Raw genomic sequence first — 53588 nt, 5'->3', positions numbered from 1 at the left:
GCTCGGCGCTGAACTTGCCGTCCACCTGGAACTCAGGCGTCTGCAGGATCACTTGATCCAGAGCAGCCTCGGAAAATGCGAACTTGGAGTCCTGCGCACCTTGCAGCAGCAGCTTGCGGTCGATCAGGCCCTTGAGGGCAGATTCGCGCAGCATTTTCTCGTCGAGCAGCGAGGCATCGAAATCCTTGCCCAGCTGTTGCATCAGCTGACGGCGTTGCATATCAACCGCCTGGCTGAGCTCGCTCTGACTGATTTCTTCACCATTGACCTTGGCCGCGTCCTGGCTGTTGCTAGTCGCCTGGAATATGGCTTCGACACCGGTGAAAGCCATCAGTACAACGATGATCCCGATAATGGTTTTGGCAATCCAGCCTTGTGAATTGTCCCTGATATTTTGCAGCATGCGTCCCCCAGAAACGGTTGAACTTCAAAATTAGGCAACCGTGGAGCGTGGGTAGAATCCGGATAGAAGAAAGGCGCATCCGAGGATGCGCCTTCTCGTAACTGGCGGAGCGGACCGAGGGGATCGAACGTGCGACCCTCGGCGTCTCGGACCGGCGACTCGCCGACTGGACTACCGCTCCGCTGCCAGGTCAGGTATGACCCCGACCCGGATAGGCAAAAACCTGAATCGAACTTAGTTGACAGCTTCTTTCAGTGCTTTACCGGCTTTGAAACCTGGTTTCTTGGCGGCTGCGATTTCCAGCGTCTTACCGGTCTGTGGGTTACGACCAATGCGAGCAGGACGATCAGTCACAGAGAAAGTACCGAAGCCAACCAGAACAACAGAGTCGCCAGCCTTGAGAGCGCCAGTGACGGATTCGATTACAGCGTCCAGCGCACGGCCAGCAGCAGCTTTCGGGATATCAGCGGATGCAGCGATAGCATCAATCAGTTCCGACTTGTTCACTCTAAGTCCCCTTATATCTATTTGAGTATGATTCTAAGTTTTTTGGTGAAAGCAAAAACGAGTGCTGAATGGCCTACAGACACTATAAGAGCCGCTTTATAACAAGGGCTCTAAAAAGCTGTCAAGGAAGCCCCCCAGGCAAATGCGTATTAATGCGTGCTAATTCTTTCCTTAGAGTCAGACTCGCGTTTTTCATCCTTTGCGACTATCTCGGGAGCCACATCAGGCAAGGGCTCCGGCGCGTATTGCAGCGCAATTTGCAGGACCTCGTCAATCCATTTAACCGGTTTGATCTGCAGATCCTGCTTAATATTGTCAGGAATTTCCTTCAGATCGCGTACGTTCTCTTCAGGAATGATCACGGTCTTGATTCCACCGCGGTGTGCCGCGAGCAGTTTTTCCTTCAGACCACCAATCGCCAGCACCTGGCCACGCAAGGTAATTTCACCGGTCATGGCGACATCCGCGCGCACCGGGATCCCAGTCAGGGCCGATACCAGGGCCGTGCACATGCCTACACCAGCGCTAGGGCCGTCCTTCGGGGTCGCCCCTTCCGGCATGTGGATGTGCGTGTCGCGCTTCTCGTGGAAATCCAGGGGAATCCCCAGGCTTTTGGCCCGGCTGCGCACCACCGTCAAAGCAGCGGTGATCGACTCGACCATCACATCACCCAGGGAACCGGTCTTGATCAACTGGCCCTTGCCTGGCACGACTGCGGCTTCGATAGTCAGCAGTTCGCCGCCCACCTGGGTCCACGCCAGCCCGGTTACCTGACCGATCTGGTCCTGGGATTCAGCCAGGCCGTAGCGGAATTTACGCACGCCCAGGAAGTGCTCCAGCATGTCGGCAGTGACCTTCACCGAGAAGCGTTTTTCCATTGCGTGCTCTTTGACCGCCTTGCGGCAAACCTTGGCTATCTGTCGCTCCAGCCCCCTTACACCGGCTTCGCGGGTGTAGTAGCGGATGATGTCGCGGATGGCTTCGGCGTCGAATTCCAGCTCACCTTTCTTCAAGCCGTTGGCAGTGATCTGCTTGGGCGAGAGGTACTTGACGGCGATGTTGATCTTCTCGTCTTCGGTGTAGCCCGGCAGACGAATCACTTCCATCCGGTCGAGCAGCGCAGGCGGGATATTCATGGAGTTGGAGGTGCACAGGAACATCACATCGGACAGGTCGTAGTCGACTTCCAGATAGTGATCGTTGAAGTTGTGGTTCTGCTCGGGGTCGAGCACTTCCAACAACGCCGACGCCGGATCGCCGCGCATGTCGCTGCCCATCTTGTCGATTTCATCGAGCAGGAACAGCGGGTTACGCACACCCACCTTTGTCATCTTTTGAATCAATCTTCCTGGCATCGAACCGATGTAAGTACGGCGATGACCACGGATTTCAGCTTCATCACGCACGCCACCGAGGGCCATGCGCACGAATTTACGGTTGGTGGCGTGGGCAATCGACTCCGCCAGGGACGTTTTACCGACCCCTGGAGGACCGACCAGGCACAACACCGGGCCGCGAATTTTCTTCACGCGTTTTTGCACGGCGAGGTATTCGAGGATCCGCTCTTTGACTTCTTCCAGGCCATAGTGGTCGGCGTCGAGGATGTCTTCGGCGCGGGCCAGATCCAGGCGAACCTTGCTCTGGGCCTTCCACGGCACCTGCACCAGCCAGTCGATGTAGGAACGCACCACGGTCGCTTCCGCCGACATCGGCGACATCTGCTTGAGCTTGTTCAATTCGCCTTGGGCCTTGGCCAGGGCATCCTTCGGCAAGCCAGCGGCATCGATGCGCTTTTTCAGCTCTTCGATTTCGTTGTGGCCTTCGTCGCTGTCGCCGAGCTCCTTCTGAATGGCCTTCATCTGCTCATTCAGGTAGTACTCGCGCTGGCTGCGCTCCATTTGTTTCTTGACCCGACCGCGAATGCGTTTTTCGACCTGCAGCAGGTCGATTTCGGCATCCAGCAGCGCGAGCACGTGCTCGACCCGGGCCGACAGATCAATGATTTCGAGGATTTCCTGCTTCTGCTCGATCTTCAGGGCCATGTGCGCGGCCATGGTGTCGACCAGGCGGCCTGGCTCGTCGATGCTGTTGAGCGACGACAGGACTTCAGCAGGGACCTTCTTGCCCAACTGCACATATTGTTCGAACTGGGCCAGCAGGCTGCGAACGAAAACTTCCGACTCGCGCTCCGGTGCGTCGACTTCGTCGATCAGGGAGACTTCTGCACGGCAATGGCCGTCCACTTCGCTGAAGCGCTCCACGGCGCCCCGCTGCTCACCTTCGACCAGAACCTTGACCGTGCCGTCAGGCAGCTTGAGCAGCTGCAGGACAGTCGCAATGGTACCTACACGGTAAAGGGCATCTTCACCGGGGTCGTCGTCAGCAGGGTTTCTCTGGGCCAGCAGAAGGATCTGCTTGTCACCCGTCATCGCGGCCTCGAGGGCTTCGATAGATTTCTCGCGCCCCACGAACAGCGGGATAACCATGTGCGGATAAACCACAACATCACGCAATGGCAGGAGAGGCAATTCGATGGTTGTCTTCATGATTTCGCCTCTACGGCGGCCATAAGGCCGTAAACAGATGGAAGTAAGCTTGAAACCAAGATGGGGGCTGCCTTGAAAAAAAACAAGCGCAATGACTGTGTTAAAACCTGCAAAAAGCAAAGGGGCCCGAAGGCCCCTTCTTTATTCCAGCTGCGTGACGCTTAAGCGTCTGGCGCGGCCTTGGCAGCCGGCTCACTGTTTTCGTAGATATACAGTGGCTTGGACTTGCCTTCTATCACGCTTTCATCGATCACCACCTTGCTCACCTCGGATTGCGAGGGGATTTCGTACATGGTGTCGAGCAGTACACCTTCGAGAATCGAGCGCAGTCCACGGGCACCGGTCTTGCGTTCCAGGGCACGTTTGGCAACCGATTTCAGCGCGTCAGCCCGGAATTCCAGGTCAACACCTTCCATCTCGAACAGCTTGGCATACTGTTTGGTCAGAGCATTTTTCGGCTCGGTGAGAATCTGCATCAGCGCAGCCTCATCAAGCTCGTCCAGCGTGGCAAGTACCGGCAGACGACCGACAAATTCCGGGATCAGACCGAACTTGACCAAATCGTCAGGCTCGACTTCACGCAGGGACTCACCGACTTTCTTGCCTTCTTCCTTGCTGCGCACTTCGGCGTTGAAACCGATGCCACCCTTGGTGGAACGGTTCTGGATGACTTTCTCCAGACCGGAGAACGCACCGCCGCAGATGAACAGGATGTTACGGGTGTCGACCTGAAGGAATTCCTGTTGCGGATGCTTGCGACCACCTTGAGGCGGAACGGAAGCGACCGTGCCTTCAATCAACTTGAGCAGCGCCTGCTGTACGCCTTCACCGGAAACGTCCCGGGTGATCGACGGGTTGTCGGACTTGCGCGAGATCTTGTCGATCTCATCGATGTAGACAATGCCCATCTGGGCCTTTTCCACGTCGTAATCGCACTTCTGCAACAACTTCTGAATGATGTTCTCGACATCTTCACCTACGTAACCCGCCTCCGTGAGGGTGGTAGCGTCGGCGATGGTGAACGGAACGTTCAGCAAGCGGGCAAGTGTTTCGGCAAGCAGGGTTTTACCCGAGCCTGTCGGGCCGATCAGCAAGATGTTGCTCTTGCCGAGTTCGACGTCGTCATTCTTTTTGTCGCGCTGGTTCAGACGTTTGTAGTGGTTGTACACCGCTACGGCCAGAACCTTCTTCGCACGCTCTTGACCAATCACATACTGATCAAGGATGCCGCTGATTTCTTTAGGCGATGGCAATTTATGCGCGCTGCTTTCGGCCTGGGCTTCCTGCACCTCCTCACGGATGATGTCGTTGCACAGGTCGACGCACTCGTCGCAAATAAAGACCGAGGGACCGGCAATCAATTTGCGCACTTCATGCTGGCTTTTGCCACAGAAGGAGCAATAAAGCAGTTTGCCGTTGTCCTCGCCGTTGCGGGTGTCAGTCATTCGATCGATCCAAATCCGATAGGCTTGCAACACAAGATGAAGGCTATTGCGGGCTTTTTCAAGTCCGCAGGTGATCAGACAAGCCGACCAGCCCTATTTTGAGCTGCTTATTTTAAGCTGGGCGCTGGGAGATCACTTCATCGATCAGCCCGTACGCACGCGCGGCTTCCGCACTCATGAAATTATCGCGGTTGGTATCGCGCTCGATTTCTTCAAGTGTGTGCCCGCTGTGCTTGGCCATCAGCGTATTGAGACGCTCGCGAATGAACAGGATTTCCTTGGCATGGATTTCGATGTCCGAAGCCTGGCCCTGGAAACCGCCCAGTGGCTGGTGAATCATCACGCGCGAGTTCGGCAGGCAGAAACGCTTGCCCGGGGCACCGGCCGTCAGCAGGAATGCGCCCATGCTGCAGGCTTGTCCAATGCAGGTGGTCGACACGTTCGGCTTGATGAATTGCATGGTGTCGTAGATCGACATGCCTGCAGTCACCGAACCGCCCGGGGAGTTGATGTAGAGATGGATGTCCTTGTCCGGATTTTCCGCTTCAAGGAATAGCAGCTGCGCACAGATCAGGTTGGCCATGTAGTCCTCTACCGGGCCAACCAGGAAAATCACGCGCTCCTTGAGAAGACGCGAGTAGATGTCATAGGCGCGCTCGCCACGAGCGGATTGCTCGACAACCATCGGGACCAGGCCGCCTGCGGCCTGGATATCAGAGTTCTGCTGAATATAAGAATTACGGAACATGCTCTGCAGTCGCTCCCAAATAGTTATGTCTTGAATACGCATAAGCCAGCGCGAAGGCTGGCTTATGGTGTGTACTTCTTAGCGCAAAAACGATCAGGCGGCTGGTGCAGCTTCTACCGGCTTGACTGCTTCTTCGTAAGAGACCGATTTGTCGGTCACGTTAGCCTTCTGCAGAACAGTATCCACAACTTGTTCTTCCAGCACAACCGAACGAACTTCGTTCAGTTGCTGGTCATTCTTGTAGTACCAGGACACGACCTGCTCAGGTTCCTGGTAGGCCGAAGCCATTTCCTGAATCATTTCGCGAACGCGGGCTTCGTCAGGCTTGAGGTCGAACTGCTTGACCACTTCAGCCACGATCAGACCCAGTACAACGCGACGCTTGGCTTGTTCTTCGAACAGCTCGGCAGGCAGTTGATCAGGCTTGATGTTGCCGCCGAATTGCTGAACAGCCTGCACACGCAGACGGTCAACTTCGTTGGACAGCAAGGCTTTTGGCACTTCGATCGGGTTGGTGGCCAGCAGACCGTCCATTACCTGATTCTTGACCTTGGACTTGATGGCCTGGCGCAGCTCGCGCTCCATGTTCTTGCGAACTTCGGCGCGGAAGCCTTCCAAACCGGTTTCCTTGATGCCGAATTGAGCGAAGAATTCTTCGTTCAGTTCTGGCAGTTTCGGCTCGGAAACGCTGTTCACGGTGACGGTGAACTCAGCGGTCTTGCCGGCCAGGTCGAGGTTCTGATAGTCCTCAGGAAAGGTCAGGTTCAGAACGCGCTCTTCGCCGGCTTTAGCGCCAACCAGGCCGTCTTCGAAACCAGGGATCATGCGGCCGGAACCCAGCACCAGCTGAGTACCTTTGGCGGAACCGCCAGCGAACACTTCGCCGTCGACCTTGCCAACGAAATCGATGTTCAGCTGGTCATCGTTCTGAGCAGCGCGATCAGTTTCTTCGAAGCGGGTGTTCTGCTTGCGCAGTACGTCCAGCATCTTGTCCAGATCAGCATCAGTTACGTCAGCGCTCAGGCGCTCGACAGCGATACCTTCGAAACCGGCAACGGTGAACTCAGGGAACACTTCGAAGATGGCTACATATTCCAGATCTTTGCCAGCTTCCAGAGATTTTGGCTCGATCGAAGGAGCCCCAGCCGGGTTCAGCTTTTGCTCAACTACGGCTTCGTAGAACGAAGACTGGATCACGTCACCAACAGCTTCCTGGCGGGCATCAGCACCAAAACGGCGCTTGATTTCGCTCATTGGCACTTTGCCTGGACGGAATCCAGCAATCTTGGCCTTTTGGGCAGTCTGCTGCAGACGCTTGTTGACCTGAATCTCGATGCGCTCAGCCGGCACGGTGATGCTCATGCGGCGCTCAAGAGCAGAAGTATTTTCAACAGAAACTTGCATGGATATTCCTCGTTGCACAGACGTTGGCCGGCCGTTTCCGACCCCAGAATCAAGGGCATGCATTCTAGTAGGTCAAACTCAAGAAGTCACCCTACTGAAAACGGGTAAAAACGTGGCAGGCAATTTATAGGGGCGGATACACCAATGCAGCCCGCCCCAATGGCAAATACGGTCAATCACGCCAGGGCTCTGCACCAACCCTCCTATATATAGAAGGGGTTGCCGAGCAGACCCCGGACAACCGACCTTACGAACAAGGCCGGCGGGGGGCGCGGCATCATCGAAAAACATAAATACGACGAAACGCCCCGCCACTACGACCCAGTAACTGCGGCCGTGAACCACTGAAACAAAAAAGGCGCCAGACTGTTAAATCTGGCGCCTTTCGAAATATGGGGTGGACGAAGGGGATCGAACCCTCGACAACGGGAGTCACAATCCCGTGCTCTACCAACTGAGCTACGCCCACCATGTAGCATGACAAGTGAACCGGAGTTTCTCGTCGAACCCCACTCAAGCCAAGCGGCATGACTGAAGCTTTATTTGGTGCGGATGAAGAGACTCGAACTCTTACACCTTGCGGCGCTGGAACCTAAATCCAGTGTGTCTACCAATTCCACCACATCCGCGGGTTGAAGCTGTTAAAGCAAAGGCGCCAGACTGTTAATCTGGCGCCTTTTGAAATATGGGGTGGACGAAGGGGATCGAACCCTCGACAACGGGAGTCACAATCCCGTGCTCTACCAACTGAGCTACGCCCACCATATCGCGCTACTTGTGCCAAAGCTGCCTAATGGCGCACCCGGCAGGACTCGAACCTGCGACCATCCGCTTAGAAGGCGGATGCTCTATCCAGCTGAGCTACGGGCGCCTTGTTAATCTGTACTCTTGGACGACTACAAACTAAGTGCTTTCCAGTCTCGCAGAATCGGAACTCCGCTCAACCTTCTTAACCAGTGCTAGGCTGTGCCCGACAAGTGCGACGAATAGTATAGACCGCCCCAAAGGGCGTCAAATCCTTTTTAAAAAAAATTCATTTAATTAAAGGGGTTAGAGGAATTTGCAGACCAAGCGCCTTTGCCCTCACCGCATGACATGCGAGAATGCGTTCTCTTTTTTTCCCCTCTCGATGGTTAATCACGCGCAATGACTGCACAACTAATCGACGGCAAATCGATCGCCGCCAGCCTGCGCCAGCAGATCGCCAAACGCGTCACCGAGCGTCGCCAGCAAGGCCTGCGCACGCCCGGTCTCGCGGTGATCCTGGTCGGCAGCGATCCTGCCTCTCAGGTTTATGTCTCGCACAAGCGTAAAGACTGTGAAGAGGTCGGCTTCCTGTCCCAAGCTTATGACCTGCCTTCAGAAACCACCCAGGAAGCACTCACCCAGCTGATCGATCGCCTCAACGACGACCCGGCAATCGACGGCGTCCTGCTTCAACTGCCCCTGCCGGAACACCTGGACGCTTCCAAGCTCCTGGAACGCATTCGCCCGGACAAGGACGTTGACGGTTTCCACCCTTACAACGTCGGCCGCCTCGCCCAGCGCATCCCGCTGCTGCGCCCGTGCACACCCAAAGGCATCATGACCTTGCTGGAAAGCACCGGCGTCGACCTGTACGGCATGGACGCGGTGGTCGTAGGCGCGTCGAACATCGTCGGTCGCCCGATGGCCATGGAACTTCTGCTGGCCGGCTGCACCGTGACGGTCACCCACCGCTTCACCAAGGACCTGGCCGGCCACGTCGGCCGCGCTGACCTGGTGGTGGTCGCCGCCGGCAAGCCGGGGCTGGTCCGGGGCGAGTGGATCAAGGAAGGCGCAATCGTTATCGACGTCGGCATCAACCGTCAGGACGACGGCAAGCTGGTCGGTGACGTGATCTACGAAACCGCCCTGCCCCGCGCCGGCTGGATCACCCCAGTGCCTGGCGGCGTAGGTCCGATGACGCGTGCGTGCCTGCTGGAAAACACCCTGTACGCAGCAGAAACCCTGCATGGCTGATGGCGTTTTGTGCCGTGCAAGCTGAGCCAACAAACCCCGCCAATGGCGGGGTTTTTTGTATTCGCCGAACCCAACCTACCATTCGCCGGAAACCCGCTGTTTTGTACGTCTTTTCAAGGACTTTCACCTGTTATTTGATCAACCATCGACAGTTCTTCAGCCATACTCCTAATATTAAAAATGGGTTTCGCTAGGTTTCCCAGTGTAGCCAACCCCAGTGTTTACTGGGGTTTGCCTACTCTGCAGCACCCACCAAACTGCTGCGAAACACACGCAGTGGTACAAAAATTGGTACGAGCTACCTTCCCTGCCTTGGTGTCCCGCCTACCGTTCGTCAGTTAGAAATCTCACCCAGCGCGCCACTGACGCAGCAGTAACATCGGGAATGGCGTGCAGGTTTTGTTTCGCGAGCATGCATTGACGATTGTCTAAAACCTTAGCCCGACATAAGCGCGTTTCAGGCCAATGAAACCGAGAAACGCCGCGCTAGTATTAGACAGCTTTTAGCCCTCTCCAGCTGTCCATCAACAGCGTTTGGCCACCAGTATGTCAAGGTGACCCCGAGACCGACACAAGCTATTGATAAATGACAATAATATAAGGTTTTTAAAGAGGTAAGAAACAGCCAAATCGCCCTATAAGAATCAATAACTTAGCGTTGTATATTCCGGGTATTCGGAAAAGGTTGTTGATAGACCCCTTTTGGGGCCTACCTACAAATCATTTTTCTCAACGGAAAATCATGTGGTTTTGGCTCAAGGTTGACGCCTTCTGATTCTGGGGTTACTGTGCGCCCGTCACCGCAAATTCGGTGATCGGGTTTGGTCGCCCGGATAGACAATGGCGCACGACGCCTACATGGCGTTTTTTTATGCCCCTCTTTATGGTGGGCCGTGCGTGGGAGGGCTTCGGCCCTGCCGGGTTCCTTTGTCCCCGGTCGACCAACCTGCGTACGGCTCGCCACCTTATTTTGCTTGGTCGCAACTGTGGTGAGCCCTAATAGACAGGGGAAATCATCGTGCAAACAGCTAAAATCATTCCGTTTCACTTCGAAGCCCATCAGGTTCGTACCATCCTGGTCGATGATCAGCCTTGGTTCGTAGCTGCTGACGTGGCGTCAGCTCTTCAATACCGGATTGCTGGCGATATGACGCGCAACCTGGACGAGGATGAAAAGGGTACGCAGATTGTGCGTACCCCTGGCGGCGACCAAGAAATGCTGGTCATCAACGAGTCGGGGCTGTATTCGGCAATCCTTCGCAGCCGCAAGGCAGAAGCCAAACGCTTCAAGAAGTGGGTCACTGCCGAAGTCCTGCCAGCCATCCGCAAGCATGGCCGGTACGAAGACAGCGAAGGCAAGATGAGCACTCTCATCGGCCAAACAATCGGCACTGACGGCTTCCACATGCTCGGTGCTGTGGTGAAGGGCAAGGTGTCGAGCCTTCCCGCTGCAATGCAACGCCGTGCCACCTCGAAGATCTGGTCACAGACTCACGCCGCTTTCGGTGTGCGTTCCGCTGCCGACATCCCGGCTGACCAGCTCGACAGCGCTCGCAACTTCATCGCGGCCTACGCCCTTGAAGGCGAGTGGCTGGGCAAGGAGCCAAAGCACCAACCGAACCTCAGCTACCCCATCGCAACCCTGGTAGCTCGACGTGCAGGCATGTTGACCGTCCGCAATGACAAGCAGGCCTGGCTTGATGTGACACTTCATGACCTGCGGGACATTCGTGGGGACGAAACGCCATGCGAAAAGCTGCTGGGCGAACTGCATAAGGCCGGCTACGACATCGAGGGCTGCTGGTGGGAACTGCGCACCTACCGCAACAAGGTTCGGGAGCTTGCCAGCTTTGCTACGGGCATGAACCGGGTCATTGAAGACCCGCACCGGTACGCCGTGGCGTCAAACGGTAAGAGCATTTAACCCTTCTATCAACACACTCATCAATTTGAGATTTGGGGTTCGGGAAGTCCTGTATCAACAGGATTTTCCGAATACCCTGAAAAAGACGTGCTGGCCGAGCCTCAGTGTCTGCTTGGCGTCCTTTGCCCAGGTCGGCGGCTTCGGCATGGTCGTCGCGTAGTAGTGAGTCGCGCCGCCAGTTGGATCAGGCGCGGTACCCGCCATGACTTGATCAGCCGCCTTCAACGCCTGAGCGTATTGCGCAGCCGGGATAGGCTTCGCGCCGCTCAGGTAAGGGTAGTTACGATCATTTTTGTTCCAGCAGCTGAACTGCCACGGCTTCAGGCAAACGCTGGCGTAGCCCTCCCCCCACCATGACTTGGTCTTGCCGTCGAACACGCGGTTGCGGACGGTCCACGCCACGGCAATTTGGCCAGGGAGACTTTCGCCGCGGGCCTCGCCCCAAAGTGTCCGAGCGAGGATGTCGCGATCATTCTCAGTTGCAGTCATAACTTTACTCCAGACGAAAAAAAGCCCGCACGGGGCGGGCGTGAGTCACATGCCTCTGTTAGCTGGCAGGTGCTTCCGGAACGATCTGCACCGGCTTCGAAGTGACGGTTACCTTCGCGGTGTAGGTGTTGATCAGTTGAGCCGTGCGAACGACTGCCTGAGGTTGCGTTGTCACAATTTCCCGCGCATGGGCGTCGGCCTCTTCGGCGGTCGCGAATTCCATCTGGTGAATTGGATCGAAGTTATTGCTGGTGTTGATGACGATAAAGGACATGGTGAATCTCCGGTTTCAAAATTTGGGCAAAAATAAACCCGCTCGATGGCGGGTGATGGGTGCTGCTGGGGTGTTACTGGGTTTCGGTAGCCATGGCCCCGGGATCTGCCGGGATGTCAGGCATGGTGGGCTCAAGCGGCCAGACAGGTGCGGCAGGCCAAGTGGCCTGGACGGTGACCTTGCCCAGGGTGAACTTGTAGCCCTTCCACGATTTGAGGCTGAGCTGCAGCACTGCTTGTTCGGCTTCATCCTCTTCGCTCGCCTCGCCGGCTTCGATGCCGTAACCGAGCGTATCCACTCGATCTTGGATGCGCGCGATCTGGGTTACTGCTTTGGTATTGCGCGACGATAGCTCTGCCTGTATCTCGGCCAGATGCGCGTTCCGTACGGCAGCATCCTTCATGGCTTTTGTGATCAGTTGGTTCCAGTCGATATTCATGGCAGTACCTCACTCACGATTGCGATCGAGGCTTCTGGTAGAGGCGGCGGAAAGACAACTAATCCATTCGGAACGTTGATTAAGTCAACCGGCAACGCTTGTGCGGGGCTGCAGTTCGAGGGATTTGGGAGCAGCAACGTTAGGGTAAGTTCACCATCGATCTTTTCGACATCACCAACGAACCATTCAGACCGAATTGCTGTATGTGGCAGGGTATCGCCGTCATTCATCGACGAAAAATCGAAAGGCTCGCCGTTAACAATCACGAGATTTCCAGATCGTAACACCACAAGCGCATCGTCCCGACGCTGTGGTAAGAGTTTAATAATCATTAGAACCATCTCCCTATCGCCGTCCACTCATGCACGAATGTGCTGGCCGGTACGTTTTCAGATGAAATTATAAAAAAACTTGTCCCCACTGAAGATGTTGGCTCGTTCGCTCTCCCCGTCGATATTACCCTGCCTGCACACCATGAACTCACATGCACTTTAGGAGGCGACACAAATGCCGTTGGAAAAATCCACGACGCTAGATTGTAATACCAAGCGCCGGATACATTGGGAAGTGCAAGCGATACATATTGGCGGTGTGTACAAATAAGAGTGCCATCCGCCATGAATGTATAAAAACCGTTCGCGTTTGAACCCGAATTAAACAAAGCACCTGTTACTACCCCGCCTGACTGGGTGGTAGCTCCTAACACGTTCGTTTTCTTATAACTCACCGCATCTGCTGCATACAACTCATCGAAGTTCGCTTGCACCTTCGTGAAGGCGGTCCTGGGCGTGTCACCTCCAACACCGGTAGGCGCAGTGCCTAATCCAATTGTCTGCTTAGCCATGGGCCTTCCTAAATTAAATCAACTATAAATCCCGCACTCGGCGGGCTGCGTTTATCTTTACGCGTTTAATTTGGCAAATACAGCCGGAAGGAAAAACGCGTATGGGTTGTTGAATCCAGCTGTCACGGCATACAGCACTCCGGCATTAAAATCCCAAAGCGTTTTTAAATATCGCCCAGAGGGAGAGCCGGTCACCATATACATGCCAAAGTTGTTAATCAGCAGGTACTCGTTTTCCGGAAAATTGAAGGGCACCGTGTAGAAGTTACTGATACTCCCGGTCGGCCCTGTTTCAGAACGAACGTAGGTCCAGTTTTGAAACGCACGTGTGAACAACACGCATGGCGTGCCCGAGTCGAACAACAATTTACTCGACCCATCCCACAACCGCAGCCCGAACTGCGCTACTGGCTGTGCGCCAAATGAAGCAGCGAAGTATCGGCCGTTGGGCTGGCTAGTGTTGACGTCGTACGCCCGGACGTAAAAACCGGTCCAGTTGCCCGCCGATCCGATCACCTGCATGGCTGTCAGTCCAGCAATACCCCCACTGTCTGGCCGACAGAAGACCAAAGGTGGCTCAACACTCGTGATCACCCTGGGGAAATACGTGGTTGACCCCAGACCAGACTCTTGCGTCGGCGAATAGCGACCGCTGCAGATAAAGTTGAGTCGGGCGTATTCGGAATCTATTACCACTTGGTTGCTGTTATTTGTGAAGCTGAGTCCGAAGCTCATCAGGCAAACCTTATAACCATCAATCGCATGGTTCCACTGGTGGACAGACTGGCTGCGTAAGTGCGCGTGTAGTTGTAGACACGGGCAACACCCGACAGCATTTCAGTTTCGAATTGATAGGAAGTCGCTTCGTTATATGGCCCCATCGGAATAACGATTGCGACCGAGTTGGAAGCATCACTGCCAGGCACAGAGAAGTCTTGATTGGCCTTATTGTTGGTCGCGAAGGTGACTACCGTAGACATCACCACGCGCATCGTGAACGAGTTTTCATCCATCTGGAGCGCCCCATCGGCGCCCCACATCCTCATACCAAAACTCATGCAGCAAGATCTCCCAGTTGCACTCGCAGAATGCCGTTGGCATCCCAGACCTTCACCGCCCGATTGGTAACCTGCACCCTGCCCTGGCCAGCAACTGTTGAGTTGAGCTCCATGCCACCCGACTTGCTCAGCTTCCAGCCGGTGCTGTTCGCCACATAGTTGTCTGACTGAATGTTGTCGGCGATCTTGCCGAACGACAGTGAGAGGTCTTGGATAAACGCAGAGCGGATAAAGACCTGGCCGCCCGTAACAGCGAAAGGCGATGACAGCGTGCCATTGATCCCGTTTACGACCGCGAAGGTGTCAGCACTCACCAGGAAGGAACTCTGCAAGCCCGCCGGACCGTTCTCTATACCCAAGCCAACGCCGGCCGCCACATACTGCCCTTGGGCGTTTACCTGCAGCTTGACCGCCCACATGGCCGACGCTTTGCCATCCGCTGTAATCTGCGCCTGGCTGACCTGCTGAACCACTGCACTGACTTGCTGAACTGCTGCATTGTTCTGCTGAGCCAGATCCACAGCTTGATTGGCGGCCACCTCAACGGTATCGACCTTCCTACCGATCACCATCCCGTCTTCAATCCGAGCCGACTGTTCGGACCAAACGCCGACGAAGCTTCCGGTTGAGCCCGCGTAGCCGTCCGTATCGCCAGCCAGCATCGGGTTCACCTGGACATAGATCCCGTCCAGCTTGTTGGCCTGGGCCGTGATCTGTTGTTCGGTGCTGGTCACGCGCGTGGTCAAACTGCTGACCGCCGAGGCGTCCGCCTTGGTGTTGGCCACTGACAAGGCGCTGGCCGCTGCTGCAGCTGCGTCGGCGGCCACCTTGTCCGTCACCGCCGCCCAGGCCGAACCCGTCCAACGCTTCGGCGTGTTGGCTCCACCGGTGATGTCGATCCACAGGTTTTGCACCTGCTGATCGGCCACCGCCGGCGCAGCGGTTTGCACGATCACCTTGCCCTTACCGCCGGCCAGGGTATTCGCCGCGTTCGCTGCAGTCTGCGCCGCCGTCACGTTGGTGTTGGTGGTCGTCAGAGTGTTGCTCAGCGACGTCAGGCTGGTGCCCTGACTGATCAGGGTGGCACCTTGCTGAGTGACCGTCGAATCAAGCGACGACAACGCAGCACTGCTGGCCCCCGGCCCGGCTCGCCCGACAACCACCCAATCGACCGCAAACACGTCTGCGGCGGATGCGCCACCGATGTCGAGGCGGATCTGCGTGATGGTTGAGTTCACCCAATCCGAACCGCCCACTGAGAGCGCCGCCATGTCCCATTCCAAAACGGTGCTTTGGCCAATGGCCAACAACGGGTTGGGCAGTGACTTGTAGAAGCTCGAACTTACGGAGTGCGATGGCGTGGCGTAAAACACCTTGCCATCCCAACCCGCACCGGCGATTCGCGTGATCCGCGCCCGAACCTTGGTATACAGCGAACCGCTGATCCCCAACCCAGATGGGCTAGAGAACGTTGGGTCAGTACCTGTTGAGCTGATCGTTACCTGGCCATCCGCCCAGGCAACAGTTGACCCTCCATTAGTCCAACCCTCCACGCCGGCATCGAACTGCCAAAGAGCATTGGGCGCAGGGTCCAAGCCCAGCCCCGCCAAATCACCTTGCATCGACGATAGGCTGTTGTTGAGCTGCGTCAGGCTGTCACTTTGCGAAGTGATCGCGCCTTCGGTGCTGGTCACCCGCGAATTCAACGCCGTGACCGCTGCTGCGTCGGCTTTGGTATTGGCCACCGACAGGGCGTTGGCTGCCGCCGTTGCCGCATCGGTTGCCACCTTGTCCGTCACCGCTGCCCAGGCCGAACCCGTCCAACGTTTGGGCGTGTTCGCCCCGCCGGTGATATCGATCCACAGGTTTTGCACCTGCTGATCGGCCACCGCCGGCGCGCCGGTTTGTACGATCACCTTGCCCTTGCCGCCGGCCAGGGTGTTCGCCGCGTTCGCCGCAGTCTGCGCCGCAGTCACGTTGGTGTTGGTGGTCGTCAGGCTGTTGTTCAGCCCAGTGATCGAGGTGCCTTGGCTGCTGATCGTCCCTTCCGCCGAGGTAACCCGGCTGGTCAGACTGGTCAGCGCCGCCGCGTCGGCCTTGGTGTTGGCCACCGACAGGGCGTTGGCTGCCGCCGTTGCCGCATCCGTTGCCACCTTGTCCGTCACCGCTGCCCAGGCCGAACCCGTCCAACGTTTCGGTGTGTTCGCGCCACCGGTGATGTCGATCCACAGGTTTTGCACCTGCTGATCAGCCACCGCTGGCGCGCCGGTTTGCACGATCACCTTGCCCTTTCCACCGGCCAGGGTGTTCGCTGCGTTCGCTGCAGTCTGCGCGGCCGTCACGTTCGTGTTGGTGGCCGTCAGACTATTGTTCAGCGACGTCAGGCTATTGCCTTGACTGGTAAGGGTGGTGCCCTGCTGCGTAACCGTCGAATCGAGCGAAGCCAATGCGGCAGAGGTCGCATCTATCTGCACCTGATCGGTCACGTCGTCGATGGTGAAATAGTCCAGCGCGACCACGCCCCCCATGTTGTTGTATCCCGCAATCAACATGGGCGAGATGTAGCGTGAACCCGCCTTGAGGGGCTTAGGACTGGCGATGGTGCCCTGCCCCGAACCACCCGCGCCGGTCGTATGCCCTTTCACATACGTGACCAGCTCGGTCCATTCACCCACTACCAAGGTCTTTGCGTTCGCCAGCAGGTAATGCGAAGAGCTTGGCGAGTTGGCCCCGTTGGTGTTCACCCGGGTCACACCATCATCAGCGAAGCAATCGAGGCCTGCATAAAACTGCGGCGGTGTACCTGCGCGCACAGACACTTGCTGCACTCGCACTGCCAGCTTGTACAAACGAGTCGGATCAAAGCGGACCTTTTTGTTGGTCACACCCCACCAGTTCGCGTTCGCCGGAATGTCGATAGTGAGCGTGGCACCACTGATGTTGCCTTCCACGTTCGACAGCGAATCAGTGGCCGCCGCAGCCGCCTGAGTTTTTGCCCAGGTATCCACCGCCAGACCATTAAATAGGCTCTGATAGACGCTCGTTGGCGAGTTATCACCGAAACGCGTCAGGCTGTTGTTGAGCTGCGTCAGGCTGTCGCTTTGCGAGGTGATCGCGCCTTCGGTGCTGGACACCCGAGAATTCAGCGCAGTCAGCGCCGCCGCATCGGCCTTGGTGTTGGCCACCGACAATGCGTTGGCGGCTGCCGCTGCTGCATCGGTTGCCACCTTGTCCGTCACCGGTGCCCAGGCGCCCCCGGTCCAGCGCTTCGGGGTGTTCGCCCCGCCGGTGATGTCGATCCACAGGTTTTGCATCTGCTGATCGGCTGCCGCCGGTGCGCCGGTTTGCACGATCACCTTGCCCTTGCCGCCGGCCAAAGTGTTCGCCGCGTTCGCCGCGTTTTGCGCAGCGGTCACGTTGCCGTTGGTGGTGGTCAGGCTGTTGTTCAACCCAGTGATCGAGGTGCCCTGGCTGCTGATCGTCCCTTCCGCCGAAGTCACGCGGGTGGTCAGGCTGGTCAGCGCCGCTGCATCGGCCTTGGTATTGGCCACCGACAGGGCGTTGGCGGCTGCCGCTGCTGCATCGGTCGCCACTTTGTCCGTCACTACTGCCCAGGCCGAACCCGTCCAGCGCTTCGGGGTGTTCGCTCCGCCGGTGATGTCGATCCACAGGTTTTGCACCTGCTGATCAGCCGCCGCCGGCGCACCGGTTTGCACGATCACCTTGCCCTTGCCGCCGGCCAGGGTGTTCGCCGCGTTCGCTGCGTTTTGCGCAGCGGTCACGTTGCCGTTGGTGGTGGTCAGGCTGTTGTTCAGCCCGGTGATTGAGGTGCCCTGACTGCTGATCGTCCCTTCTGTCGACTCCACGCGCGTGGTCAGGCTGGTCAGCGCCGCCGCGTCGGCCTTGGTATTGGCCAACGACAACGCGTTGGCCGCTGCCGTCGCGGCATCGGTCGCCACCTTGTCCGTCACTGCCGCCCAGGCCGAACCCGTCCAACGCTTCGGGGTGTTCGCCCCACCGGTGATGTCGATCCACAGGTTTTGCACCTGCTGATCAGCCACCGCCGGCGCACCCGTTTGCACGATCACCTTGCCCTTACCGCCGGCCAAGGTGTTCGCCGCATTCGCCGCGTTTTGCGCAGCGGTCACGTTCCCGTTGGTGGTGGTCAGGCTGTTGTTCAGCCCGGTGATTGAGGTGCCCTGACTGCTGATCGTCCCTTCCGCCGAAGTGACTCGGGTGGTCAGGCTGGTCAGCGCCGCTGCGTCGGCCTTGGTATTGGCCACCGACAAGGCGTTGGCTGCCGCCGTCGCGGCATCGGTCGCCACCTTGTCCGTCACCGCCACCCACGCCGAGCCGTTCCAGCGTTTCGGCGTGTTGGCAATACCAGTGATGTCGATCCACAGGTTTTGCGCCAGCTGATCGGCCACCGCCGGCGCAGCGGTCTGCACGATCACCTTGCCCTTGCCGCCGGCCAAGGTGTTCGCCGCGTTTGCCGCGTTTTGCGCAGAGGTCACGTTGCCGTTGGTGGTCGTCAGGCTGTTGTTCAGCCCGGTGATCGCCGAGCCCTGGCTGCTGATCGTCCCTTCTGTAGACTCCACGCGAGTGGTCAGGCTGGTGAGCGCCGCCGCGTCGGCCTTGGTATTGGCCACCGACAAGGCGTTGGCTGCCGCCGCTGCCGCATCGGTTGCCACCTTGTCCGTTACGGCTGCCCAGGCCGACCCCGTCCAACGCTTCGGCGTGTTGGCGCCGCCGGTGATGTCAATCCAGAGGTTTTGCGCCAATTGATCCGCCACCGCCGGCGCAGCGGCCTGCACGATCACCTTGCCCTTACCGCCGGCCAGGGTGTTCGCCGCGTTCGCTGCAGTCTGCGCCGCCGTCACGTTGGTGTTGGTGGTCGTCAGGCTGTTGTTCAGCCCGGTGATCGCCGTGCCCTGGCTGGTGTTGACCCCTTCGATGTTGGTGATTTTGCTTTCAGCAGTGCTGACCCGTGTGGCCAGTCCGTTGGAATCCGTCACGACTTGGCCAACATCCACCCAATAGGTGGCGTTGGGTGGCGACTTCGCCCCGGTCGCATCCGCCGGTACCGCGATCTTGGCCTGATACAGCCGGTCGTTCAGGCGTGTGGACGCCCCGACGCCATAGGCCTTGTCCTTTTGATACTCGCCCGATTTGGCGATGGTGCTGACCTGATTGAGCTGCAGCTGCATCGTGGCCTGAGCTTCGGTCAGCGTCTCCTGCGCCTCGGTGAAGGTGGCTTGAGCCTCGGCGAGTGCTTGCTGGCCGTCGTTAACGCGCTCCTGAAGGTAATCAGTCACCTCGCTGATTTGACCATCCAAGACTTCAAGGCGATTGTTCACAGAACCTGGTAAGGCCGGCGGACCATCGATTAGCTCGATTCGATCCAGCAGCTCTTGGCCCAACTGGCTTTCGGTGAGTTTTCCATCCAGCGCATCGAGGTAGGCCCCGACATCGTTTGAAGTCGACGCCGGCACGTAAAGAAACGCACTTTTGCCGTAGGCGTTCGAGGACCGGACGAAGTAGTAATAGTTGGTGAAAAACCCAAGGCCGGTGTGAGTGAACGAAAGGCCCTGCCCCACATACACCGCGTCCTTCGGATCGGACTGAGGGACCGTACTGAAGAAGTATTCGTACGTTCCACCGTTCAGCCCGCGCAGGGTGTTGGACGGAATCAGGGTGATCGAGTCGATGGACGACTGCACCACACAGGCCTCCGGAATCGGTGGCCCATTCACATTGACGGACAGAGTAGTTTCGCCCGATCGAGCCATCGGCCCCACTGCTGCCACACTCATCGTGTAGTTGCCGGACGCCAAACCGTTGATCGTGCACGACGTGGAGGTGGCCGGCACGTTGTGCGACTGAATCGCGATTCCGCCCTGGCGAACGATGACCACGTATTCCTTCACGATGCCGGTCGGCGGGAGCCACGACAGAACGCCCTGCGTGACCTCAGCCGAACCCACCGGCGCCCATTTGAGGTTTGTCGGCGAGCCCAGGCCCCCGGCGGGCAGGTTGATAAAGCCGATCGGGTTGTAGGGCTTCCCAACCGCATCGCTGAAAATAGGCTGCTCGTATTGGGCCACAGAGACACTGCAGCCCTCTTTGTCGCCCATCGACCAGTTGGTGACGATGAACTCGCCCAAGATGTTGAGCGACGGTAGATTCACCCGGATCACGCGCCCGGGCCGGCAGTTGTAGCCGGAGAGGTTCATGGGAATGTTGATGGTCCCGCCGGCGCGCCGCCGCCGAAGCTCGATGTTCGCGAGGCGCTGGCACTGGTAGGGGTCGGTAACGTAGGAAAAAGTCAGCGTCTCTGCCGCTTCGCCGCCATCCTCAATGACCCACTGATCGACCCGCACTTCCGGGTAGTCAGTTTCAGTCCACGATTGCGAGGGATCAACGAAGGTACCGCGCACGACGTTGATCGCCGCATCATTGGCGGGCTCGGTGCTGCCGGTGATCGTTCCCACCACCATGTCTTCGGTGAGCTCAAAATCGTGCGGGCCGTAATAGGCACCCGCTTGGAGCATCCAGCGCCCGCCCACGCGAATGAGTTTGCCGGCACACGCCGCTTCCAGTTTCTGCAATACACCGGTGCGCTGCTCATCTGCGCCGATAACGCACGCCGTCCGATAGCGTTGACTGACCGAGCCATCGGCATTAGTGACGGTCTCATCGCACACGTTGGCCGCACTGGCGAAGGTCGAGAACACAATCTCGTCATCCGGAACGCCGCAGCGAGCGCGCAGGTACCACAGGATGTGCAGCGCGGTGTTCGCGCTGTAGCCCGTGGCGCCGGTGCGCGGGTCAAAGATATCGTTGCGCCCTTTCACCACAAACCGGGCATCCGGAATGCCGGAGGGGAATTTCTCCGCGCTGTAACGCAGCGATACGCGCACGAACGAAAGACCACGGCCGATCTGGCTGTCCTTCCAGCCTGGGCAGTTGGTTTTGAGGAACGCGTTCACCTGGGTGGGATTGACGATCAACTCATAGCTGGCAAATGCGCCGAACGAACCGATCTCCTCTTCACCCAGATAAATGTTCTCCAGCGAGTCGATAGCCCCTTCGCTCAGCACGTAGACCATGTGCAGCCATTCGCCATCCGCCTGGTTGCCGGATTGTTCCTGCGCCCACACGAGCACGCCACCGGTGGCAACACGTCCGAGGATGAAACGCACCGGTGCCTTTGAGGAACGAACGGTTTGCGCCGAAGGCTCGTTATCGCGCAAAGGCGACTTGGTGTTGAGCTTTTCCTGTTGCTCAGCGGCATAGAACGCCAGGCCTGCACCGATTGCGGCGCCCCAAGGGCCACCCTGGGCGAACCCTACAACCGCACCCACCACGACCTGCGCAAGTTTTTTTACGCCCGCACTCATTATTCAACCCTCCATGCCGCCAACGGCTCACACTCAACCCGGGTAACGCCGTCATCGGTCGTGGACCAGAAGTCGCCCGCCCAGAAAACCGCCATGCTTCGCCCGTTCGGGGCGTCGTACAGCACCACATCGCCGCGCTGGACGAAGGCCAGAGACACCCGCTGAAAGCAGGCGTCCCAAGCCGCCTCAAGGCTGCCGTGCTGCTTTTTCAGCTGCCGCTTGGCGCCCGCCTCCGTTGTGTATTTGCCGCGATACTGCGCAGCTGGATCGACACCACAAACGGCGGCCGAGCAATCAGCGGCGAACAGGCAGCAGTCAAATTCGCCCCACGAAAAAGGCCGCCCTTGGGCAGCCTTGATCACGTCATGCAGACGCGTGGTCCAGTCCTGATAGCGCATGGCTTTACTCGTAGGTGAATACCGGTGCGTCCTTGGTGGAACCCCAGTAAATGGGCCACTCAGACATTTGGGCGATGGCATAGAAAAAGCGATCGCCTTCATGGCGAGCACGGTGGTTTTCATCGGTGAAACGCTCGGTACCGGTGCGGCTCCACTCGGCCATGCGATCGATCACCGGAACAGTGATGCTGTTGCCTTCCTGGCCGTTGCCGGCGAATGAGAACTTGGCAGCATCCATACGACCCGAGAACAGGATGTCAGCGGCATAGGTGCCGTTTTCGTCGAACACTACGAACATCACTCTCGCCAGGCGCCCACGGCAGCCGCGCACATTGGTCTCGGACAGGATGTAGGCATCGAGGCCGCTCAGGGTCAGCTCGACCGACATGGGCGAATTGGAGTTGTCGCTTTCCTGCGACTGGCTCACCTCGCCAAAGGTACCGACCCCCTCATAGGTAATGCCATCGATTACCAGCTGGCCGGTACCGGTGTGCGCGAACACCATGCCATCGGCAAAATCCAGCTGCACGGCATAGACCGGCATGAACTTGCCGGTGGCGATGATGTTCACCACGCTTTGGCTGAACGGGAACGAAGACGGCATCAGAAGGCCTCCCTGAATTGAAAGCTGCCATTGGCCACGACGGGCTGCACCGTCAGCTGGTTGGTGTCGTCGACACGCCGCATTTCCGAATACGGATTTTTGTACTCCACGACGGCGCCGGCGGGCAGCGACCGCCGGATCCGCTTGTTGAGAAACACCTGGACCCGTCCCTGCGCCGTCGAAACGGCGTCCTCAACCACCTCAAACATTTCACCCGCGATCGTGATGTAGTCGCCGTAGGCAAAGACTTTTTTGCTGGGCGTCACGCCGCCGATGGTCAGGTTGGTGGCCTGGGCATTACCCGTCACGATGACCGGGGCGCCGATGTTGTCGGTTCTGATCCTGGTGAATGCAGGGATATTCACGGTGCCAAACATGCCATGCAGCCTGCCCAGCAACGCTGTCAGCTCGCGCTCATCCTCGTCGAATAGATCGTCGAAGTTGAGCGTGCACAGCCAATACGCACCGGGGTAGCCCATGATTTGTTGTGCATTGGAAAGCGTCGACGTGAATGCCCGGTTGTTGTAGACCATGCCCCAGGTCATTTGCGACGGCCACAGCGAAGCAGGCCAAACGATAGCCATAAAACTCCTACAGCCGGTTATCGGCGCTTGATTAATTGAAGTGCTGGGCCGTTCTGCTTGAGGTCTTTCAGCATCAGCTGGTAGCCGCCTTCAGCGCCGCGACGAGCTGCGTCCTGGATCTGCGCCAGGGTCGACTCATCAGCATTGCCCTTCACCGTGATGTATTGGGTGATCCCGCCGACGGTGGTGGTGGACGAACTTTCCTTACCGGCAGCACCTCCCGCTGAACCGCCCACCGCTCGAACGCCCAGCGATCCGTCAGCGGCCCGGGTGAGCGGCATGATTGCCTCGGGTCCGGCCTCCGCAAAGATGCCGGCGCCCTTGGCAAAGGCAAAGGTCTGGGGGGTGTTGTAAACCCCGCCCGAATAGGACGAGAGGCTGGCCGAGCTGTACACACCGCCCTTAGCATTCGCGACCATTGCGCCTTCGCTGAATCCGGTCATCGTGCCCTGCCCCAGCGCCTGGCTGCCGCCGGACATAAAGCCGAAGGCGCTGCTGAGAAAACCGGCAGCGGCCTGCCTGACCTGGATGCGGATCAGGTCCTCTATGATCGAGTCGGCCATGTCCTTGAAGGACAGTTTCCCGGTTTTCACGAAGTTGACGATGCCATCCTCCAGGTTGCCGAACGCGTTGGAGAACAGTTGCTCGGTCTGGCCCGCGACGTCGGCAGCCTGGTCCACGTAGTTCTGCAGAGCGTTCGACGCGCCATTGGCCCAGTTGGATTGCGCTACATCCACCTGGCTGTAATAGCTCTGCTGAGCCGACAAGCGCTTGCCGAGCTCGTCCTGCAGAACTTGGGTTTCGCTGGCATAGAGCTCCGGCGAAATCTGTCCGGTGTTGCGTTGCTCGTTCAAGGCAGCCAGGTCGGCCGCATACTTCTGCCGAAGCGTCAGGTCGGCGCGCATTCGATCACGGGCTTTGTCGCCCAGGCCGATGCCGGCCAGCTCCTGGTCGAATCCATCCTGTGAGGTTTGCGTGCCGGTGCGTTGCGCCGCTTTGAAGGCGGTCAACTTCAAGTCGTCTTCGTTAGCCTTCTTGATTTTGTTCAACGCGTCCAGCTCAGCAGCCATGCCTAGCAGCCGCTTCTTCTGCGCCTCAGACAATTTGCCCAGCTTGCCTTCCTGGAGCTCAAAGGAAAGTTTGGCGACCTCGGAAGCGTCTTTTTGCTTGTCGCCTGTGGTGTTGATCAGCTCGATCTGACGCTTGTAGCCCTCCTCCGTAGTTTGGAAGGATTTGAGCTGCTGCTTCGCGGCAGATTCTGATTCGCTTGTGTGCTTCTTAGATGCTTTAGCCGCGGCATCATCGGACGCCTTCTGAGCATCCTTGGCGGCAGCGGCCGAACGAATGGCGACAATCATGCCTTCGGTGAGCAGCGTATTCTCAGCAATGAACCTGTTTGCCGCCTCGAGTGCTGTCTTGTCTTGGGCTGCGCCAAGCTGTTTCTGCAACTGCTCCAGGTACTTCTGACCGACGCCGGCGGCTGAAGCTTTGGCGGCAGCGTTCTCTCGCTCTGCACGAGTGTTGTCGTCCGTTTCCCCAGTCAGAGTTGCAAATGCGGTCTTTTGCTTATCGAGCGCCGCGGATAACTCAGTGACTGGCCCCTGACTTTCCTCGATGGCCTGAGCCATCGATTCGGTCACACCCGGAATGGTTCGCAGTTGATCGGCGACCGCTTTCCAATCGACGGCCATGCCGCCTGCCTGATCCTTGGCGGCTTTGCGCACCAGATCCAATGCGCTCTGCGCTAGCGCTGGCAAAGGCGCCAGTCCGGCCATAAGACCATCAGCGCCCGCAGCCCCCATGTTCCTGAGATCGCTCTCAAACTGGTCGGCAATAGCCCCGGACTTCTGCCCGAGGCGAGATTTCATGTCGTCGATTTCTGACTGCAATTGGCGCAGCGTGACCGATTGAGTCGCTCGGTTGAGCTTGTTGAATCGCTCAACCAATTTATCAATGGGATCGCCGAGATCCCCGAGCTTCTTTTCAAGCACACTGGTGTTGTCGCGAAGCGTCAGGAACGCAGTAGCAGCGCCAATGGCGAGAGCTGCGATACCTATAGGCCCGCCGAGCAGCCCCATGATGACGCCACCGGCACGACCTAGGCCGGCCTGGGCAACGGCGACAGCGTTTGTCGCCCGCGCTTCGGCCATTCGCGCTTCGGCAAGCTGGATCGACATTTGCGTCTGCACAGCCGTGCCGCGCGCTGCGGCCACTTCTTTCTCGGCCAGAAACACCGAGGTCTGAGCTTTCTTTTGCTCTGCTTCTGCGGCAAGGAGAATGGCTGCCGCTTGGGCTTTTCGAGCCGCCGCATCTTGAAATGCCGAATAGATGGCCACGCCAGCGGAATCAGCGGCGCTCACGCCGTACTTGGTCAGAGCAGCGATGGCCGCAACGATTGCGATATCCGCTAACGTTCCGAAATTGTCACCGAGCACACCGATACTACCTGCTAGGACGCCGGTGAAGTCGGTGGTCTCGTTCAACCTGCCCAGATAAACGGTGAAGGCGTTCGAGAGGTTTTGCACCGCATCGCGCACTGCAACGCTCATGCTGTCAGCCAGTAAACCGTTGGCCCCAGCAGACTTTTGCAACCCTTCAGTAAGCAAATCCAAACCGAGTTGGCCTTGCGCTCCGAGGCTTCGGATTTCCTCGGCTGTTTTGCCGGTGGATTTTGCGATGGTGTCCACAACCGTCGGCATCGCTGCAAGAATCGACTGCCATCCATCAGCTTCGACTTTGCCGGTTTGCAACGCCTTGGAGTACGCATCGATCGCCGAGCTGGCCTTATCAGCTGAAGCGGAGTTGGTCACCAGCAAAAAGCTGAAGCTGTCCATCACGTCCAGGGCCTGGCCGGTGTCGTACCCCATCGACTTCAGGCTGTCCGAGGTCCGGATGTACAACTCTTGCGCTTCGCTCAGCGGTCGGTAAGTGCGCTTGGCAGTTTCGAGCAGCCGCTGCTGGACCAGGTCGTATTCGCCCACGCTGCTCGTGGCCATGCCGATCCGATCAGACATCTGACCGTAGGAGTCCGCCGCCTCGACGATCTTGCTGATTGAAGCAATTCCGATCGCCCCAGCCAGCGCGCCTTTGATGAAACCGGCAGCTCCTTGCGCGCTTTCTCCGGCTCGATCGAACGCCTCATCAATACCTGCCAAGCTCTTATCAATTTTGCCCGATGCTTGGGCAACACTGGAGTCAGCGCGAGCCATTTCCTGCCGCAGTTGTGCGGTAGTTGCCTCAATCCTGACCAGCATTCCCTGAACGTCTGTGTCAGCCATTGCTTTCTCCGGGCGTAAAAAAACTCGCCGAAGCGAGTTGTTTTTGTTGAGCCTTCAGGGCAGCAGCTAATACTGCCACCCCTCTTCAGACTATTGCTTCGTGTATTTAAAAGGAGAAGGAGTGGTGAGCAGCGGTTCAGGCTTGTCCCACATACCCCGGTAACCTCGAACCTGATAGGAGAGGCCCGGCTTGAGCTCCAGCAGCAGGCCGCTCAAGTCACCGCCAGCGCACATGGCGTTGTTCTTGATACTGAGCTGCGCCGGACCCGGCGCGTGATAGAGCTTCACACTTTCCCCATGACTAGTCTTTGCTGCAAGTTGACCATCAAGGTAAACAGACATCCCCGCTCCAAAACAGCTCATTGCACCCGCATCCTGGGTGAACACGATCCTCGCGTCGTCGGGATTTTTTTGACGGCTGAACGCGTAAACATCTGATTGAGCTACTTGCTTTGCGCGATCCGCAGACACTTGAGTGGTCTCACATCCCGAAATCACGAACGCCAACACCGTCACGCATATCACTTTCAGCACTTTCAACCCTCCCTGTAGATGGCGGCAATCTATCATCACATCGGGGACAGCAAAAAGGCTAAATTATGCCTGCCGCCCCGTCAGAACCTGCCGCAGCTTTTCTGCAACGGTCGACGGTTTCGGCTTTTCCTTCGATCCGGACGGCTTTCCGCCAAAAGGATTCGTCATCTGCGCCCATTCGATCCTGGCGTCCATGGCCAGAAACAACTCAGGGAGCGGCGTACGCCAAGCTACCTCAGGCGACCAGCCCAGCCAGCCCGTGGCCACGGCATACAACCGATCAACATAGCTACCGTCCTCGACAGCGCTTACTCCTTCCCCGCTTCGTTCTTTCCCGACTCTTTCCCTCGCGGGTTATAGAGCGCGACCAAGTAAGCATTGAGTTGGACGGACACATCGAGCACACCGGACTGCCAAACTTGTTCGGCAAGCGCTTCACCCTCCTTGCCCGACAAGCCTGCACCCGCCGCAATTATGCGCGCGCACCCATCAACACTCAGAGCGCTCACTACTTGAGAGGCCCCTCGCAGTCCGCCGAACTGCGCCTCGATTGCACGAACGGCGCCCAAGGTAGGCACCATCGTGTAAACGTCATCGCCCACGGTGACCTCAATGGTGCCGTGAAGAGTTTTACTCATGGGTCAAGTCCTTAAAGGCTGGGGCCGAAGCCCCGCCAGTTACGTTGGAAGGATTTCAAGAATGTCGGAGTTGATGCCGATGGTGACGTTACGGCGAACCACATTATCGGCGGCGCCGGGAGCGACGGTGTTGTTCATCACCTTGCCGCGCATGTAAAAGGTGGTCGGCAGAACGGCCGGGGTCGCATCAGGATCGCCGTCATTCAGGGTAACCTTGATGTTGTAGTCGCCTTTGCTGCGGTCCTTGTGCGCCACTTTCAGTTTGGCCTGGCCCAGGTCGCCGTTATCCAGGCCCACGGTCAGGGTCAGGTCGCCCGCATCCGCAGTACCCTTGTACTTGCGCACTCGACCGTCGCGAAGGGAGGTGAAGTTCACCGCGCTGAAGGTGTCACCGAACTCACCGAGGTCTTCGATCTCGCCCACTTCGACATAGGTATCAGCTTTGTACAGCGCTTCGGTGTCTGCGCCGTTCTTACTGCCGATCGAGAATCGGCAGCCGGCGGCTGTGTTGAGGTTGTCATCGGCCATGGGGAGTCCTCCAAAGGCGCATTGGATAAAGCCGCAGGGCGGCCGGGTGTAGGGTTTAGTGGGTGGTGATTACGCGGACCGTGATTGAGCCCTGGTAAGTGACGCCGTCAGCATCGCGCTGGGCATCGGCTTGTTCGACCCGGACGGATACGGCGCGACCTACAGAAAGAGGCAGCCGGCGTTCGTCCAGGGCGGCAACAACCTCACCGTTGATGCGCTTCACCTCAGCCTGGCCGTGGGCATCAGACCAAACCGACATATAGAGCATGCGAGTCTCGCGCTTACGGCCTGAGATGGGCCGGGCGTTCACCGAGACTTCACGATCAATCGAGATGTAAGGCATCGGCGTGTCCATCGGCGCGCCGTCGTAAACAGGACACGAGACCTCGGCTTCCAGTCGCGCCACCAACGCTTCTTGAAGTGCAAGAGACGGATCAGCCATCGGTAATTCCCTTGCTTGCTTTGCTCAAAGTCCTGGCCACAGCGGCGCGGATATTGGCCAGAACGAACTCCCGATTTACGGCCATCGCTGGTCGAAGCCATGGATGCGCAGGTCGAGCCGGGATATCAGGATAGTTACCGTAGAAGTGGCCACCATCACTTTTATTCTTCGTAGGCCGCTCGTTCAGGGCATTGCGCCGCCTTTTCAGTTGCGACTTGTCCCGGTTATTGGTGTGTTCTCCACCCACTGCGTTGGCATCAGCACGTCGATAAAGCGCACCGTTGTAACCCTTGGTACCGTACTCGAGAAAGCGTAAATAGAAGAACCGGCGCATGTCCCTTTTACCGCGAATACCGATTTGTGCATCCAAGCCGCTTTTGGAAACGAACGTCTTTAGAGCACCTGCAGCGGCCCCGGTGTCCCTCGGTACCAACTGCCGCATGGTTGCCAAAATCTGGTCCGCAGACTCCTGCATCACTGGGACCAACTCGTTATCCATGGTCTGGTGAATGTTGCGCAGCGTCCGCCGCAACTTAAAGTCGCCAGACATGCGCGAGCGGCGAGCCATGGCTTACTCCTTGACCGCCTCGGTCTTTTTCGTTCCAGGCAACTCCACGACTTCACGAACAAGACCGTGTTTGACCAGGTCGGTGCCTGTCTTGGCGTCGACGGTGAATTCCTCACCTTTGGCTTTTTCGCCAATGGCACCCGACAGGTTGCCTAATGCGATTACTTTCATTGCTCACCTCTATGAATTAGGGACGTTTGAACAAAGCAGTCGAAACATCGACCGTGCGTTGTCGGGCAAAACTGCTTCGATGAGATAGGTCACGCTGAGCCCGTTGGCTACATGCACTAGACGCATGCCAGCGATCACATCAGCGCGAGGCCGAATGCGAATTTCAGCTGAGACGACCGCCTTCAGCTGTTCTGCTATAGGCGCGATGCGCCCGGTGGGCAGAGAAATATCAGCCCATGTTTTGCCAATGTCCGACCAGGTGACGTCGAAGCCGGCCGATGGGTTTTTAACGCGCACTGGCCTCTGCATGATGCAACGATGACGCAATGATCCGGCTCTCATTAAACCCCCCAGCCAACGCGATATGGCGTCAACAACGAGCGGGAGCCCATGGGCAATTCAGAAGAAATTGTCCCGACGACCACATCCTCCCGATTCGCGTAGAGACTGCCCGCGATCAGCAGGCAGGCGGCGCGAATGGAAGGATTAATGACTATCGGCTTGCTGCCAGCGGAGCCATCCGCCAATGCAGCAGCGAGCGAAACTTCATCAGCATAAAATCGCCGGTTTAGAAACTGCGCTGCGCTGTCTTCGGCCGCGGCCAAGAGCAGCTCGACACTGTCACGATCGTCGTCCTCAGCCCGCAGGTGCTGCATCGCTTCCTCTGTCGAGATTGCGTTCATATCAAGCCTTTGGGTCGGTCTCAGTCGCCAGCCCCTTTGCAATAAGCAAAAGCGCTTCGTGTTTAGGTGAGTCATACCCTGCACCACCAGCCTGACGAATTTCTTTGCCATCCAGGTAACTTCGAATTGGATAGATAACCATCCGATTGCCGGGACTGTCGTCAGTGTCAGCCTCTGATGCTGGAGAGCTGAGCGTTGGCCCATCAACGCTCGTCGCGTCCTGATCGAGTTCGGAAGAAGTAGTGCTGCCCATTCCATCGGGACCACTAGTGCCATCGGCGACGGGCGTTGATGCTGTTTTTGCTTGAGTCACGCGAGCCATTTTTGTGTCTCCAAAAAAATAAGAGCCGCTTTTAGGCGGCTCTACATGAAGTCGTGAGAATTAAGGCGCGGCAATCAAAGGGCCAGTGACGAATGCTTCTGGTCGATACACCGCAAACGCCAGGCGCTCCTCAGCGCGGATTGTGACCATGTTGTTCTCGAAATCTTTGTCGTTCTCGGTCGAGACGAGCACTTCAATGCCCATGCGATCAAAGATTTGCGCAGCGAGGCTGAATGCACCCGTGAGGAATTGGTTTTGGACAATCGCCTGTGTTTCAACCACGGGCAGATTCCAAAGCCGCGGCGAAGTGCCCTCTTGTGGCTTGCCGATGATGTAACGATTTTCGCCGTCTTTGAGCAGTTCGATCGCGGCCCAGTCAATCGGGTTAAGCACGATGCCAGTGGATGGAAATTCAGCCAGCGTTGCCTGGAGCAACGCCAGTCGAATGCGATCGATGCGTTGCTCTGCTTCGACGATGATGCCGGCCGGCAAAACATATGCTTGAGCCTGCGGGATGATGCCGTGCAGGTTGTTCCCGGTTCCGTTGCCGTAAAGCAGCTGCGCTTCTTCAGCGAGCAGCAACCCGTAACGCGCCCGGGCATCGATGTAGCTTTGCAAAGCGGCAGCATCATCGAGGATCTGGCGGCTACCTTTGAACAGGTGCGCGATCGTGCGAACGTTGGCGTTTTCCAAGCCGAAGGTCAGTTCACTGTAAGGCTTGGCCAGGCCCTCACCAACAATCGCGGCATTGTTGGTAAAGCCCGTCTCGCGAACGTATTCCACCGCGTTGGAACCTGTGGTGCCGGGGGCAACCAAATCGCGAATGGTCAGTCGACGCTGCGGTGCGAGAATCACACCCAGGCGTTCAGCGGGTACCAGTGCGCCACCCGATGCAGGGGCAGAGGTCAGCGCTGCACGAGGGACCTCGACCCGGCGAGATCCACGGAACGAGCTGCTAACCCCCTCTTCCTGCATCTTGGCCGACACCAACTGACCGGCCGATTGCTGAATTTCTGGATCATGCTGCTTGCCGGCATTGACCAGCTTCTGTTCGGCCTCCTGTACCCGGGCCTGCAGCTCGCCTTGCTTGAGCAGGAGCTCGTCCACCTTGCCGCGGGTTTCAGCCTGCATTTCACCGGAGGCCTTGATTTCCTTCTCGGTGCGCTCGGCATAGGTTTTGATCTGATCGCCAACGGCTTTCAGATCGGCCTGGGTTTGCTTTTGAGAAGCTTCGATTTGGGAAAGATCTACTGGCATGGTTTTGCTTCCTTCAGAAATGAAAAAACCGCCACTTGGGCGGTTACTGATCGGGTTGCTAATTCAGTCGTCTAGCGAATGGGAATGAGGTTCCGTAATGCAGACGCCTGGGTTGCGGTTTCTTCAAACGCGGATACATCAAGGGCAGCGCAAGGCATACCCGGCACGACAGCGCGAGGCGTGTCGCCGCCGGCAGCGCTAGGCGTACCGGTCTTGATTTCGGAAAGCAGTTTGCGTCTTTCAGTGCGGGGCATGCCTGACTTTGCGAGGGCCGCATCCAGACGGCGGGCAGAATGCGCTTGGCTCTGCTCCTGATCGGCGGCTTCCTTCACCTCATCGGCGGAAATAAGCCCGGTTGCGAAACCTTTGTCCATGGCAGTGGCGCCGCCCATGTAGGTTTCAGCGTCCAGCATCGCTTCAACGGTTTTCTCATCCTGACCGCTCGTGTCCGCATACAGGCCGATCATCGCGCGGTCGAACTCTTCCATTGTGTCGGCCAGCTCACGGATTGCGTGTCGATTCCCGGCAAAATAGGTCCAGCAGTTGTGGATCATCAGGAAGGCTGTTTTGGCCACCTCACGCTTTTCGCCGGCCATCGCAATAACTGACGCCGCCGAGGCGGCCAGGCCCAAAACCTTAGTGGTGACCTCTTGAGAGTGTTCCCGCAAACGGTTGTAGATCGCGATACCTTCAAACATGTCCCCACCGGGCGAGTTGATGTACACGGTAACGGGCTTGTCGCCGATGGCACGTAGTGCCGCGTCCACCCGCTTAACTGTCACGCCCTCGCCCCACCAATCCTCACCGATGATCCCGTACATGGTGATGGTGTCCGTTCCGGTTTCCATGGCAGCGCGGATATCCGGATTCCACATCTCGAGCGCACGAGGGCTCAGCTCACAGCGGAAGCCGCTGGCTTTGATATTCAGCGCCATTGCTTACTCCTGTTTCTGGCCGAGCCAGTTTTTCAACGCAGCCTGCGCAGCCTGCCCGTCGGTTGTTTGCCCCAATTGATCAATCGGGGTGAGATTGGTTTGTACGGTGAGCACGGCAGCGTTGCCACCCTTGCGGGGAAGGTTCTCTTTAACGCGGCAATCGTCCCGGGTATAGATACCGTTCTGCACCATGGTGCTGTACAGCGCAGCCCGGGCCGCACTGTCCGCTTTGAGAAACGCTTCCAGGGAGTACTCCGCGTAAAAAGTGCGGCGCTCAACCGCAGTCAAAAGACGCTTGTTCACACACTGCTGTATCTGATTGGTGATCGAGCTGATGCTGAAGGTGAGGAAAGCGATCATTTGCTGCTCGAGGCCCGTGCCCCAGTTGCTACCGGCATCGGTTTTGCCGACCATCCAAGGAGGAACCCCAAACCAGCGACAGACCTCCTCAATGCTGTAACCCCTGGACTCCAACAATTGAGCGTCGACCGGGTTAATCCCTATCGACTCTGGGGTAATACCCTGCTCCAGCACAGGCGAGCGCCCGGCGTTCAGCGCACCCGACACTTGCTTCACGTAGTCACGGAACTCCTCGCGCTGCTCGGGCTTGAGTACCCGGTCGACCTTGAAAGCCACCGCAGGTAGAAGACCGTTTTTGAAGGTGCCGTTAGCAGCGTCATCTGCCGACATCGCAGCGCCGAACACATCCGCACCGTAGCGGATGGCTGATAGCCCAACTCGACCATCCAGACTGAAGGCCGGGATGTGCAGCATGTTTTCGCGCTCGATTTTACGTCTGGCGCCTTTTCTCGGACGAAACCAATACTCCACACGGCCATCAGCATCAACCTCGAGGTCGACCCTTGATGGCAAGAGGAAATCCAATGCAACGATCCGCCCTCCAATACGCATGATCTCGGCGAAAGCATTGCCACGCAGCAACATGGCAGAGACCATCGCCTGCCAGAACTGAAAGGCGGTCATGTCTTCGTTGGGACTGGTGTGGATGACGTCGTAGATTGGAAAATCACGCGCATCGCTCCTGCCGCCGTCCAACTCTCGTCGGTAAACGCCAAGGGGCAATCCTGCCACCGAGGTAGAGATGATTCGCACGCAGGACCAGACCGCCGACAGTTTCATGGCGTTATCGACGTTCACCGTTTTTCCGGAACTGGACTGACCACCCAGGAACTGCCCCCAGAATCCGCCGTCGCTCAGTTTTATCGATTTTCCAAACCACTCTCCCACGGAAGCACTGGGCTTTCGGGCTGCACGGCCGATTACGGCCGATAAGGATCTATTCACCGGTCAGCCCCCTACGCACAAAGCCCGCGATGAGAAACAACGCGCCGGCGCCGGCCAGCAAAGACCAGCCAAGGCCTGCCAGAATGTAGACGGCTGCAACCGCTAGACCGAAGCCGCACAAAGCGGTCAATACGAAGACGTGTAATGGTTTCATACGATGATCGGATTCCGAATGGCAGCCATGAAGTCATCATTACCCCGGCCTTCAGGGTTAAGAGAAATCAGGGTCACTGCGTTGAATAGGGCCATCAAGGGATCGATCTTGGCCGAGCCGCTGGCTTGCTTGGTGATCAGGATGGAGTTCGCGCGCGGCTCGACTTTCGCGTTGCTGACGCACCAGGCCATCATGGGTTGTCCGCCGTGCTTCATACCGCCTTCAGCCAACTTGCGTTCGGCGGTCTTGATTGCCCCGCCCAGCTTCCAGCCTTGGCTAATGGCCACAATTTTTTCTGGTGGGATCTCGCGCTCGATCATCGCGTCGTAAATCGCGCCAATTCCGACTGGATCGACACCGACTTTGTCCAGCAAACCCGACGCTTCAACCTGCTCAACCAAGTCGGCTACCTCAAGCACGTCATCGCCAATTCGCTTCGACAAGGTCAGGTCGCCGTCTTTTTCAAAATCATGGAAGCGCGGAGCTTCTGCCTTTCTTCGCTCGAGCACGGAGGGATGTGCCCAGGCATGGGTCCACACCAACCAGTCACGGGTTCGTTTGTCGCGCCCAACGGCGGCAAAACCCAGCAAGTCGTCCAGACCACCGCCGTCGATCCCAATGTCGATAACGTCGCATCGGGTAATCAGATCATCGAGAGTGAGTTTCTTCTCTGCTGCAGCGACCCAGTAATCGGCACCGGCCCAACGATCCGAGCGCAATGCGAGTCCAATCTCGACGTTGAGATGCTTTGACATAAAGCCAAGCACCTCAGCCTCGCCCGCCTCCTCCGCTTTTTTCATTTCTCGAATCAGGAATTTCTCGCTGACTGAGTACCCCATGTTCGGGTTGGTGATGTAGAAGTTCTCTGGCTTCCGGTGATCATCGGCATTGAGGATTTTCTGGGGAAACTCGTAAATCACCGGCAGGAAATTAGGATCGATGATTGTGCCGTCACGAACGCCCCTAGCGTATTGCAGCTTTTCCCGAAACACACCCGCAGGTGGCTGGTCGGACTGCGTCGTCAGGTAGATGACGAAACCTTCGGGACGAGACGCTAGCCCGCCGGTGGCTTCGCGCAGCATGTTGGCTGCGTGCGGGTTTTTGCCGAACAGGTGCAATTCGTCGACCAGGACGACCGCCGCCTTCTTGCCACCGACTGTGTTCTGATCCGCTGCGACTACCTTCAAAGTGGCGCCGGACTCGCGATGCGTAATGGTTCGCACGTGATCCTGCACATGCAGGAGGGCCGAGAGCTCTTCGTCGTGTTTGACCATATCGCGTGCCGGCGCGTACGCGTTGTTCGCGACCTCGATCGTCGGCGCCAAGATGATGAACTCGGCTGACTGGCGCCAGTTACGTATCAGCACGGTCAGCATGATCGCCGCGGCAATGGTACTTTTTGCGTTCTTCTTACTGATGAGGAGAAAGAACTCCTGGATCAGCCGTTCTCCGGTATCGGAGTTGTAAGCGCCGAAAATCGCGCCGGCCAGATCACTGATCCATGGTGCACAGGATTCGCCAATCAGCGGGCTACCAGGTGCGTCGACAATCCGCAGGTCATTCAAGACCTGCATGCACGCAGCAGCTTCGTTCGGAAACAACGGCGGGAAGGGCACCAACGATTGCCGGTTGATGATTCGCGATTCCCAGTCTGGGCACGCAGTGTCCCAGGTGGGTTCGTTCACTTATTTCACCGATCGCAAATGTGTAGGGGGTGGAGGCGCTGCTCCAAATTTTCCTTTGCCGGCTTTCTTAGCTGCGTCTTCCTTCTCTTCCTTCTTCCCGCCCTCGCCTTTACGCGGATGAATGAACGGCATCAGCGCCTTGGCAGCATCCACCCGAAGCTTTGCGTCGGCGTCGTAGTCATTCATGGTTGCGATCAAAAATGCTTTGGGATCGGTGAATTTCATCGCTTTGGAAAAGTCGAAAGCGGATTCGTCACCAGGCTCGTCACGATCCAGAGGTGGCAAATTCGCGCTAGCACCTCGAGCCACCCCATTAACATTTTTGTTAATGGGCGAAGATGCCAACGCAGCGATGACATTCGGGTGTTTCGCCAACCTTGAACCGGCTACCGAAGCGCTGGAGGCCGCGTATCCTGCGGCGATCGCTGCATCTTTATTAGACGCACCTCCCCTCACAGCGTCGACAAAAGCACGCTGCTTGGTTGTTAACGCCATTAACAAAAAACCTGTGTGGGGGAAAAAATCTGTCCGTGCGGTCGGGGGCGGTGTCCTATGCAAAACCTTCCACGGTTTCGACCCGCCCCGGGGTACTGGCGTGCAACAGACGTCAATCAATACCGATTCGCATTTGCGCGACGGAATCGCTGAGCATCACGCCCTCCCCGCACCTTCGGCCGACTCGGCGGCAGTCTTTGTCTTGTGGCAAGGGATGCAGAGCGCCTGGAGGTTGTCTTCATCGTCTGAACCACCACGGGCACGATTGACGATGTGGTCCACCTCGAGCTGCAACGTGATGACACCGCAGGCTTTACAGGTGTACTCATCACGCACGAGGATCGCGGCACGCTTGCGACGCCAGGGTCGACCACCACGACCCGAGCCCCAACCATCCGCCACATCCGGCGCAACAGGACTGGCGAACGGCCTGCCTTCAGGCGTTTGCATACGGGCCGGAAGAGTTTTTAATCGAGACATAATCAACTCCGGTCGATGGTGGCGGCGTTACCTGCTCTGACTGCGCTTGATCTGCGCGTCCACCTGGTCGGCACACGTGTCGAGTAGATTGATGGCCTGATCTTTGAGCTGCCACACATCGCCATTGAGGCGCAGGTCATAGGCGCCTTCATCAACGCGCTCGCACGGGATCAGCTCCGGGGGCTCTACCCGTACCGCCGTTGTGGTTGTTACCAGTGGCGGCTTTCCCGCGCAGGCCGTCAGGAAGAGGCTGAGCAGCCCAATCACGAACAGCCGGACTGCTGCGCTTGAGGTCTTCAAAGTTCTTCTCCGCCTTTCTGGCTTTGGCCTGGCTGGCCTGGAGCCGCTTGGTAAGATCGCGCTGGTAGTCAGCGTTGCGCTGGACTTCCGCTCGCAACGTGGTGATCGTCGCCTGGCTCTCAGTGTTGGCCTTGATCGCGTCGTCCTTGCTCTTGGTCTCGATCTGCATCTCGCTACGCAGTGCGATAACGCGGTACTGCTGAATGCCGACGAGCAAGATGCCAACCAGAGCAATGATGAATGCTGCAGCTATCGCCTTCATGTTGTGTCCGCCTTGCGTCCGAGGAACTTGATAATCAGTTCACGAATCGCGGTCACACCGATGAATCCGATAGTGCCTCCTGCCGCAACTGACAGACTGGAGGGCCAAGCCATCCATTCGATGACGCTGCTGGCAGAAAGGCTTAATGAACCGCAGATCATCGCCTCAAGCATCACGCGCCACTTGTTGGCTTCTTTCCCCTCATACAGCACGCGCAACAGCGAGACGGTGAAGGCCATGATCGCGCCCTGCCAGAGCGGGGTGCTGAGGACGAGCCAGACCTGCGCCCAAAAGTCGGGATTTTTCTCAGGCATCTTGGACATCCGGCTGTCCTCCCTCGCGGGGAGCGTAATAAGTTCGGCTCCAACAGCACTCCCAGCTCGGAGCAATGGGTGTGGTGGAGCCGAAAACGAAAAAACCCGGCTGAATGGCCGGGTTCTGAAGAAGGTGTGCGTTGGAGGTAAGTTGCGCACTATGAGAAAATTAACTGTTATTCCCCACCATGTCAACAGATTACGCTGCTGATTCTTCTTTTTCCGAGTGTATTACCTGCCATACAGGCGACTGCGCCTCTAAATCTACTGCTTTGATCACGTCCTTCAGGGCCTCCCACAGGCCCAACCAGTCGCGATTCCAGTGTTTTGGTTCAATCGTCACACCGAAAAACACCTGCATTTCAGCAGCTATCCGGGCCGGCCCCCACTCCGGCGCACCTGTAACCTCCGCTTTGTACGACTGCAATGCGATCGTCACCAGGTACTGCGCCTTCACACGTTTAGCCGAAGACAGATCCGCCAACTGCGTCTTGGCCGTAATCAGCAGCACAGCATTCATTACATGCTGCATGGTCAAGCATGGGTGATATAGGAAGTGGCCGAACTGCTGCACCTGGAACGGTAAAGTGCCGATGGCGCGCTGGATTTTTCCCATCATTGCAAGGTGCGCAGCGCGGGCCGTTGACCGACCAATCGGTGTCCGGCGGGTTTCGCTAAAGCTGATCTTCTGGCGGGCGACCTTGATGCGAGCTTCTTTATCCTCACCCATAGCAGCGAACACCACCTCATGCTGGCGAGCCCTGGCTTTCCTGGCGATCGTGGCGGACTTGGCTGAGTCGATGGCCACTGCAGATATTGAGGCATTGGACTCATGCTGCGAGTCGGTCCAGGCTTGGCGTGCTCCGATCAGTTTCATAGTGACTCTCCCCCAACAAATAAAGAACGGCGATCAGTCGCCGGTAAAATTCGATCCGCCGGCACCGCGGCGATTGTTCTGTTCGTACTGGACTTGGGCTCCACCTTCGTTGCGCGAGCTGCTCAGCTGTTTAGTTGCGCGGCGCATCCCCAACCCAAGCTGAATCACCAAGTCTTCGATGAGCAGCGGCTCCAGCGTCTCGGCATGGACGAACCCGGACGAGTGACAGCCGATGCATTCGAGTTGATGGAAGACGCCTTGGATCAAGCCGGCGCCATGGCATGACGGGCACTCGGTCATCGGGATCAAACAACGCACAAAGGCAGGCCCATGGTGCTTTTTCATCATTTTTAAACCTCGCCTTTTACGGATTCTTGATGGGGCTGGAGGCCGCGCCACTCAAGGCCTCAGCGGCATTGTGCGAATTTCCATTTCTTCCACCCATCCACCCATGGATAAAGAAGAAGCCCTTACCATCTAACCAGTCGTGCCACTTCTCCAGCGCCACACGCTTGAGCACTGCGGCCGACGTATGGATGTAGGTCTGCACGTTCCGACTCAGCGTGTGGTTCACCAGCATCTCGCCGATGAGGAAATCCACGCCAAGGTCTGTCCAAGCTGTACGGGCAACTTTGCGAAGGTCGTGGCTGGTCCACTCGCCCTGACCCAGGGCGGCAAACACGGCGCACGCCTGCCCTTCTGTCATGCAGCGGCCATTCTTCGACGGGAAGAGGTATGCACCGGTGTAGCCACGGCTGGACTGCCACTCCCGGTAACGCTTCAGTAGCGCCCCGACCTGCGCCGTCACCGGCAACGTGTGTTCGCAGCGGGTCTTGGTGTTCTCGGCCGGAATGAACCACTCGCCCATTTCACCAAGGGTGAGATGGGCCCAGCGGGCCTGTCGAGTTTCACCAACCCGAGTGCCATGGCAAAGCATCATCAGGGCCAGCATGCAGTCGGCCGGGGCTTCGTCGAAGCCGGTGTCCAGCTGCTGAAGGATTGCCTCGATCTGGACGGCGCGCAGCCGGGATGTTTTGGGCTGGATCTTCGCCTTGGTGAAGTCCGTGAACTTGAACCCTGCAATCGGGTTGGTCGCGATCATCTTCAGCTTGAACGCCTGCAGGAAGGCCACGACCAGCACGCCCCACATCAGGCGAACGTAGGACAGGCTCAGTATCTCCTGCAACGGCCACATGACGGCCTGATCCAGGCTGGCGCGCGTCACCGAACCAACAGGCATATCCATCAGGCGAGGCAGGAGATGGCAGGCAATGGCCGACTTGGCCGTCTTCCGACGCTTCGATGACAAACTGCGGTCGCGGGATTGGCGTTCGGCAAACCACCTCAGCAACTCGCCAACCGTGTTCAGAGTGCCCTCGACGGCGGATGCGGCAGGGTCAGCGGCAATGCGCGCCCGGATCTGCGGAAGCACGCCGAGCAAAGCTTTGGCATTCAGGTCGGGATAACCAGCGATACGCTCCCACTTCTTCCGATGGACCAGATACCAAGTGCCGCGCTGGCGGTTCTGCGCGAATCGCATGTACAGACCAGGGTGTCGTGGGTCGCGCAACGTGGTCACATCCGGGTCAGCGGCGTGCTTGCGGATTTCCGGCTCTGAGATTGAAACTGCGACGGTAGTCATGCGGCCACCACTGTAGGAGCGAGCCGAAGGTAGGCGCGGATCTGCTCCATCGCGTCGAAGTGCCCACGGCAGACCACAGCGAGATAGCCCTGGTCGTTCAGGCGTCGGATGCAGCCGGCTTGGCTCGGCGATACCGCTGCTGGATCAACAGTGGCTTTGAATTCGATGTAGAGACCGAAGAACCCGCCGCGGGCCATCGGCAGCACCAGGTCAGGAATACCGGCCTTTACCCCCTGCTGTTTCAACTTCATCGCCACCAGCTTGTGCCGGTGACCACCGTTCGGGACGTGGTAGATCAGCTCAAACACCTGCGGATAGCGCAGTTCGATCTCGGACAGCAGCGCGGCCTGCTCCTGGCCCTCGCGGTCGATTGACTTCGCGCGAGGCGCCGTTTGCTTGAACAGCTTTGGGGTGAAGGCTTTCATCGGCGGTCACCCCGCGCCCGGCGCTGCCGGCGATCAATCAAACCGCACAGCTCACGGAGCACCCAGCAGGCAAGGACCAGCAGTAGTAGAAAAGACATTGGGTGAATCATGCTGCAGCTCCTTTCACTGTGAGTATTCCGGCCCGGATCAAGGCCTCGTGTGTTTCGGCGATCGCGCGGGGCATGTCCTGCCAATCCACATCGCCAGTGCCACGGCCGTCAATGACGTCATGGCAGGCGCTGCATGCGTACACGGCGACAGTGTCGAAGCCCTTCATGCCCATGCCCTTCTGCCCGCACGGCAAGTGCGCGAGCACGGTGGTGGCCGGGTTGAAGTTGCAGGTGCCCGGCAGGCGAACGGTGCATTCCTGGCCGTTGGCCGAAGCGCGTAGTTTCTTAGAGGTCACCTTCATTCCAGACCCTTCGCCTTTTGCTCGAGCTCGATGAGCAGCTCAAGGAAGTGCTTCGCCTTCTCCAGATCGGCTATGCCACCCTTGTCACGCCACCGCGTCACGTACTTGATAACGCTGCCTTCAGCGAATGGAATGCCGTTCGCGTGGATGTACTCAATCGGCTGAATCTTCAGCGATTTGTAATGGCCGCCAGCGACCTGGGTGTTCAATGCACTCATGCGTATGCTCCTGCGCGACGGGCGCGTAGTTCGGCCAAAGCTTTGTTACCGATATCGGGGGTTCGTTGAACTGGTGGAGGTGCCAGCTCGGCGGCCGGCACAGGGCCGATCTGCTCGCCCATCCAGACCTTGCGGACCTGCTCCAAATACCGCTTCTCGAAGCTGATCAGGCCAAGCTCGCGGCTGAGCAATGGCAGGCTGTTGAACCCGGCGGCGGCGGTTGCGTGGTAGACGGCGGGATGGAACCACTTCGCAACGCTATGCATTGCCGGGTGGCAGTTGCGCATGGCCTGCTTGTAAGCCGCCTCGACGCTCGGTAACGGTGGATTTAGCATTTCCGGAGTTGGCACGCAGCCCTGAATGAACTTCCCGACGCTCGGGATGAAGTCGGATGGCTCGGCGCGGCAGCGGATCAGGCCGATATCGATCTGCTCCTGGGTGCAAATACCATTCTCGATGAACGCCTGCAGCCAGGTCGCTTTCGATTCCTTGTAGGCCTTGGCGTCTGGCCAGGCCTGACGCCACGCCGTCCGGATCGAGCGCAGTTGGCGGAACAGTTGATTGATCACCTTGCCCGTTTCGTGGGCTTGGTCTTTCTGCGCCTGGACCAAGAGCTCGGTGTCCGACTCGATGAACTCGCCTTGGCGAACTTTGGTCATGGTCTGGGCCGCTACCGTGGAAACCGTTTTCATTTCGAAACCCCCTTCATCCATTCGGTGTTTTCGTCATCGAATTCATCCGTCTGTGCTGCGGCACCCGCATTTCTGGTCTTGTCTCGCTTTGCCCACTTGACCAGTTCGAAGCACCAGCCTGCGGCGCTCTGAACCGAAGCAGGACGGGCGACGTAGAACCCGAGGAATGTTTCCAGCAATTGCTCGGTGATGGCTTCGGCTGGCAGGCGGGCAATGGCGAGCTGATCGGACAGCGACTTAGGATTCGGCTCCCAGGCAGCGAACATGGAGAAGCGTTGGCGGTCATCCAGGGCATCGACGGCCGCCTGGTCCTGTTCAGCAATGACGTCGGCAATCGGCTGCCGCTGCTGCTGTTCGGTTCCTTGATGGTTAATTGATGTATTGGGTGCAGCCGCTGCACCCCGTTCTGTTCCAGGCTGCACCCCGTTCTGTTGTGAGTTGCACCCCGTGGCGTCATCTGCACCCCGTTTTGTACGGGGTGCAGGATTTGCACCCCGCGATAGTTGAAGGTCGTAAACGACTGGGCGGCGGTCATGACGGTCGATGTGCACGGCGGCGATAGCCTGATTGCCTTTCTGGATCAGTCCGGACTTCTCCAGGTCATCCAGCTTGTAACGGACGGTGCGCTCGGACAGGCCAGTGTCTTGAGCCAGGGTCGAAGCAGATGGAAAGGCACCAGCACCGTTCGATCCGGCGTAGTTGGCCAAGCACAGCAGCACGTGACGCGCGCTCGAGTCTTTCAGAGATTGGGTGGGCAGAGAGAGCGCCCATGACATTGCTTGGACGCTCACAACGAGGCTCCGATATTGATTTCAGCCAAATGGGCAAGACCTTTAGGCGTGACCAACGGATCGAAGGCGGCGCGTTCAACACCGGTTTGAGGATCAGCCTTGAGGGAAGTCACTTTGTGGATCAGGTAGCCGGACGTAATGCGTGGCTGGTAGGCAGTCCACCGCCCAGACCCTTGGCGGCGGAAAATCCAGCGGTGCTGTTCCAGCCAGGCGAAGAGCATCGAAGGCTTGATTTGCAGGTGCTTCGCGGCGTCGGTTATGCATATCGCCCCACCAGCTGCTGCCAACCGCTTGATAGCTGAAACTTTCGGCGCCTGAAGCTCAATCATGCCGATCAGCCGAAGGTTTTCTTCGGCCTGGTCGGCAGCAAGACGGAGAGCTTCAGGCAGGGTTGTCGGAATTATGACCGCGCCGACGTCTTGCTCGAGTTCGCGCCAGCGGCGGACCACTGCCATCCGAAGCCGTGCGTTGTATCCGGTCAGCAGGCAATCGGTGTGCTCACGGTCAAGCAAATACTCGGTCTGCTCGCGATTCATGCTGTCCAAATAGATGCGCCGAAAACTCGGCGCATCTTCCTGGAGGTCTGTCAGCATTTTCTCCACGTCAACTTTAACGTGCTTGTGCTGCTTGCCAGTCAGTTCGGCAATCTCGCGGGAAGACATAATGTGTCGCGACACGTTTTGCGACTGCCTTAAAAGTGTCGCGACATGGCGGGTATTGCCGGGGGTGATCTGGTTGTGCATAATCATCTCCACAAAGTTTTGCCGCTGTTGAAAAAGCCGACCTCGAACGTCGGTTTTTTTGTGCCTGCGATTCAGGCGTTATGGGTGTCCGGCGCATCCGTGGTAGCTTTTTGCTTCCACACGAAAAGGCCTCGGAGGCCGGACATGACTGATGTAACCGACAAAATCATTGCCAAGCTCAATGAACAGAAGGGCGAGATCATTGCTACCCAAGCGTTACTGTTGGGGATGCTCAGGTCGCTGCCAGCAGAAGTACGCACGGACGCTATCCGGGAGTTCGACGTTGAGATCGCTACGGCAAGATCGACGCTGTCGTATCTGCCTGTTCCTGATGAAGTCATTAATGGCCTCGAGAATTACGTGAAGGCCCTGAATCACATTCGGGTATCACCGAACCAAGATTGAGCATTGCGACGTAGAACGCCTTGCGGCTCTTCTCATCGGAACGAAGTAGTTCTTTTTTTCGGGAGGTGCCGCTTTTGCTTTTCATATCAGGCCGCCTTCAGCGATTCGCGCAGGATCTGCAGCGCGTCAATCGCTTCAAGAATTGCTTTCTCGCCCTGGGCTTTTTCGTGCTGGCTGATGTGGTTGTCCGCAGTAGCGTCGAAAATCAGTCGGCCTACGTCGCCGCACTCGGCGGTCAAGTGGCACAGCGCGGTCATGAGCGGTTTTGCAGCCGGACGCTCTCGCGGCAGAAGGTCGAAACCGAATTGGTTAGCGAGCGCGGTCAACGGTCGGATGTCACCGGTATGCAGCAGTAGTCCGAACAAGTGTTCAATGGTGAGATGGTGATCACCATTTTCATGGTTAGCACGCTGCAGCAGACTGCCGTGTGTAAGCGACATCTTTGGCCCAAGTGACTTGGGATGGTTTTCCAGCACCACGTCGTGGCACGCCCTCAAAAAATCTTCCATCCGAAAAACCTCGTCGCTTTTTCCGTGGTGGCGTTATGCCAACAAGGCGATCATTCGTTCATCAACTGATCACGGATGAACCTATGACCCTTTCTTCTCTGTGGCACCGAATTAGGTGCCAGCCCCGCCTGTTTCAATCTCTGCTGTCGCGGCACCTAATTAGGGGCCGGACAATCACCTGGCCGGGAAAATCGAAACCACGTTTTCCGCCTGCGCCCCCTGGGCGCATTGCGCGGCGAGACGGCTTCGCAAAATGGCGTTATCTGCTGCAAGGCGTGCAGCGCTGCGACGCTCAACCCCGACCACGCGATCTGCCATCTGAAGAATCCGGTCAGCAAGCTGATCCATGCCAATCCCGACTTCGCCAGCCCACTGCTCAAGCTGGTCTTTCTCGTCCTGCGTGTACTGCCCTACTTCCGGTTTTGCAGGCATTGCTCCCTCCATGGCCTAGTCAGGCGCTGAGTTGCTTGTCGTTGACCTGGGTAATGGCGTCCTGCTCTCGTCTTGCTTGCAGGGCTGCACGGATAAGGTCGTGCGCGAGTACAGCGGGTTGAACCTTCAGTTCGAGAGCCAGTTCGGCGAGTGCCGGAAAGCCGTCCAGCTCGTTGTCGTCGATCAGTGGGAAGTAGCCGTAATCCTCTTTGAACCGCAGAGCCGCCAAAGTGAGGTCGCGAACCAAGGCGCCCGGCTGAATCTCACGCGACAGCGCTTCCGCCTTAAGATCGGCGTAGGCGTCGTCATTCAGGCGCGACTTCAGTTGGTGGGTGTTGCGATGCGTCTTGTTGTCGTAGGCCATTGGTTCACTTCCGGGGGGCGGTGTGATGGGGCTGGGTTAGGCGGATTTCTTAAATTGGGCCTGGCTGGGGAAGGGGCGAACCTCCTCCGCAACGACGGAGCCGTCAGCGGTCTCAGTGACATAAATGTCACGGCCTACGCGCAGCGCTTTGTTCAAGGCGCCCTGGGTGAGGCCGAGCATCTCTGCCGCCTTCGTCTGGCCTCGCTCTCTCGCGAACTCTTTGATGTGGACTCTGCTCATGGCTCTTCTCCATGGTTGCTCATAGACAGAATATTACCTTTGGCATTTGCGATATGCAATGCCATTGGCATTTGTTTGAATATTACCGATGGGAATAAGATCGCGGCATGAGCAAGAAGCCCCTACCGCAAGACAAAAAAGACGAATGCCTTCGATTGAAGGCGATCTTTAACTCAAAGAAATCCGAACTCGGATTGACTCAGGAAAAGCTGGCTCACGCGCTAGAAATGAACCAGAGCTCCGTCAGTCACTACCTCAATGGTGTAAATCCATTGAATGCGTCTGTGGCCGCCTCTTTTGCAAAAATCCTTCAGGTTGACGTCTCTGAGTTCAGCGAGCGCTTGGCTGAGGAAATGGAAAAAATTGCTCAGGCTGTAGAGCGAGAGCCTCGCGAGTTCAGCTCGCCAAGCGAAAAGGATTACGCGTTGATTCCCCAGTTCAGAGCCAGGGGCGCCTGCGGAGACGGCTATCTAAATGAACACGTCCAGCTGACCGAAGGCCTGGTGTTCAAGCGGGATTGGTTGAAGCGCATGAATGCAAAGCCAGAGAACCTGTACGTCATGTATGCGGATGGCGACAGCATGGAGCCCTACATTTTCGAGGGTGACGTGGTGCTGTTCGACACATCGAAGACCGAGCCCAGAGATAAGCAGGTGTATGTCATTCGGCGCCCAGACGGCGGAAACAGCATCAAGCGATTGATCCAGCAGCTTTCCGGGGCCTGGGTTATTAGGAGTGACAGCTCAGATAAGGCCGCAAATCCGGACGAACTGGCGTCTGAGGACTCGATTCATGGCATGCCGATTATTGGTCGCGTGATTTGGCGAGGTGGCGGTGTAGGCTGATGGCCCGTCACGCCGCCCTCCCGCAGGACATCCCCATGCCCCTCACCAAACCCAGCCAAGAGTTGCGCCGCGACCTGAAAGCTGGCTGCAGCTTTTAACAACCGAGCACGGAATGCATTCAATGAGTGATGTTGTTGTCGTTGATGGACCTGAATCCTTCCTGGCGGCTTTGGATCGCATGGATCTTCTCGGCGATTCCTTTCCAGTTTTCAGTGGCTGGCCTAAATTCAATGTAAAGGTCGAAGGCGACCGCTACAAGGGCACGCTGACACCCAAGCTAATGGCGGGGCTCATTGAATTTCAGGACCAACTGCTGCGCACGTACGCCGAGATTCGCTATGGTTCTTCATCTATTGGTAAGCTGAGCGCTGCCGATAAGGCAGATCTTGAGATAGTCTTAGCGATCACGAAGGGAAGCACCAATGGGCAAGGTCCGCTTGATGAAGTCCTTAACAAAATCATTTCGGCGCTGCCCATGAACAAGATGAGCGGAGGCAACGTCACAGCCCTGCTAATCATTGCTGTGTTGTGCTTGGCGGGCTACATGGTCTTTTCTGGCTGGAACCAGTCAGACTTGGAGAAAGCTAAAATTTCCAGCGTGGAGCGACAGTCGACCACGCAGGCAATGCTCCTCAGTAAGCTGGCTGACGCGCTTGCCTCTAAGAATCTGCCGCCCGAGGCCGTCGCTATCAAGGATAGAGCGGCCGAAGGATACAGGGCCATCGTAGCTGGAGCTCCGGACGCCACATCGATGGATATCCAGGGCGAGCATTTCAACGCCGATGAGCTAGAAAAGATAAGGACGCAGGAGCCCCAGCCGAAGAGCCGCCAGGAGCGCAGGGAAGACGTTTACATCGACATGGTGAAGCGTCACCCGGACTATCTGTCTTTGACCCTAAGGTTGCCAGGGTCCGATTACACTTTCCCAGGTCGAGTTGACTTGTCTAAATTTGATCAGGAAAAGGTCAATCAATTATTTGACTCGCTTCGCGATTCTAGCCCTATTCGTCTCTTCCACTATTCGTCCGAACAAAAGAACCGAATCCGGAGAACCGATGTGATTGCCGTTGACGACATCACAGTCAGCCAAGCCAAATCCGCGCCGTAGCTGCTTGACGCTATGGAGAACAGCCCGCCACTGAGCGGGCTTTTTTACGCCTGCGCCCCACAGGAGTACAAATGTGCCCTATACAGTATTGCCATTTATTCACACCTAAAATACTGTATGGATAAACAGCATAGGAGTAACACCCATGGCAAAAGCCAAGCCCCAGGAAAAGCCAGCACCCTCCTCTTACGATCTTCTCGCCATGCGGATTCAGCGGACTATCAATGCAACCACCGCTCAAACCGCCAAGCGCACCGTCATCTATAAAGCCTCAGACGAGCTGGCCGAGGATTGGGATCAACTCCTGATGGATATCGACGAGGCGGAAAACGTGACCCTGGCTCATCGGGACGATGGTGGTGTTCTGGTGTCGTGGATTGTGCCGAAGGAAGACTGATCGCTGCGAATGAATGAAGCCCGCCGATTGAGCGGGCTTTTTTACGCCCGCACAAAATAACATTGCCATTGGCATTGACTGTAAATAATGCCATTGGTATTGTTCGCCCATCGCAACCGGCACCCAATCAGGGACCGGCAGCGAAGGGCCCTGAAGAGGACCGACCGCTCTTTAACAGCTCAGGATCCTCGCCATCGACTACCCCGGGTTTCATCCGGTAAGTGCGAGCAACAAATAGTCGATGCCATGCCAGCACTGGAACTGGATATCGCGGGAGAACCCGCCGACTCGACGCCGAGCGAATGTCAGCTGATCAGGAACTCAGGATCGGTCACGCGAGCGGAGCCAAGAGGCGCACCAAAGTCGCTACCTACCAGATCCGAGATGAGGGTATTCACTGGCAAGGCGAGGACGGGTGACACAACGGGTGCGAACCGGATTCAGTCCGGGTGGTAATCAATGCGCACGTTCAAAAAGTAATCGCCCAGCCGGCGGTGGCGAGTAACACCGGCAGAAAGACCAGATTCAAGAATTAGCGGTCCCGATAGCCTCGGCTGGGAACGCCGGACCTCATGCACCCTGCCCCACTCAGTCGGGCACATCGCGCTGCAGCGTGCATGTTGTAACGGACCTGTGATCCGACACCTACAGATGCTGATTGAGGTGACGGGGAGGAAGCGCAACGCCCAACCAATGACGACCTACGGCCTGCAATCAGCGGCGGGCACGAGGCGCGCAGATAGAGCGGGGATCTTCCTTCTGCACCTTGGCGACAGGGTGCAGCGGGATGCAACCCAACCCAGAGGATTCACCATGTTAGGCAAATTGTTCGGCAAGAAAGCAGGCCAGGCCCGCGCCAGCGTCGCCAAGCTGGCCAACCGTGACTTGATGGAAGCGGTCGTGTACGGCGCGATCTATGTTGCTGCCGCCGATGGCGATCTGGAAGACAGCGAGTTGTCGAAGATCGAAACCATCCTCAGCAATAACCCGGCGCTCCAGGGCTTCGGCGCGGAGCTGTCCAACACCATCGACCGCGCCAAGACTGACTTCAAATCGGGTGCCCGCATCCTTCGTCAGAACGCCGAGAAAGAACTGGGCGACCTGGCGCACTCGCCATCCGAGGCACTGACGGTGCTCAACGTGATGCTGACCGTTGCCGAAGCCGACGGCGAGATCGAAGAAAGCGAGATGAAAGCCCTGGAACGCAGCGCCAAGCTGCTGGGCTTGAACCTGAAAGATCACCTGTAAATGCCGCTGTTCAAAGAGATGGTGAACAGCCTGCGGGCATTCCTCATCGTGGCCTTGCTCTTCGGCGTGGTGTTGATCGATTCGGTGTCTCGGATCATCAGCATGTGCGCCGACGGCTTTCTCGCAGTGCTGCTCCTGCTGCTGATCTGGCCACTGATCAAAAAGCCCTGACTCAACCTTCTGCCCATTCACTGAGTGGGCAGCGCAACGAGAAACGAGGACTCAGATATGTGCAGCGTAACTATGCCGCCAAACCAGCGGGAATGGATTGGTGAGGGTGAAACTTTTGGCTCCAGAAGTGACATGGCGGCCACGTTATTGGATGCCTATAAAGAGGCAATTAAAAAAGCTGAACAGTCATCACGCAGATCTCTACTTGAGCAGGCTAGATCTAATCCTGGGGCTGAAATATTCAACAAAGCGTTATGGGATGAGGCGGTTGCTCAGACTCTAGAAAGAGTTCTTTCACTGATCGTCAACGGCGATCGCTGGGAAGAACTTCACCTGCCCAACCCATGGCTTTAACACTAATTGCAGACAACGAGCGCCACGTCAGCCTGACGAAAACTGCACGAGCACCTGGTACTCCCCAGCACCAGGCCGCATCGGAGAGTGATCGAAGCGTGCCCAAGCGGGCTGCAGCGCTAGGATCGCAAAGCCCCGTAAATCTCCTGAGCCGGATCTGCCGGCCAATATAAGAAACGCGGCGGGAAACAAGCAGGAGTGGCGCCCTGGTGTTTCGATCACTCTCCGATGCGGATGATTCTGCACCGCGCAATGCGGCCCCCCGCACACAGCTACAAAGCGCTTCACGGTGAACCTTATCCAACCTAACGCTCATCGTCATTGATATTAACGCGGAGGATTGGCGGCCATGTGAACGATATCAAAGCCCTCCAGCAGGAGGCACAAGCTGTCACGTAGGGAGGTCTTCGTGAAGCCAACAAAAGCCCGGATGATCTCGGGCTTTTTTTCGCCTGCCTTTATCCGTCAGCACTCTCCCCTGCGCCCAACGGCAACCAGCAGGACGGCCGAGTGCTGACGAATAACCGCAACCCACCATAAGGAATCGTCATGAACCAGACCATTCGCCAAAACCAAGCAGTCCTGCAGGTGTTGCGGGCTCGCGTCTCATTGTCCACCTCGGAGATGTACCAGATGATCGGTCGCGAAGAGCCAGTGCGTGCGCCACGCTTCAACGTCATCCCGCTGGGCGGCAACAAGTTCGACGTGATCGATCACGACACCGGCGTATCGAAAGGTGAGCGTGAGGGGCACGGCCTGGCCTGCGACTACGCAAAGCAACTCGAAAAGAATGCGGTTTACTTCGAAGAGATTCGGGAATCGGGTCGAGTCTTCGCTCGTACGCTTCTGCGCTGGACCATCGGCTGCGCAGTCCTTCTGGCCGTCTTCGCCTACTACGGAGCCCAGCCATGATCGGCGTTCCAATGCCCCACCCGAAAGACGCGGTCACCGCACACCTCAACCAGAAGCTTGAACAGTTCTTCGGCGCCGGCGGCAAACCCCAGGCCGAACCCAGCGTCGAAATGAAGCCGCGCCCTGGACGCTCCGACAAGATCGACCCCGACACCATCCTCAAGCGCCGCCGGCCTTCGCCTACCCAGGCAGAACGCATCGCGCTACGGCGGATCACGGAGGAGCTATGAGCAAGCGCAAGGCAAACAACGGGTTCGCCCGGGCCGAACGAAGCTGCCGGTCATTGCTTCGGACCAATCATGTCGCGGTCGTCAACATCGACCCAAGTGGCGCCCAGATCATGGCGAACTGGAAGAGTTGCCGGCAGATCCGGAGCTTGGCGATTGCCAACGCCCTGTTCGACTTCTCCTACCGCTGGACGATCTACCTCAGCGCGATGTGTCGAGACGATCGCGGCGTTGAGTACGTCAAGTCGGTGGAGATATCGCCGGAGGGCATCTACAAGGTCGAGCGCCTCACGGATGCCATCGAGCATTACTACTTGGAGCTGCGAAACAGCTGCAACCAGAACCACCTGGGTGCGTCTGGATGGATCGCCGTTCCCGCAGAGGTATCGCTTGAGGAGGCGCAGGCCGCGAAGCTGTTCTATGCCGCAGGCGCCTGGCATCAGGTGAAAGTCGCTGCATGAGACGAATCAACAACCAGGTGCGCCAGCGCCTTCGTCAGTCGCAATTCCATCTTCCACCCAGCGGCCTGCAGGCCATCCCGGAGAAACAGCCATGCCTACCCCAACCGATACCGCCGAGTTCCTCGAGGAACTGAACGGCGGTGCATTCGCCAGCCAGATCGGTCACGCCCTTTCCGAAGTTGCTTCCGGGGTAGTTGACCACGGCAAGGCCGGCAAGCTGGTGATCACCCTGGACTTCAGCCAGATCGGCGAATCCAGCCAGGTGAAGATCAAGCACAAGCTCGACTACAAGGTGCCGACCAAGCGCGGCACTCGCACCGAGAACACCAGCCTGGACACGCCGATGCACGTCGGCTCCGGCGGCAGGATCACCCTGTTTCAGGAAAAGCACGATCAGCTGTTCAGTCGTGATGAAGCCCCCATCAAACCCCGCGCCTAAACCCACTCTCCCGATAGGATTTTAAGCATGTCCCTGACCAAGGAAGCTGTTCAGCTCATCACCGATACCGCCCTCCAAGCGGCAGCCAAGCCCCTTTCGACCTTCACCCCTACCGTGGTGCTGCCGGAAGGATGCCAGGTTGTCACCTTGGAGAAATGGCACGCCGGCCGCAGCCGATTCCGTGGCATCTACTCCACCCACTCGCTGGCCGACTTCAGTGCCTACGTTGCCGACCGAGCGATCGCAACCGCCAAAGGCTTCATCGAACAGGACGAAATGACTTGCACTCTGCTGTTTAACTTGGGCACCGACGTGGCGCCAGGCCACGCAGATGACCGCGCCGTGCTGAAACTGAAAGCATCAGCCGGCTACAAGGCTGCTCAAAGCATCGGCGGCAGGGCCATGACGCAGAAGGACTTGAGCGACTGGATCGAAGACTGGCACCAGTACCTGACTCCGGTGGATGACGCAGGGCAAGCGATTCCTGTCGCCAAGGCCATCGCTGCGGTGCGCACGATCACGGTTAAAGCCACCAGCGAATCCGAAACCACCGTCGGCGACACCAGCGCCAGCCGTAGCGCCATGGATCAGATCGAAGCGCGCAGCAAGGAAACACTGCCGGCCGCCTTGTTGTTCAGCACGATCCCGTTCGAAGGCCTGACCGAACAGCAGATCAATCTACGGATTTCGGTGATCACCAGCGGCGCTCAGCCAGCATTGAAGCTGCGCTGGGTCGGGGAAGAAGTTCAGCGCGAGGACATCGCGCAGGAATTCAAGACAGTGCTTCAGGAGAAAATCGGCACCAACGCATCGCTCTCCCTCGGCGCGTTCGATCCGAAGTAACCGCCCCATCCGCAACCGAAGAGGCATCACATGAAACCCGAAATGATCACCCTCAAGCACGGCGACACCACGATCAAGATGCCGACGTCTTCACTGGTAAAACTCGCGGCGGCCAGCGTGTTCGCCCAGGTGCTGCCGCCTGCTGCCAATGTTCAGCCAGTAGCGATTGGCGAGATTCCAGCACTCGGCGCTGTGTGGCCAGGCCAAGGCGGCCTCAACGGCGGGTTGGTGGCTGAGCGCGGCGATGTTCCGGCGCACTACCTGATCTTTGCCTCTGAAGATGCAGGCAGCCACGAATGGGGCCGCCGCGGCGAAACGTCAGGCGCCACCAGCAAGACCGATGGGTTGGCCAACAGCGCCATCCTGCTCGAGGAGGGCAGCCACCCTGCCGCCAAGGCTGCGAGCCAGTACACGGCCGACGACCACAACGACTTCTATCTTCCGGCCGCTGCCGAGCTGTACCAGGGCTGGCTGAACTGCCCCGAGGTGTTCGCCCAGGACTGCTACTACTGGTCGAGTTCGCAGCGCTCCGCCTACAACGCCTTCAGCGTGACCTTCGATGATGGCCATCAGGGCACCACCGGCAAGGACCACGAGCTCCGTGTCCGCCCCGTCCGCAGATTCTTTATTTAATCCTTCATTCATCCGTTCTTGATCCGGCACCGGGCGCAACAGCGCCTTTTTTGGGGCCTTCGAAAAGAGGAAAGACCATGTCCGCAGTTGAGAAAGCAGTACCCGCAGTGACCCTTCCGGAAATCGGCCAGCCGTTCGGTGGAGGGTTCTACAGCGGCATCACCCGCGACCCGGTCACCGGCAAGCGCTGCCTGAACATCACCGCCGGCGCCGCGCACGAACTGAAAGGTGCGTGGGGCGAGTACGGTGTGAAGATCGAAGGCGCTGACAGCCTCACGGATAGTCGCACCAACACCGAAGCCATGGCAGCCGCTGGCAGTGAACTGGCACAGCAGGTACTGGCTTTGAACATCGGCGGGTTCACAGACTGGGCGATCCCGGCGCGCGACGTGCAGGAGCTGCAGTATCGCCACTTCAAGCCGACCACCGAAGAGAACTGGGCGAGCAGTCGCAATGGCGACAACCCGAACAGCGAACCGGTGGGCCAGCTGTACACCGAAGAATCGCCGGAGCAGACCCCGCTGGCAGCCTTCCAAGAAGGTGGCGACGAAGCCTTCAAGGACACCTGGTACTGGTCAAGTTCGCAGCGCTCCGCCTACACCGCTTTCCACATGCACTTCGATGATGGCACTCAGTACGGCGGCGTCAAGTACGACGAGCTCCGTGTCCGCCCCGTCCGCAGATTCTTTATTTAATCCTTCATTCATCCGTTCTTGATCCGGCACCGGGCGCAACAGCGCCTTTTTTGGGGCCTTCGAAAAGAGGAAAGACCATGTCCGCA

The 53588-nt window shown here is 57.8% G+C and carries 66 protein-coding genes and 4 tRNA genes (1 of these 70 running past the window's edge); 16 read left to right on the top strand and 54 right to left on the bottom strand.

What is annotated here, in order from left to right; genetic code table 11:
* The 10 genes from IMW75_RS13770 to IMW75_RS13725 all read right to left on the bottom strand — a co-directional run.
* Positions 1-403, bottom strand: partial view of a SurA N-terminal domain-containing protein gene (locus IMW75_RS13770; protein WP_122839345.1) — the 5' end (the start) only. It extends 1469 nt beyond the left edge of the window; the window shows 403 of its 1872 coding nt (coding positions 1-403); the start codon lies at positions 401-403; the stop codon falls past the left edge of the window.
* Between the two features lie 234 nt (positions 404-637).
* Complete coding sequence (locus IMW75_RS13765; RefSeq protein WP_002552737.1) at positions 638-910, bottom strand: HU family DNA-binding protein; 273 nt, start codon at positions 908-910, stop codon at positions 638-640.
* 149 nt (positions 911-1059) lie between these two features.
* Positions 1060-3456 (bottom strand): endopeptidase La, encoded by a 2397-nt coding sequence (gene lon, locus IMW75_RS13760; protein ID WP_045060166.1) that lies wholly within the window; start codon positions 3454-3456, stop codon positions 1060-1062.
* Positions 3457-3617: 161 nt separating this feature from the next.
* Complete coding sequence (clpX, locus tag IMW75_RS13755; RefSeq protein ID WP_007946893.1) at positions 3618-4901, bottom strand: ATP-dependent Clp protease ATP-binding subunit ClpX; 1284 nt, start codon at positions 4899-4901, stop codon at positions 3618-3620.
* A gap of 112 nt (positions 4902-5013) precedes the next feature.
* Complete coding sequence (gene clpP, locus IMW75_RS13750) at positions 5014-5649, bottom strand: ATP-dependent Clp endopeptidase proteolytic subunit ClpP (protein ID WP_045060165.1); 636 nt, start codon at positions 5647-5649, stop codon at positions 5014-5016.
* A 93-nt stretch (positions 5650-5742) separates the two neighbouring features.
* Complete coding sequence (tig, locus tag IMW75_RS13745) at positions 5743-7053, bottom strand: trigger factor (protein WP_045060164.1); 1311 nt, start codon at positions 7051-7053, stop codon at positions 5743-5745.
* A gap of 393 nt (positions 7054-7446) precedes the next feature.
* A tRNA-His gene (locus IMW75_RS13740) sits at positions 7447-7522 on the bottom strand.
* Positions 7523-7597: 75 nt separating this feature from the next.
* A tRNA-Leu gene (locus IMW75_RS13735) sits at positions 7598-7682 on the bottom strand.
* Between the two features lie 57 nt (positions 7683-7739).
* Positions 7740-7815 (bottom strand) — tRNA-His (locus IMW75_RS13730).
* 32 nt (positions 7816-7847) lie between these two features.
* Positions 7848-7924, bottom strand: a tRNA-Arg gene (locus tag IMW75_RS13725).
* Between the two features lie 275 nt (positions 7925-8199).
* Between IMW75_RS13725 and folD the strand changes: the two genes are divergently transcribed.
* Both folD and IMW75_RS13715 read left to right on the top strand, forming a co-directional pair.
* A complete protein-coding gene (folD, locus tag IMW75_RS13720; RefSeq protein WP_045060163.1) occupies positions 8200-9054 on the top strand; it encodes a bifunctional methylenetetrahydrofolate dehydrogenase/methenyltetrahydrofolate cyclohydrolase FolD in 855 nt (284 codons plus the stop codon).
* A gap of 1018 nt (positions 9055-10072) precedes the next feature.
* Positions 10073-10978: a BRO family protein gene (locus IMW75_RS13715; protein ID WP_205892922.1), complete on the top strand. Its 906-nt coding sequence runs from the start codon at positions 10073-10075 to the stop codon at positions 10976-10978.
* Positions 10979-11032: 54 nt separating this feature from the next.
* Here the strand turns inward: IMW75_RS13715 and IMW75_RS13710 are convergent, their stop codons facing one another.
* The 40 genes from IMW75_RS13710 to IMW75_RS13510 all read right to left on the bottom strand — a co-directional run bounded on the left by IMW75_RS13710 (position 11033) and on the right by IMW75_RS13510 (position 43138).
* On the bottom strand, positions 11033-11467 hold the full coding sequence (locus tag IMW75_RS13710) for a cell wall hydrolase (protein WP_205892921.1): 435 nt from the start codon (positions 11465-11467) through the stop codon (positions 11033-11035).
* 58 nt (positions 11468-11525) lie between these two features.
* Positions 11526-11741 carry a hypothetical protein gene (locus IMW75_RS13705; protein ID WP_205892920.1) on the bottom strand — a complete coding sequence of 72 codons (216 nt, stop codon included), beginning with the start codon at positions 11739-11741 and terminating at the stop codon, positions 11526-11528.
* A gap of 73 nt (positions 11742-11814) precedes the next feature.
* A complete protein-coding gene (locus IMW75_RS13700; protein WP_205892919.1) occupies positions 11815-12180 on the bottom strand; it encodes a phage tail protein in 366 nt (121 codons plus the stop codon).
* On the bottom strand, positions 12177-12512 hold the full coding sequence (locus IMW75_RS13695) for a hypothetical protein (RefSeq protein WP_205892918.1): 336 nt from the start codon (positions 12510-12512) through the stop codon (positions 12177-12179). The genes IMW75_RS13700 and IMW75_RS13695 overlap by 4 nt, the downstream gene beginning before the upstream one ends.
* Positions 12512-13024: a hypothetical protein gene (locus tag IMW75_RS26945; protein ID WP_237142285.1), complete on the bottom strand. Its 513-nt coding sequence runs from the start codon at positions 13022-13024 to the stop codon at positions 12512-12514. The genes IMW75_RS13695 and IMW75_RS26945 overlap by 1 nt, the downstream gene beginning before the upstream one ends.
* 57 nt (positions 13025-13081) lie before the next feature.
* On the bottom strand, positions 13082-13759 hold the full coding sequence (locus IMW75_RS13685; protein WP_205892917.1) for a hypothetical protein: 678 nt from the start codon (positions 13757-13759) through the stop codon (positions 13082-13084).
* Positions 13759-14070 carry a hypothetical protein gene (locus IMW75_RS13680; RefSeq protein WP_205892959.1) on the bottom strand — a complete coding sequence of 104 codons (312 nt, stop codon included), beginning with the start codon at positions 14068-14070 and terminating at the stop codon, positions 13759-13761. The genes IMW75_RS13685 and IMW75_RS13680 overlap by 1 nt, the downstream gene beginning before the upstream one ends.
* A gap of 8 nt (positions 14071-14078) precedes the next feature.
* A complete protein-coding gene (locus tag IMW75_RS27380) occupies positions 14079-21482 on the bottom strand; it encodes a phage tail tip fiber protein (RefSeq protein WP_414704648.1) in 7404 nt (2467 codons plus the stop codon).
* Positions 21482-21880: a DUF6950 family protein gene (locus IMW75_RS13665; RefSeq protein ID WP_205892916.1), complete on the bottom strand. Its 399-nt coding sequence runs from the start codon at positions 21878-21880 to the stop codon at positions 21482-21484. The genes IMW75_RS27380 and IMW75_RS13665 overlap by 1 nt, the downstream gene beginning before the upstream one ends.
* 4 nt (positions 21881-21884) lie before the next feature.
* Positions 21885-22484 (bottom strand): hypothetical protein, encoded by a 600-nt coding sequence (locus IMW75_RS13660; protein ID WP_205892915.1) that lies wholly within the window; start codon positions 22482-22484, stop codon positions 21885-21887.
* Positions 22484-23068, bottom strand: coding sequence for a hypothetical protein (locus IMW75_RS13655; protein WP_045060664.1), 585 nt, complete (start codon positions 23066-23068; stop codon positions 22484-22486). Before IMW75_RS13655 ends, IMW75_RS13660 begins: the two co-directional genes overlap by 1 nt.
* 17 nt (positions 23069-23085) lie before the next feature.
* Positions 23086-26346 carry a phage tail tape measure protein gene (locus IMW75_RS13650; RefSeq protein ID WP_205892914.1) on the bottom strand — a complete coding sequence of 1087 codons (3261 nt, stop codon included), beginning with the start codon at positions 26344-26346 and terminating at the stop codon, positions 23086-23088.
* A gap of 90 nt (positions 26347-26436) precedes the next feature.
* Positions 26437-26880: a hypothetical protein gene (locus IMW75_RS13645; protein ID WP_205892913.1), complete on the bottom strand. Its 444-nt coding sequence runs from the start codon at positions 26878-26880 to the stop codon at positions 26437-26439.
* Positions 26881-26943: 63 nt separating this feature from the next.
* Entirely contained in the window at positions 26944-27147 is a 204-nt protein-coding gene (locus tag IMW75_RS13640; protein ID WP_082069207.1) for a hypothetical protein, read from the bottom strand.
* Positions 27148-27188: 41 nt separating this feature from the next.
* A complete protein-coding gene (locus tag IMW75_RS13635) occupies positions 27189-27518 on the bottom strand; it encodes a hypothetical protein (RefSeq protein WP_205892912.1) in 330 nt (109 codons plus the stop codon).
* Between the two features lie 39 nt (positions 27519-27557).
* Positions 27558-28046, bottom strand: coding sequence for a hypothetical protein (locus IMW75_RS13630; RefSeq protein ID WP_045060661.1), 489 nt, complete (start codon positions 28044-28046; stop codon positions 27558-27560).
* Positions 28047-28101: 55 nt separating this feature from the next.
* A complete protein-coding gene (locus tag IMW75_RS13625; protein WP_122838267.1) occupies positions 28102-28488 on the bottom strand; it encodes a DUF3168 domain-containing protein in 387 nt (128 codons plus the stop codon).
* Positions 28481-29056, bottom strand: coding sequence for an HK97-gp10 family putative phage morphogenesis protein (locus tag IMW75_RS13620; protein ID WP_205892911.1), 576 nt, complete (start codon positions 29054-29056; stop codon positions 28481-28483). Before IMW75_RS13620 ends, IMW75_RS13625 begins: the two co-directional genes overlap by 8 nt.
* 3 nt (positions 29057-29059) lie before the next feature.
* Positions 29060-29227 carry a hypothetical protein gene (locus IMW75_RS13615; protein ID WP_205892910.1) on the bottom strand — a complete coding sequence of 56 codons (168 nt, stop codon included), beginning with the start codon at positions 29225-29227 and terminating at the stop codon, positions 29060-29062.
* A 9-nt stretch (positions 29228-29236) separates the two neighbouring features.
* Complete coding sequence (locus IMW75_RS13610; protein ID WP_205892909.1) at positions 29237-29569, bottom strand: head-tail adaptor protein; 333 nt, start codon at positions 29567-29569, stop codon at positions 29237-29239.
* Positions 29569-29910 (bottom strand): head-tail connector protein, encoded by a 342-nt coding sequence (locus IMW75_RS13605; protein WP_045060658.1) that lies wholly within the window; start codon positions 29908-29910, stop codon positions 29569-29571. The genes IMW75_RS13610 and IMW75_RS13605 overlap by 1 nt, the downstream gene beginning before the upstream one ends.
* Before the next feature lies 1 nt (position 29911).
* On the bottom strand, positions 29912-30232 hold the full coding sequence (locus tag IMW75_RS13600) for a hypothetical protein (RefSeq protein ID WP_205892908.1): 321 nt from the start codon (positions 30230-30232) through the stop codon (positions 29912-29914).
* A gap of 60 nt (positions 30233-30292) precedes the next feature.
* Complete coding sequence (locus IMW75_RS13595) at positions 30293-31489, bottom strand: phage major capsid protein (protein ID WP_205892907.1); 1197 nt, start codon at positions 31487-31489, stop codon at positions 30293-30295.
* Between the two features lie 71 nt (positions 31490-31560).
* Complete coding sequence (locus tag IMW75_RS13590; RefSeq protein WP_205892906.1) at positions 31561-32424, bottom strand: head maturation protease, ClpP-related; 864 nt, start codon at positions 32422-32424, stop codon at positions 31561-31563.
* 3 nt (positions 32425-32427) lie between these two features.
* Positions 32428-33729, bottom strand: coding sequence for a phage portal protein (locus IMW75_RS13585; RefSeq protein WP_205892905.1), 1302 nt, complete (start codon positions 33727-33729; stop codon positions 32428-32430).
* Entirely contained in the window at positions 33722-33883 is a 162-nt protein-coding gene (locus IMW75_RS13580; RefSeq protein ID WP_205892904.1) for a hypothetical protein, read from the bottom strand. Before IMW75_RS13580 ends, IMW75_RS13585 begins: the two co-directional genes overlap by 8 nt.
* On the bottom strand, positions 33880-35568 hold the full coding sequence (locus IMW75_RS13575; protein ID WP_122838261.1) for a terminase large subunit domain-containing protein: 1689 nt from the start codon (positions 35566-35568) through the stop codon (positions 33880-33882). The genes IMW75_RS13580 and IMW75_RS13575 overlap by 4 nt, the downstream gene beginning before the upstream one ends.
* Positions 35569-36063, bottom strand: a complete 495-nt coding sequence (locus IMW75_RS13570) for a terminase small subunit (protein ID WP_205892903.1) — start codon at positions 36061-36063, stop codon at positions 35569-35571.
* Positions 36064-36219: 156 nt separating this feature from the next.
* Complete coding sequence (locus tag IMW75_RS13565) at positions 36220-36543, bottom strand: HNH endonuclease (protein WP_205892902.1); 324 nt, start codon at positions 36541-36543, stop codon at positions 36220-36222.
* A 151-nt stretch (positions 36544-36694) separates the two neighbouring features.
* The gene (locus tag IMW75_RS13560) at positions 36695-37105 is read right to left on the bottom strand and encodes a hypothetical protein (protein WP_205892901.1); all 411 of its coding nucleotides are present in this window, start codon (positions 37103-37105) and stop codon (positions 36695-36697) included.
* Positions 37102-37428 carry a phage holin, lambda family gene (locus tag IMW75_RS13555; protein WP_205892900.1) on the bottom strand — a complete coding sequence of 109 codons (327 nt, stop codon included), beginning with the start codon at positions 37426-37428 and terminating at the stop codon, positions 37102-37104. The genes IMW75_RS13560 and IMW75_RS13555 overlap by 4 nt, the downstream gene beginning before the upstream one ends.
* Before the next feature lie 190 nt (positions 37429-37618).
* Complete coding sequence (locus IMW75_RS13550) at positions 37619-38296, bottom strand: hypothetical protein (RefSeq protein WP_205892899.1); 678 nt, start codon at positions 38294-38296, stop codon at positions 37619-37621.
* A 33-nt stretch (positions 38297-38329) separates the two neighbouring features.
* A complete protein-coding gene (locus IMW75_RS13545) occupies positions 38330-38644 on the bottom strand; it encodes a hypothetical protein (protein ID WP_237142284.1) in 315 nt (104 codons plus the stop codon).
* A gap of 16 nt (positions 38645-38660) precedes the next feature.
* Entirely contained in the window at positions 38661-39938 is a 1278-nt protein-coding gene (locus IMW75_RS13540; protein ID WP_205892898.1) for a tyrosine-type recombinase/integrase, read from the bottom strand.
* Positions 39935-40363 carry a VRR-NUC domain-containing protein gene (locus IMW75_RS13535; protein WP_205892897.1) on the bottom strand — a complete coding sequence of 143 codons (429 nt, stop codon included), beginning with the start codon at positions 40361-40363 and terminating at the stop codon, positions 39935-39937. Before IMW75_RS13535 ends, IMW75_RS13540 begins: the two co-directional genes overlap by 4 nt.
* Before the next feature lie 106 nt (positions 40364-40469).
* Positions 40470-40775 (bottom strand): nuclease domain-containing protein, encoded by a 306-nt coding sequence (locus IMW75_RS13530; protein ID WP_205892896.1) that lies wholly within the window; start codon positions 40773-40775, stop codon positions 40470-40472.
* Positions 40772-40993, bottom strand: a complete 222-nt coding sequence (locus tag IMW75_RS13525; protein WP_205892895.1) for a DUF3310 domain-containing protein — start codon at positions 40991-40993, stop codon at positions 40772-40774. Before IMW75_RS13525 ends, IMW75_RS13530 begins: the two co-directional genes overlap by 4 nt.
* Positions 40990-41685: a replication protein P gene (locus tag IMW75_RS13520; protein WP_205892894.1), complete on the bottom strand. Its 696-nt coding sequence runs from the start codon at positions 41683-41685 to the stop codon at positions 40990-40992. The genes IMW75_RS13525 and IMW75_RS13520 overlap by 4 nt, the downstream gene beginning before the upstream one ends.
* A complete protein-coding gene (locus tag IMW75_RS13515) occupies positions 41682-42461 on the bottom strand; it encodes a helix-turn-helix domain-containing protein (protein WP_205892956.1) in 780 nt (259 codons plus the stop codon). Before IMW75_RS13515 ends, IMW75_RS13520 begins: the two co-directional genes overlap by 4 nt.
* An 11-nt stretch (positions 42462-42472) precedes the next feature.
* Positions 42473-43138 carry a phage antirepressor KilAC domain-containing protein gene (locus IMW75_RS13510; protein ID WP_205892955.1) on the bottom strand — a complete coding sequence of 222 codons (666 nt, stop codon included), beginning with the start codon at positions 43136-43138 and terminating at the stop codon, positions 42473-42475.
* Between the two features lie 225 nt (positions 43139-43363).
* Here IMW75_RS13510 and IMW75_RS13505 point away from each other — a divergent pair, with 225 nt between their 5' ends.
* Entirely contained in the window at positions 43364-43624 is a 261-nt protein-coding gene (locus IMW75_RS13505) for a hypothetical protein (RefSeq protein WP_205892893.1), read from the top strand.
* Positions 43625-43710: 86 nt separating this feature from the next.
* Here the strand turns inward: IMW75_RS13505 and IMW75_RS13500 are convergent, their stop codons facing one another.
* The 4 genes from IMW75_RS13500 to IMW75_RS13485 form a co-directional block, all read right to left on the bottom strand.
* The gene (locus tag IMW75_RS13500; protein ID WP_205892892.1) at positions 43711-44133 is read right to left on the bottom strand and encodes a phage regulatory CII family protein; all 423 of its coding nucleotides are present in this window, start codon (positions 44131-44133) and stop codon (positions 43711-43713) included.
* Between the two features lie 174 nt (positions 44134-44307).
* A complete protein-coding gene (locus IMW75_RS13495; RefSeq protein WP_205892891.1) occupies positions 44308-44565 on the bottom strand; it encodes a hypothetical protein in 258 nt (85 codons plus the stop codon).
* Between the two features lie 19 nt (positions 44566-44584).
* Positions 44585-44929 (bottom strand): hypothetical protein, encoded by a 345-nt coding sequence (locus IMW75_RS13490; RefSeq protein WP_205892890.1) that lies wholly within the window; start codon positions 44927-44929, stop codon positions 44585-44587.
* A gap of 36 nt (positions 44930-44965) precedes the next feature.
* Positions 44966-45169, bottom strand: a complete 204-nt coding sequence (locus IMW75_RS13485; RefSeq protein ID WP_205892889.1) for a Cro/CI family transcriptional regulator — start codon at positions 45167-45169, stop codon at positions 44966-44968.
* A 107-nt stretch (positions 45170-45276) separates the two neighbouring features.
* Between IMW75_RS13485 and IMW75_RS13480 the strand changes: the two genes are divergently transcribed.
* The 13 genes from IMW75_RS13480 to IMW75_RS13420 all read left to right on the top strand — a co-directional run bounded on the left by IMW75_RS13480 (position 45277) and on the right by IMW75_RS13420 (position 53502).
* On the top strand, positions 45277-46014 hold the full coding sequence (locus tag IMW75_RS13480) for a LexA family transcriptional regulator (RefSeq protein ID WP_205892888.1): 738 nt from the start codon (positions 45277-45279) through the stop codon (positions 46012-46014).
* A 121-nt stretch (positions 46015-46135) separates the two neighbouring features.
* Positions 46136-47122, top strand: a complete 987-nt coding sequence (locus IMW75_RS13475) for a hypothetical protein (RefSeq protein ID WP_205892887.1) — start codon at positions 46136-46138, stop codon at positions 47120-47122.
* A 145-nt stretch (positions 47123-47267) separates the two neighbouring features.
* Positions 47268-47519: a DUF1654 domain-containing protein gene (locus tag IMW75_RS13470; RefSeq protein ID WP_205892886.1), complete on the top strand. Its 252-nt coding sequence runs from the start codon at positions 47268-47270 to the stop codon at positions 47517-47519.
* An 813-nt stretch (positions 47520-48332) separates the two neighbouring features.
* Positions 48333-48767, top strand: a complete 435-nt coding sequence (locus IMW75_RS13465; protein ID WP_205892885.1) for a tellurite resistance TerB family protein — start codon at positions 48333-48335, stop codon at positions 48765-48767.
* Complete coding sequence (locus tag IMW75_RS13460) at positions 48768-48938, top strand: DUF3927 family protein (protein ID WP_205892884.1); 171 nt, start codon at positions 48768-48770, stop codon at positions 48936-48938.
* A 57-nt stretch (positions 48939-48995) separates the two neighbouring features.
* Positions 48996-49292: a hypothetical protein gene (locus tag IMW75_RS13455; protein ID WP_205892883.1), complete on the top strand. Its 297-nt coding sequence runs from the start codon at positions 48996-48998 to the stop codon at positions 49290-49292.
* A gap of 549 nt (positions 49293-49841) precedes the next feature.
* Positions 49842-50204, top strand: coding sequence for a hypothetical protein (locus IMW75_RS13450; RefSeq protein ID WP_205892882.1), 363 nt, complete (start codon positions 49842-49844; stop codon positions 50202-50204).
* On the top strand, positions 50201-50434 hold the full coding sequence (locus IMW75_RS13445; protein WP_205892881.1) for a hypothetical protein: 234 nt from the start codon (positions 50201-50203) through the stop codon (positions 50432-50434). Before IMW75_RS13450 ends, IMW75_RS13445 begins: the two co-directional genes overlap by 4 nt.
* A complete protein-coding gene (locus IMW75_RS13440) occupies positions 50431-50892 on the top strand; it encodes a hypothetical protein (RefSeq protein WP_205892880.1) in 462 nt (153 codons plus the stop codon). The genes IMW75_RS13445 and IMW75_RS13440 overlap by 4 nt, the downstream gene beginning before the upstream one ends.
* Positions 50893-50983: 91 nt before the next feature.
* Positions 50984-51331, top strand: a complete 348-nt coding sequence (locus IMW75_RS13435; protein ID WP_205892879.1) for a hypothetical protein — start codon at positions 50984-50986, stop codon at positions 51329-51331.
* A 27-nt stretch (positions 51332-51358) separates the two neighbouring features.
* A complete protein-coding gene (locus IMW75_RS13430; protein WP_205892878.1) occupies positions 51359-52174 on the top strand; it encodes a DUF2303 family protein in 816 nt (271 codons plus the stop codon).
* 30 nt (positions 52175-52204) lie between these two features.
* Complete coding sequence (locus IMW75_RS13425; protein ID WP_205892877.1) at positions 52205-52807, top strand: Lcl C-terminal domain-containing protein; 603 nt, start codon at positions 52205-52207, stop codon at positions 52805-52807.
* Positions 52808-52884: 77 nt separating this feature from the next.
* Positions 52885-53502: an Lcl C-terminal domain-containing protein gene (locus tag IMW75_RS13420; RefSeq protein WP_205892876.1), complete on the top strand. Its 618-nt coding sequence runs from the start codon at positions 52885-52887 to the stop codon at positions 53500-53502.
* The last annotated feature ends 86 nt before the right edge of the window (positions 53503-53588 follow it).

It is taken from the genome of Pseudomonas gregormendelii (genome assembly GCF_017114825.1).
In the GTDB taxonomy this organism is placed as follows: Bacteria; Pseudomonadota; Gammaproteobacteria; order Pseudomonadales; family Pseudomonadaceae; genus Aquipseudomonas; species Aquipseudomonas gregormendelii.
The sequence above is the reverse complement of the archived record's forward strand: the minus strand, read 5'-3'. Positions and strand labels throughout refer to the sequence as shown.

What these genes read in the sequence shown, in the direction of transcription:
- lon (WP_045060166.1), bottom strand. Translation starts at nt 3,456, where the DNA reads ATGAAGACAACCATCGAATTGCCTCTCCTGCCATTGCGTGATGTTGTG.
- clpX (WP_007946893.1), bottom strand. Translation starts at nt 4,901, where the DNA reads ATGACTGACACCCGCAACGGCGAGGACAACGGCAAACTGCTTTATTGC.
- clpP (WP_045060165.1), bottom strand. Translation starts at nt 5,649, where the DNA reads ATGTTCCGTAATTCTTATATTCAGCAGAACTCTGATATCCAGGCCGCA.
- tig (WP_045060164.1), bottom strand. Translation starts at nt 7,053, where the DNA reads ATGCAAGTTTCTGTTGAAAATACTTCTGCTCTTGAGCGCCGCATGAGC.
- folD (WP_045060163.1), top strand. Translation starts at nt 8,200, where the DNA reads ATGACTGCACAACTAATCGACGGCAAATCGATCGCCGCCAGCCTGCGC.
- IMW75_RS13710 (WP_205892921.1), bottom strand. Translation starts at nt 11,467, where the DNA reads ATGACTGCAACTGAGAATGATCGCGACATCCTCGCTCGGACACTTTGG.
- IMW75_RS13705 (WP_205892920.1), bottom strand. Translation starts at nt 11,741, where the DNA reads ATGTCCTTTATCGTCATCAACACCAGCAATAACTTCGATCCAATTCAC.
- IMW75_RS13700 (WP_205892919.1), bottom strand. Translation starts at nt 12,180, where the DNA reads ATGAATATCGACTGGAACCAACTGATCACAAAAGCCATGAAGGATGCT.
- IMW75_RS13695 (WP_205892918.1), bottom strand. Translation starts at nt 12,512, where the DNA reads ATGATTATTAAACTCTTACCACAGCGTCGGGACGATGCGCTTGTGGTG.
- IMW75_RS26945 (WP_237142285.1), bottom strand. Translation starts at nt 13,024, where the DNA reads ATGGCTAAGCAGACAATTGGATTAGGCACTGCGCCTACCGGTGTTGGA.
- IMW75_RS13685 (WP_205892917.1), bottom strand. Translation starts at nt 13,759, where the DNA reads ATGAGCTTCGGACTCAGCTTCACAAATAACAGCAACCAAGTGGTAATA.
- IMW75_RS13680 (WP_205892959.1), bottom strand. Translation starts at nt 14,070, where the DNA reads ATGAGGATGTGGGGCGCCGATGGGGCGCTCCAGATGGATGAAAACTCG.
- IMW75_RS27380 (WP_414704648.1), bottom strand. Translation starts at nt 21,482, where the DNA reads ATGAGTGCGGGCGTAAAAAAACTTGCGCAGGTCGTGGTGGGTGCGGTT.
- IMW75_RS13665 (WP_205892916.1), bottom strand. Translation starts at nt 21,880, where the DNA reads ATGCGCTATCAGGACTGGACCACGCGTCTGCATGACGTGATCAAGGCT.
- IMW75_RS13660 (WP_205892915.1), bottom strand. Translation starts at nt 22,484, where the DNA reads ATGCCGTCTTCGTTCCCGTTCAGCCAAAGCGTGGTGAACATCATCGCC.
- IMW75_RS13655 (WP_045060664.1), bottom strand. Translation starts at nt 23,068, where the DNA reads ATGGCTATCGTTTGGCCTGCTTCGCTGTGGCCGTCGCAAATGACCTGG.
- IMW75_RS13650 (WP_205892914.1), bottom strand. Translation starts at nt 26,346, where the DNA reads ATGGCTGACACAGACGTTCAGGGAATGCTGGTCAGGATTGAGGCAACT.
- IMW75_RS13635 (WP_205892912.1), bottom strand. Translation starts at nt 27,518, where the DNA reads ATGAGTAAAACTCTTCACGGCACCATTGAGGTCACCGTGGGCGATGAC.
- IMW75_RS13630 (WP_045060661.1), bottom strand. Translation starts at nt 28,046, where the DNA reads ATGGCCGATGACAACCTCAACACAGCCGCCGGCTGCCGATTCTCGATC.
- IMW75_RS13625 (WP_122838267.1), bottom strand. Translation starts at nt 28,488, where the DNA reads ATGGCTGATCCGTCTCTTGCACTTCAAGAAGCGTTGGTGGCGCGACTG.
- IMW75_RS13620 (WP_205892911.1), bottom strand. Translation starts at nt 29,056, where the DNA reads ATGGCTCGCCGCTCGCGCATGTCTGGCGACTTTAAGTTGCGGCGGACG.
- IMW75_RS13615 (WP_205892910.1), bottom strand. Translation starts at nt 29,227, where the DNA reads ATGAAAGTAATCGCATTAGGCAACCTGTCGGGTGCCATTGGCGAAAAA.
- IMW75_RS13610 (WP_205892909.1), bottom strand. Translation starts at nt 29,569, where the DNA reads ATGAGAGCCGGATCATTGCGTCATCGTTGCATCATGCAGAGGCCAGTG.
- IMW75_RS13605 (WP_045060658.1), bottom strand. Translation starts at nt 29,910, where the DNA reads ATGAACGCAATCTCGACAGAGGAAGCGATGCAGCACCTGCGGGCTGAG.
- IMW75_RS13600 (WP_205892908.1), bottom strand. Translation starts at nt 30,232, where the DNA reads ATGGCTCGCGTGACTCAAGCAAAAACAGCATCAACGCCCGTCGCCGAT.
- IMW75_RS13595 (WP_205892907.1), bottom strand. Translation starts at nt 31,489, where the DNA reads ATGCCAGTAGATCTTTCCCAAATCGAAGCTTCTCAAAAGCAAACCCAG.
- IMW75_RS13590 (WP_205892906.1), bottom strand. Translation starts at nt 32,424, where the DNA reads ATGGCGCTGAATATCAAAGCCAGCGGCTTCCGCTGTGAGCTGAGCCCT.
- IMW75_RS13580 (WP_205892904.1), bottom strand. Translation starts at nt 33,883, where the DNA reads ATGAAACCATTACACGTCTTCGTATTGACCGCTTTGTGCGGCTTCGGT.
- IMW75_RS13570 (WP_205892903.1), bottom strand. Translation starts at nt 36,063, where the DNA reads ATGGCGTTAACAACCAAGCAGCGTGCTTTTGTCGACGCTGTGAGGGGA.
- IMW75_RS13565 (WP_205892902.1), bottom strand. Translation starts at nt 36,543, where the DNA reads ATGTCTCGATTAAAAACTCTTCCGGCCCGTATGCAAACGCCTGAAGGC.
- IMW75_RS13560 (WP_205892901.1), bottom strand. Translation starts at nt 37,105, where the DNA reads ATGAAGGCGATAGCTGCAGCATTCATCATTGCTCTGGTTGGCATCTTG.
- IMW75_RS13555 (WP_205892900.1), bottom strand. Translation starts at nt 37,428, where the DNA reads ATGTCCAAGATGCCTGAGAAAAATCCCGACTTTTGGGCGCAGGTCTGG.
- IMW75_RS13550 (WP_205892899.1), bottom strand. Translation starts at nt 38,296, where the DNA reads ATGAAACTGATCGGAGCACGCCAAGCCTGGACCGACTCGCAGCATGAG.
- IMW75_RS13545 (WP_237142284.1), bottom strand. Translation starts at nt 38,644, where the DNA reads ATGATGAAAAAGCACCATGGGCCTGCCTTTGTGCGTTGTTTGATCCCG.
- IMW75_RS13540 (WP_205892898.1), bottom strand. Translation starts at nt 39,938, where the DNA reads ATGACTACCGTCGCAGTTTCAATCTCAGAGCCGGAAATCCGCAAGCAC.
- IMW75_RS13535 (WP_205892897.1), bottom strand. Translation starts at nt 40,363, where the DNA reads ATGAAAGCCTTCACCCCAAAGCTGTTCAAGCAAACGGCGCCTCGCGCG.
- IMW75_RS13530 (WP_205892896.1), bottom strand. Translation starts at nt 40,775, where the DNA reads ATGAAGGTGACCTCTAAGAAACTACGCGCTTCGGCCAACGGCCAGGAA.
- IMW75_RS13525 (WP_205892895.1), bottom strand. Translation starts at nt 40,993, where the DNA reads ATGAGTGCATTGAACACCCAGGTCGCTGGCGGCCATTACAAATCGCTG.
- IMW75_RS13520 (WP_205892894.1), bottom strand. Translation starts at nt 41,685, where the DNA reads ATGAAAACGGTTTCCACGGTAGCGGCCCAGACCATGACCAAAGTTCGC.
- IMW75_RS13515 (WP_205892956.1), bottom strand. Translation starts at nt 42,461, where the DNA reads ATGTCATGGGCGCTCTCTCTGCCCACCCAATCTCTGAAAGACTCGAGC.
- IMW75_RS13510 (WP_205892955.1), bottom strand. Translation starts at nt 43,138, where the DNA reads ATGTCTTCCCGCGAGATTGCCGAACTGACTGGCAAGCAGCACAAGCAC.
- IMW75_RS13505 (WP_205892893.1), top strand. Translation starts at nt 43,364, where the DNA reads ATGACTGATGTAACCGACAAAATCATTGCCAAGCTCAATGAACAGAAG.
- IMW75_RS13500 (WP_205892892.1), bottom strand. Translation starts at nt 44,133, where the DNA reads ATGGAAGATTTTTTGAGGGCGTGCCACGACGTGGTGCTGGAAAACCAT.
- IMW75_RS13495 (WP_205892891.1), bottom strand. Translation starts at nt 44,565, where the DNA reads ATGCCTGCAAAACCGGAAGTAGGGCAGTACACGCAGGACGAGAAAGAC.
- IMW75_RS13490 (WP_205892890.1), bottom strand. Translation starts at nt 44,929, where the DNA reads ATGGCCTACGACAACAAGACGCATCGCAACACCCACCAACTGAAGTCG.
- IMW75_RS13485 (WP_205892889.1), bottom strand. Translation starts at nt 45,169, where the DNA reads ATGAGCAGAGTCCACATCAAAGAGTTCGCGAGAGAGCGAGGCCAGACG.
- IMW75_RS13480 (WP_205892888.1), top strand. Translation starts at nt 45,277, where the DNA reads ATGAGCAAGAAGCCCCTACCGCAAGACAAAAAAGACGAATGCCTTCGA.
- IMW75_RS13475 (WP_205892887.1), top strand. Translation starts at nt 46,136, where the DNA reads ATGAGTGATGTTGTTGTCGTTGATGGACCTGAATCCTTCCTGGCGGCT.
- IMW75_RS13470 (WP_205892886.1), top strand. Translation starts at nt 47,268, where the DNA reads ATGGCAAAAGCCAAGCCCCAGGAAAAGCCAGCACCCTCCTCTTACGAT.
- IMW75_RS13465 (WP_205892885.1), top strand. Translation starts at nt 48,333, where the DNA reads ATGTTAGGCAAATTGTTCGGCAAGAAAGCAGGCCAGGCCCGCGCCAGC.
- IMW75_RS13460 (WP_205892884.1), top strand. Translation starts at nt 48,768, where the DNA reads ATGCCGCTGTTCAAAGAGATGGTGAACAGCCTGCGGGCATTCCTCATC.
- IMW75_RS13455 (WP_205892883.1), top strand. Translation starts at nt 48,996, where the DNA reads ATGTGCAGCGTAACTATGCCGCCAAACCAGCGGGAATGGATTGGTGAG.
- IMW75_RS13450 (WP_205892882.1), top strand. Translation starts at nt 49,842, where the DNA reads ATGAACCAGACCATTCGCCAAAACCAAGCAGTCCTGCAGGTGTTGCGG.
- IMW75_RS13445 (WP_205892881.1), top strand. Translation starts at nt 50,201, where the DNA reads ATGATCGGCGTTCCAATGCCCCACCCGAAAGACGCGGTCACCGCACAC.
- IMW75_RS13440 (WP_205892880.1), top strand. Translation starts at nt 50,431, where the DNA reads ATGAGCAAGCGCAAGGCAAACAACGGGTTCGCCCGGGCCGAACGAAGC.
- IMW75_RS13435 (WP_205892879.1), top strand. Translation starts at nt 50,984, where the DNA reads ATGCCTACCCCAACCGATACCGCCGAGTTCCTCGAGGAACTGAACGGC.
- IMW75_RS13430 (WP_205892878.1), top strand. Translation starts at nt 51,359, where the DNA reads ATGTCCCTGACCAAGGAAGCTGTTCAGCTCATCACCGATACCGCCCTC.
- IMW75_RS13425 (WP_205892877.1), top strand. Translation starts at nt 52,205, where the DNA reads ATGAAACCCGAAATGATCACCCTCAAGCACGGCGACACCACGATCAAG.
- IMW75_RS13420 (WP_205892876.1), top strand. Translation starts at nt 52,885, where the DNA reads ATGTCCGCAGTTGAGAAAGCAGTACCCGCAGTGACCCTTCCGGAAATC.